The 47,148-nt window shown below is 62.6% G+C and carries 41 protein-coding genes and 2 pseudogenes; 21 read left to right on the top strand and 22 right to left on the bottom strand.

Features of this window, described 5'->3' with window-relative positions; genetic code table 11:
• The 3 genes from zapE to APH30_RS06910 form a co-directional block, all read right to left on the bottom strand.
• Nucleotides 1–112: AFG1/ZapE family ATPase (gene zapE, locus APH30_RS28635; protein ID WP_156326379.1), on the bottom strand; the 112-nt coding region annotated here is incomplete at its 3' end.
• Between the two features lie 84 nt (nt 113–196).
• Nucleotides 197–1,546 carry a tryptophan--tRNA ligase gene (locus APH30_RS06905; protein WP_054912041.1) on the bottom strand — a complete coding sequence of 450 codons (1,350 nt, stop codon included), beginning with the start codon at nt 1,544–1,546 and terminating at the stop codon, nt 197–199.
• A gap of 25 nt (nt 1,547–1,571) precedes the next feature.
• A complete protein-coding gene (locus APH30_RS06910; protein WP_054905345.1) occupies nt 1,572–2,207 on the bottom strand; it encodes an alpha/beta hydrolase in 636 nt (211 codons plus the stop codon).
• A gap of 135 nt (nt 2,208–2,342) precedes the next feature.
• On the opposite strand from APH30_RS06910, the gene APH30_RS06915 reads away from it, so the two are divergent.
• A complete protein-coding gene (locus APH30_RS06915) occupies nt 2,343–2,780 on the top strand; it encodes a YhcB family protein (protein ID WP_009684440.1) in 438 nt (145 codons plus the stop codon).
• A 229-nt stretch (nt 2,781–3,009) separates the two neighbouring features.
• Here the strand turns inward: APH30_RS06915 and APH30_RS06920 are convergent, their stop codons facing one another.
• Complete coding sequence (locus APH30_RS06920; protein ID WP_054912042.1) at nt 3,010–4,206, bottom strand: methionine gamma-lyase; 1,197 nt, start codon at nt 4,204–4,206, stop codon at nt 3,010–3,012.
• Between the two features lie 127 nt (nt 4,207–4,333).
• On the opposite strand from APH30_RS06920, the gene APH30_RS06925 reads away from it, so the two are divergent.
• Nucleotides 4,334–4,813 carry an Lrp/AsnC family transcriptional regulator gene (locus tag APH30_RS06925; protein ID WP_054912043.1) on the top strand — a complete coding sequence of 160 codons (480 nt, stop codon included), beginning with the start codon at nt 4,334–4,336 and terminating at the stop codon, nt 4,811–4,813.
• Between the two features lie 96 nt (nt 4,814–4,909).
• On the opposite strand, the gene cysN is transcribed toward APH30_RS06925, so the two are convergent.
• The 4 genes from cysN to APH30_RS06945 form a co-directional block, all read right to left on the bottom strand.
• Entirely contained in the window at nt 4,910–6,811 is a 1,902-nt protein-coding gene (gene cysN, locus APH30_RS06930) for a sulfate adenylyltransferase subunit CysN (RefSeq protein ID WP_009684444.1), read from the bottom strand.
• A 53-nt stretch (nt 6,812–6,864) separates the two neighbouring features.
• A complete protein-coding gene (locus APH30_RS06935; protein WP_054912044.1) occupies nt 6,865–7,206 on the bottom strand; it encodes a four helix bundle protein in 342 nt (113 codons plus the stop codon).
• A 103-nt stretch (nt 7,207–7,309) separates the two neighbouring features.
• Nucleotides 7,310–8,227, bottom strand: a complete 918-nt coding sequence (cysD, locus tag APH30_RS06940; RefSeq protein ID WP_009684445.1) for a sulfate adenylyltransferase subunit CysD — start codon at nt 8,225–8,227, stop codon at nt 7,310–7,312.
• A gap of 272 nt (nt 8,228–8,499) precedes the next feature.
• Nucleotides 8,500–9,258 carry a Nif3-like dinuclear metal center hexameric protein gene (locus tag APH30_RS06945; RefSeq protein WP_054912045.1) on the bottom strand — a complete coding sequence of 253 codons (759 nt, stop codon included), beginning with the start codon at nt 9,256–9,258 and terminating at the stop codon, nt 8,500–8,502.
• 168 nt (nt 9,259–9,426) lie between these two features.
• Here APH30_RS06945 and algW point away from each other — a divergent pair, with 168 nt between their 5' ends.
• Entirely contained in the window at nt 9,427–10,587 is a 1,161-nt protein-coding gene (gene algW / locus APH30_RS06950) for a Do family serine endopeptidase AlgW (protein ID WP_009684447.1), read from the top strand.
• Between the two features lie 31 nt (nt 10,588–10,618).
• On the opposite strand, the gene APH30_RS06955 is transcribed toward algW, so the two are convergent.
• The 4 genes from APH30_RS06955 to APH30_RS06970 form a co-directional block, all read right to left on the bottom strand.
• Entirely contained in the window at nt 10,619–11,383 is a 765-nt protein-coding gene (locus APH30_RS06955; protein WP_003251792.1) for an amino acid ABC transporter ATP-binding protein, read from the bottom strand.
• 10 nt (nt 11,384–11,393) lie between these two features.
• Nucleotides 11,394–12,491 (bottom strand): amino acid ABC transporter permease, encoded by a 1,098-nt coding sequence (locus APH30_RS06960; protein WP_054912046.1) that lies wholly within the window; start codon nt 12,489–12,491, stop codon nt 11,394–11,396.
• A gap of 10 nt (nt 12,492–12,501) precedes the next feature.
• Nucleotides 12,502–13,680: an amino acid ABC transporter permease gene (locus APH30_RS06965; protein WP_054912047.1), complete on the bottom strand. Its 1,179-nt coding sequence runs from the start codon at nt 13,678–13,680 to the stop codon at nt 12,502–12,504.
• A 67-nt stretch (nt 13,681–13,747) separates the two neighbouring features.
• On the bottom strand, nt 13,748–14,776 hold the full coding sequence (locus APH30_RS06970; protein ID WP_009684450.1) for an amino acid ABC transporter substrate-binding protein: 1,029 nt from the start codon (nt 14,774–14,776) through the stop codon (nt 13,748–13,750).
• 331 nt (nt 14,777–15,107) lie between these two features.
• On the opposite strand from APH30_RS06970, the gene APH30_RS06975 reads away from it, so the two are divergent.
• A complete protein-coding gene (locus tag APH30_RS06975; protein WP_054912048.1) occupies nt 15,108–15,764 on the top strand; it encodes an alpha/beta hydrolase in 657 nt (218 codons plus the stop codon).
• 101 nt (nt 15,765–15,865) lie between these two features.
• Nucleotides 15,866–17,317, top strand: coding sequence for an ATP-dependent RNA helicase RhlB (rhlB, locus tag APH30_RS06980; RefSeq protein WP_054912049.1), 1,452 nt, complete (start codon nt 15,866–15,868; stop codon nt 17,315–17,317).
• Nucleotides 17,318–17,478: 161 nt separating this feature from the next.
• Here the strand turns inward: rhlB and moaE are convergent, their stop codons facing one another.
• The 5 genes from moaE to APH30_RS07005 all read right to left on the bottom strand — a co-directional run bounded on the left by moaE (nt 17,479) and on the right by APH30_RS07005 (nt 21,581).
• Nucleotides 17,479–17,925, bottom strand: coding sequence for a molybdopterin synthase catalytic subunit MoaE (moaE, locus tag APH30_RS06985; protein WP_054912050.1), 447 nt, complete (start codon nt 17,923–17,925; stop codon nt 17,479–17,481).
• Nucleotides 17,926–17,927: 2 nt separating this feature from the next.
• Nucleotides 17,928–18,173 carry a molybdopterin converting factor subunit 1 gene (gene moaD / locus APH30_RS06990; RefSeq protein ID WP_054912051.1) on the bottom strand — a complete coding sequence of 82 codons (246 nt, stop codon included), beginning with the start codon at nt 18,171–18,173 and terminating at the stop codon, nt 17,928–17,930.
• Nucleotides 18,173–18,643: a cyclic pyranopterin monophosphate synthase MoaC gene (gene moaC, locus APH30_RS06995; RefSeq protein ID WP_054912052.1), complete on the bottom strand. Its 471-nt coding sequence runs from the start codon at nt 18,641–18,643 to the stop codon at nt 18,173–18,175. Before moaC ends, moaD begins: the two co-directional genes overlap by 1 nt.
• 137 nt (nt 18,644–18,780) lie before the next feature.
• Nucleotides 18,781–20,175 carry a PhoH family protein gene (locus APH30_RS07000; protein ID WP_054912053.1) on the bottom strand — a complete coding sequence of 465 codons (1,395 nt, stop codon included), beginning with the start codon at nt 20,173–20,175 and terminating at the stop codon, nt 18,781–18,783.
• Nucleotides 20,176–20,453: 278 nt separating this feature from the next.
• Complete coding sequence (locus tag APH30_RS07005; protein WP_054912054.1) at nt 20,454–21,581, bottom strand: polysaccharide deacetylase family protein; 1,128 nt, start codon at nt 21,579–21,581, stop codon at nt 20,454–20,456.
• A gap of 137 nt (nt 21,582–21,718) precedes the next feature.
• On the opposite strand from APH30_RS07005, the gene yaaA reads away from it, so the two are divergent.
• From yaaA to APH30_RS07080, 16 genes are all read left to right on the top strand, one after another.
• On the top strand, nt 21,719–22,498 hold the full coding sequence (gene yaaA / locus APH30_RS07010) for a peroxide stress protein YaaA (RefSeq protein WP_054912055.1): 780 nt from the start codon (nt 21,719–21,721) through the stop codon (nt 22,496–22,498).
• Nucleotides 22,499–22,815: 317 nt separating this feature from the next.
• On the top strand, nt 22,816–23,010 hold the full coding sequence (locus APH30_RS28640; protein ID WP_156326381.1) for a hypothetical protein: 195 nt from the start codon (nt 22,816–22,818) through the stop codon (nt 23,008–23,010).
• Nucleotides 23,011–23,626: 616 nt separating this feature from the next.
• Entirely contained in the window at nt 23,627–24,943 is a 1,317-nt protein-coding gene (locus tag APH30_RS07015) for a nucleotide sugar dehydrogenase (protein WP_009684459.1), read from the top strand.
• A gap of 73 nt (nt 24,944–25,016) precedes the next feature.
• The gene (locus APH30_RS07020) at nt 25,017–26,498 is read left to right on the top strand and encodes a glycosyltransferase family 2 protein (protein ID WP_054912068.1); all 1,482 of its coding nucleotides are present in this window, start codon (nt 25,017–25,019) and stop codon (nt 26,496–26,498) included.
• 36 nt (nt 26,499–26,534) lie between these two features.
• A complete protein-coding gene (locus APH30_RS07025; protein ID WP_029887277.1) occupies nt 26,535–27,701 on the top strand; it encodes a PilZ domain-containing protein in 1,167 nt (388 codons plus the stop codon).
• A gap of 12 nt (nt 27,702–27,713) precedes the next feature.
• On the top strand, nt 27,714–29,159 hold the full coding sequence (gene algK / locus APH30_RS07030; protein ID WP_054912056.1) for an alginate biosynthesis TPR repeat lipoprotein AlgK: 1,446 nt from the start codon (nt 27,714–27,716) through the stop codon (nt 29,157–29,159).
• Nucleotides 29,156–30,634 carry an alginate export family protein gene (locus APH30_RS07035; protein ID WP_054905664.1) on the top strand — a complete coding sequence of 493 codons (1,479 nt, stop codon included), beginning with the start codon at nt 29,156–29,158 and terminating at the stop codon, nt 30,632–30,634. Before algK ends, APH30_RS07035 begins: the two co-directional genes overlap by 4 nt.
• A 16-nt stretch (nt 30,635–30,650) precedes the next feature.
• Nucleotides 30,651–32,210, top strand: a complete 1,560-nt coding sequence (gene algG, locus APH30_RS07040) for a mannuronan 5-epimerase AlgG (protein ID WP_054912057.1) — start codon at nt 30,651–30,653, stop codon at nt 32,208–32,210.
• Between the two features lie 13 nt (nt 32,211–32,223).
• A complete protein-coding gene (locus APH30_RS07045) occupies nt 32,224–33,666 on the top strand; it encodes an alginate O-acetyltransferase (protein ID WP_054912058.1) in 1,443 nt (480 codons plus the stop codon).
• Between the two features lie 7 nt (nt 33,667–33,673).
• A complete protein-coding gene (locus tag APH30_RS07050; RefSeq protein WP_054912059.1) occupies nt 33,674–34,777 on the top strand; it encodes a mannuronate-specific alginate lyase in 1,104 nt (367 codons plus the stop codon).
• A 197-nt stretch (nt 34,778–34,974) separates the two neighbouring features.
• Complete coding sequence (locus tag APH30_RS07055; RefSeq protein WP_009684468.1) at nt 34,975–36,432, top strand: MBOAT family protein; 1,458 nt, start codon at nt 34,975–34,977, stop codon at nt 36,430–36,432.
• A 10-nt stretch (nt 36,433–36,442) separates the two neighbouring features.
• On the top strand, nt 36,443–37,600 hold the full coding sequence (locus APH30_RS07060) for an alginate O-acetyltransferase (protein WP_054912060.1): 1,158 nt from the start codon (nt 36,443–36,445) through the stop codon (nt 37,598–37,600).
• Between the two features lie 20 nt (nt 37,601–37,620).
• Entirely contained in the window at nt 37,621–38,268 is a 648-nt protein-coding gene (locus tag APH30_RS07065) for an alginate O-acetyltransferase AlgF (protein WP_054912061.1), read from the top strand.
• A gap of 35 nt (nt 38,269–38,303) precedes the next feature.
• The gene (locus tag APH30_RS07070) at nt 38,304–39,758 is read left to right on the top strand and encodes a mannose-1-phosphate guanylyltransferase/mannose-6-phosphate isomerase (RefSeq protein WP_054912062.1); all 1,455 of its coding nucleotides are present in this window, start codon (nt 38,304–38,306) and stop codon (nt 39,756–39,758) included.
• A 251-nt stretch (nt 39,759–40,009) separates the two neighbouring features.
• The gene (locus APH30_RS07075; RefSeq protein ID WP_054912063.1) at nt 40,010–40,474 is read left to right on the top strand and encodes a hypothetical protein; all 465 of its coding nucleotides are present in this window, start codon (nt 40,010–40,012) and stop codon (nt 40,472–40,474) included.
• A 152-nt stretch (nt 40,475–40,626) separates the two neighbouring features.
• Complete coding sequence (locus tag APH30_RS07080) at nt 40,627–41,439, top strand: SDR family oxidoreductase (protein WP_054912064.1); 813 nt, start codon at nt 40,627–40,629, stop codon at nt 41,437–41,439.
• 98 nt (nt 41,440–41,537) lie between these two features.
• On the opposite strand, the gene APH30_RS07085 is transcribed toward APH30_RS07080, so the two are convergent.
• From APH30_RS07085 to APH30_RS07105, 5 genes and pseudogenes are all read right to left on the bottom strand, one after another.
• The gene (locus tag APH30_RS07085; RefSeq protein WP_054912065.1) at nt 41,538–42,332 is read right to left on the bottom strand and encodes an SDR family NAD(P)-dependent oxidoreductase; all 795 of its coding nucleotides are present in this window, start codon (nt 42,330–42,332) and stop codon (nt 41,538–41,540) included.
• A 152-nt stretch (nt 42,333–42,484) separates the two neighbouring features.
• Nucleotides 42,485–43,921: pseudogene (locus tag APH30_RS07090) on the bottom strand (efflux transporter outer membrane subunit); the annotation flags it as partial.
• A complete protein-coding gene (locus APH30_RS07095; RefSeq protein ID WP_054912066.1) occupies nt 43,918–44,979 on the bottom strand; it encodes an HlyD family secretion protein in 1,062 nt (353 codons plus the stop codon). The gene APH30_RS07095 and the pseudogene APH30_RS07090, both read right to left, overlap by 4 nt.
• 28 nt (nt 44,980–45,007) lie before the next feature.
• Nucleotides 45,008–46,549, bottom strand: a complete 1,542-nt coding sequence (locus tag APH30_RS07100) for an MFS transporter (RefSeq protein ID WP_054912067.1) — start codon at nt 46,547–46,549, stop codon at nt 45,008–45,010.
• Nucleotides 46,550–46,777: 228 nt separating this feature from the next.
• A pseudogene (locus APH30_RS07105) lies at nt 46,778–47,148 on the bottom strand (LysR family transcriptional regulator); the annotation flags it as partial.

A 47,148-nucleotide genomic window follows, 5' to 3' on the forward strand; every position in this document is an offset into this window, starting at 1 on the left:
GTACCAGGTCGTCGTACAGGCGCTGCAGGTGACGCACAGCAGTTTCCTGCGCCGCGTCATGGAAGAAGTCGGGACGTTTCAGATCTGCTTGATAGCGTTCTAAGGGAGTCATGATTCGTTAGCGAGGCAACAAAAAACGGGCCGTCACTGTAGCGACCGGCCCGCTTTATGGCAATTGGAGTTGCGGCGAATTGCCTCAGTCCTGTTGTGGGGCCAGGGCTTCGTGCAGGCTTCGAATGGCTGCATCCCGCGCTTCAGCGCTGGCGAACTGCGGCCCGTCGGCAACCTGTTCACCGTTGAGCCACAAGCCGAAACCCAGGCCCTGCACACGCACATCGGCCTCAGCACCCTGCTGCAGTTGCTTGCTCACCGCACCTGCACTCTTGCCGTCGGCAAAGCTGCGCGACAACAGCAGTTGCTCACCGTCGGCGGCCAGCAGGCGGAAGCGGAAGCTGCCGTCCTCATCACGGAAGCTGACGAAACGCGCGCTCTTGGCGGCCTTTTTCTTCACTTCGGTACTGGTTTGCACGCTGCTGCGGAACGAGCGCAGGCCAACCGCCTCGCGCAGTTGCTCCAGGAACGGGGTGGCAATCTTGCGGGCCTTGGCGGCCCCCGCCAGCAGGATATCCTCAAGGTCGGCCGGGCGCGCGATCAGCTGGTGATAGTGCTCGCGTTTTTCCGCCAACTGGCCGTCCAGCAACTGGAACAGGCGCTGCTTGGCATCGCCCCAGCCCAGGCCCTGCAACAACTCGTCGCGGAACCCGGCGCACTGTTCTGGCGTAGCGAAGGCCTGGTAGAGGGTGAACAGGTGCGAAGTGTCCGGGTCCTTGGCTTCGCCAGGCGCACGCGAATCGGTCACGATGCGCGAGATGGCGTCTTTCATGTCCTTGGCGCTGGTGAACAACGGAATGGTGTTGTCGTAGCTCTTGGACATCTTGCGCCCGTCCAGGCCCGGCAGGGTCGCCACGCTTTCTTCGATCACCGCCTCTGGCAGGGCGAAGAAGTCCTTGCCTTGGCCGAACAGGTGGTTGAAACGCTGACCGATGTCCCGGGCCATTTCCACGTGCTGGATCTGGTCGCGGCCCACCGGCACCTTGTTGGCATTGAACATCAGGATGTCGGCCGCCATCAGCACCGGGTAGCTGAACAAGCCCATGGTCACGCCGGCATCCGGGTCTTCACCGGCTTCCACGTTCTTGTCCACCGAGGCTTTGTACGCATGTGCACGGTTGAGCAGGCCCTTGGCCGCAACGCAGGTCAGCAACCAGGTCAACTCGGGGATTTCCGGAATATCGGACTGGCGGTAGAAGGTCACCTTGCCGGCGTCCAGGCCACCGGCCAGCCAGGTGGCGGCGATTTCCAGGCGCGAGCGCTGGATGCGCAGCGGGTCGTCGCACTTGATCAGCGCGTGATAGTCGGCCAGGAAGTAGAACGAGTCGACACCGGGCTGCTGGCTGGCACGGATCGCCGGGCGGATGGCGCCGGCGTAGTTGCCCAGGTGCGGAGTGCCGGTGGTGGTGATACCGGTGAGAATGCGCGTGGTCATGGGTGTTCGCTTATTCAGGCTTGGCTCAGTTCGAAAGGCGCGGCAGCAGCAGATCCTTGAGATCGGTCAGCTTGCCATGAAAGAAGTGTCCGCATTCTGCCACTTTCAGCAGCTCATGGGGGCGCGACAGGCTGTCGGACCAATCGTAAACCAGCTGCGGCGCGACCACTTCATCGGCCTCCGGCTGCACCACGGTGATCGGGCATTGCTGTGGCAGGGGGAATTCGTCGGTCAGGCGCATTACCGCTGGGGCAATCATGAACAAGTGCTGCAGGCTCACCCCACCCGCCTCCAGGCGGCCAGCCAGGCTGGTGGCAACGAAGCCGCCGAACGAGAAGCCCATCAGCACCAGCGGCAATTGCGGGTGCTTATCGCGCAGCCAGGCCGCAGCAGCCTCGGCATCGGCCACTTCGCCTGCGCCCATGTCGTGGCTGCCAGCGCTCTGCCCGACGCCCCGGTAGTTGAACCGCAGGGTCACATAGCCGGCGTCACGGGCGGTGCGCTGTAGGGTCGAGACCACCTTGTTGAGCATGGTGCCGCCCTGAACCGGGTTGGGGTGGCAGATCAGCACCGCGCCGCGGGCATCGGCCACGTCCAGGTACAAGGCTTCCAACTGGCCACTGGGGCCATCGATGAACAAGGGGGTTTCGCGGACAAGCAAGGCACTACTCCGTGACCTCGGGGTGGGTCGTTTCGTCTAGGTGAGGAATTCTGTTCTGATTTGCGATCGCTCGCGGTATACAGCGCAGGTCTGAGCCGTTAACGTAAAGCAAAGCCGTTTATAGAGGAAGGACTCGTGGAACTCTCGCTCCTTGTTTGGTTGTTGCCGACCTTGGCCCTGGTCATTGGCGTGGTCGTCGGTTTCGTCGTGGCTCGCCTGCTGCCCAATGCCGCGCCCAGCAGCACACAGCGCCAGCTGGATGAAATGCAGAAACGCTTCGACAACTACCAGAACGAAGTGGTGACCCACTTCAACAGCACTGCAGTACTGGTCAAGAAGCTGACCCAGAGCTACCAGGATGTCCAGGACCACCTGGCCGACGGTGCCAACACCCTGGCGCTGGACGAACTGACCCGCCAGCGCCTGTTGGCCGCCCTGCACTCCGAAGGTGCACATGGCCCCCGTGATCGCCTGACCCCACCGAAGGACACTGCCGAAGTGCCGCGCGATTATGCGCCAAAGGTGCCGAATTCCCCGGGCATGCTCGACGAGAGCTACGGGCTCAAGCGTTGATTCGCTGAACATGAAGAAGGCCTCGCGAGAGGCCTTTTTTGTGGGCAGCCCAGGTACGCCGAAGCATTTGAAATCTGCGTAATATCTGTGGGACCGGGCGTGCCCGCGAACACCGGCGTAGCCGGTGCCAGCCACCGCGCTGGATTCTTCGCGGGCACGCCCGCTCCCACAGGTGCCTGCTAAATCAATAAGTTATGTACTGTTCTATGGAACGGCCAGCCCAAACAACCTAGCTGCAAGCCTGCAATGCCTGCTCGACATCCGCCAGCAGGTCTTCCACATCCTCCAACCCCACCGACAAGCGCACCAACCCCTCCGAGATCCCGTGATGCGCCCGCTCCTCTGGCGTATAGCTGGAATGGGTCATGCTCGCCGGGTGCTGCGCCAACGATTCGGCATCCCCCAGGCTCACCGCCCGGGCAAACAGCTGCAGTGCGTTCATGAACCTGCGCCCGGCCTCGATGCCACCCTTGAGCTCAAAAGCAATCATCCCGCCCGGCAAACGCATCTGCCGCTGCGCCAGCTCGTATTGGGCGAACGATGGCAAGCCCGGGTAGTGGATAAGCTCGACCTGAGGCTGCCGAGCCAGGAACTGCGCCACCTCCAGTGCGTTGGCGCAGTGGCGGTCCATGCGCAGTGCAAGGGTCTTGATCCCGCGCATCAATAAAGCCGCGTCATGCGGAGACAGCACCGCCCCGGTCATGTCTTTCAGCCCTTCCAGACGAATGCGGTCGACCAGCGCCTTGCGCCCCACTACCAACCCCGCGGTGATATCACCATGGCCACTGAGGTACTTGGTCGCGGAATGCACCACCAGGTCCGCCCCCAACGCCAGTGGCCGCTGCAGGTAGGGCGTGCAATAGGTATTGTCGACCACGATATGCAAGTCATGACCACGGGCCACCTCGGCGACCGCCGCGATATCCACCAGTTGCATGGTGGGATTAGCTGGCGTTTCAAAGTAGATCATGCGTGTCTTGCGGGTGATGGACGCCCTTAAAGCCTTGACGTCATTGAGGTCGACGTGACGGACCTTCACCCCGAACTGGCCAATGCCGTGATGCAGAAACGCAAAGGTGCACCCATACAAGGTATGCCCCACGATCAGTTCGTCGCCGGGGCGCAGCAGGGTCCAGATTGTCGAGGTAATCGCGCCCATCCCCGACGCCAGCGCCAAGCCTGCCTCACCACCCTCCAGCGAAGCCATGCGCTCCTCCAGCAGCGCCAATGTGGGGTTGGAGATGCGGCTGTAGAAATGCCCTGCCACGTCCCCGGCAAAGCACGCTGCGCCGTGTTCAACAGTGGGAAAGGCATAGGTGGCGGTCTGGTAAACCGGCGGCACCAGCGCGCCACTATGGGACAGCGGGTCGTAGCCATGGTGGATGGCTCGCGTGGAAAAACCGGTGTTGTTATGGGAGTCGCGCATGGCAACAGCCTCTTGTGGTTTGCTATAAGCTTATGCCACCGAGCTGCCCGAATTTTTCCAAAGTAGCCCACACATCGGCCTGCTTGGTGGAAAGAAAACAACAATCAAACAAGCAGGAGGGCAAAACATGCCTTCGAGCCTCGATCGCACCGACCGCGCCTTGCTGGCCGCCCTGCAGGACAACGCCCGCCTCACCGTTGCCGAACTCGCCGACCAGGTGGCACTGACCACCTCGCCCTGCTGGCGCCGCGTCAAACTGCTGGAGGACAGCGGCTACATCACCGGTTACCAGGCCGTGCTCTCGCCCAAGTCACTGGGCTTCGGCGTCACTGCTTTTGTCAGCATCATGATGGACTCGCACACCAAGGACATGGCCCTGGCGTTCGAGCAGCGGCTGATGGAAATTCCCGAAATCGTCGCCTGCCACAACATCTCTGGGCGCTACGACTTTCTGCTGGAGATTCTGGCGAGGGACCTGGAATCGTTCGGCGAATTCACCCGCGAGGTGCTGCAGCGGCTGCCGGGGGTGAAGGAGATCTATTCGAGTTTTTCGTACAAGGCGGTGAAGGAGCGCCGGGTAATTCCTGTATCGGAACACCACATCTGAACGGCAAGCACGCCCCCCTGGCGCATCACCAGGCGTGAGACAACCTGCACAAAAAAACCCCGCCGAAGCGGGGTTTTTGGTAGTGCAGGCCAGCGCTTAGATCGCACCACGCTGACGCAGTACGTCCAACACCTGTTTAACGCCTTCGTCCACGCTGGTGGCCTGGGTGTCGATCACCAGGTCGGCATCCAGTGGCACATCGAACGGGAAGCTTTCACCCGGGATGTTGTCGCCACCGGCAGCGTACAGGCCCTGTGGGTCACGCTCGCGGCAAACCAGTGGGGACGCCTGTACGTAAACCGTTACCAGGCGATCCTTGCCGATCAGTGCCTTGGCCTGTTCGCGGCCTTCGGCATCCGGGGCCACGAACGCTGCCAGGGTCAGCATGCCGGCTTCGTTGAACTGGCGCGCCACATGGGCGGCACGGCGCCAGTTTTCGGTGCGGCCAGCGCGGTCCTGCGGCAGGCCCTTGTTCAGGTCGTGGCGCAGGTTCTGCCCGTCGAGCACGTACACTGCACGGCCCATGTCGAACAGCTTGCGCTCAACGGCATAGGCCAGGGTGCTCTTGCCGGCGCCAGAAAGGCCACTGAACAGCACGGTGGCTGGCTGCTGACCGAAACGCAGGGCGCGCTCCTCGGTAGACACGTGGGCCTGTTTGCCATGCTGGCCGGTGCTGCCATGCGGCAAGACTGGCTGGGCGATGATCATGCCGGCGCCGACGGTGCCGTTGGTGAGGCGGTCGATGACGATGAACGCACCGGTTGTGCGGTTGCTGTCGTAACCGTCCAAGGCAATAGCGCTGTCCAGGGATACCTTGACGCGGCCAATCTCGTTCAGCTGCAGGGCGCTGGCGGCGTCCTTCTCGAGGGTGTTCACATCAACCTTGTGGGTGATGCTGGCAATCGAGCCCGGCACGTAGCTAGTGGCGCGCTTGATGTCGTACTTTTTGCCCGGGAGCATCGGCTCTTCGGCCATCCACACCAGCATGGCATCGAACTGGTCAGTGACCGGTGGCACGTTGTCGGCATGCACCAGCAGGTCGCCACGGGAGATGTCGATCTCATCTTCCATGGTCAGGGTCACGGCCTGGCCTGGGCCGGCGCTTTCCAGTTCACCTTCATAGGTGACGATGGACTTGACCCGGCTGCTCTTGCCCGACGGCAGCACGACAATTTCGTCGCCCTTGTGCACCACGCCGCTGGCGAGGGTACCGGCAAAACCGCGGAAGTTCAGGTTCGGCCGGTTGACGTACTGCACCGGGAAACGCAGGTCGGTGAAGTTGCGGTCAGCCGACACTTCGACGGTTTCGAGGATTTCCATCAGGGTCGGGCCGGTGTACCACGGCGATTGTTCGCTGTGGTTGACCACGTTGTCACCCTTGAGCGCCGACATCGGCACGAAGTGCAGGCTGCTCGGGGTCAGGTTGATGGCTTCGGCGAACTTCAGGTAGTCCGCCTTGATGGCCTCGAAGACGCCTTCATCGAAGCCCTTCAGGTCCATCTTGTTGACCGCGACCACGATGTGCTTGATGCCCAGCAGCGACGCGATGTAGCTGTGGCGGCGGGTCTGAGTCTGCACGCCATAGCGGGCATCGACCAGGATGATCGCCAGGTCACAGGTGGATGCGCCGGTGGCCATGTTGCGGGTGTACTGTTCGTGGCCCGGGGTGTCGGCGATGATGAACTTGCGCTTGGCGGTGGAGAAATAGCGGTAGGCGACATCGATGGTGATGCCCTGCTCACGCTCGGCCTGCAGGCCGTCTACCAGCAGCGCCAGGTCGACCTCTTCGCCGGTGGTGCCAGACTTTTTCGAATCGCGGGTGATGGCCTCGAGGTGGTCCTCGTAGATCATCTTGGAGTCGTGCAACAGGCGCCCGATCAGGGTGCTCTTGCCGTCATCCACGTTGCCGCAGGTGAGGAAACGCAGCAGTTCTTTACGCTCGTGCTGAGCCAGGTAGGCGAGGATGTCCTCGCTGATCAGATCGGATTGATGACTCATTGCATTCAAGCTCCAAGCTGTAAGCTTCAAGCAGCAAGCTTGTCGGCGTACAGCTAGTTAGAAATTTTGTTGATCAACCCAGCAAGCATTCTGGATAGCTCACGGGTTTCAGTTATCCAGTCGTTGGCCAATTCGGCAGGCAAATAACCAATTTCACCGGCGATGATCAGTTGGGTCCGCAGTTCTGCGCAGGAAGCCTTCGCCACGCTCAGGAACCATGCTTTCTCCCGCATTCCTCTGCGCTCCATTCCCTCAGCGATATTGGAGGGGACTGAAACGGCTGCTCGAGTGATTTGGGACCTGAATCCAAAATCCCGACACCCAGCAAATGCCCGATATATCGCAACGGCTAAATTTTTACTTCTCTGCCAAACCAGCAACCTCTCAAAACCCACTGCAGGCACTCCCTGTGCGCCCGCAATGCAGGCGGCAGACCACAAAACTCAGAAACTACTCGCTCCGCTTCTGTCTTGCAGCTTGCCGCTTGTAACTTGAAGCTTAGAAATAGCCCTGACGTTTCTTGTCTTCCATGGAACCGGCGCCATCGTGGTCGATGACCCGGCCCTGGCGCTCGGAAGTGCGCGTCAGGAGCATTTCCTGAATGATGTCGGTGAGCGTTTCGGCCTCCGACTCGACAGCGCCCGTGAGCGGGTAGCAGCCGAGGGTACGGAAACGCACCTTCTTCTTGACGATGCGGGCTTTCTCTTCCTCGGAGAGGTGTTCGAGGATGCGCTCGTCGTCGATCATGATCAGGGTGCCGTTCTTCTCGATGACTTCACGCTCGGCAGCGAAGTACAGCGGCACGATCGGGATGCCTTCGAGGTAGATGTACTGCCAGATGTCCAGTTCGGTCCAGTTCGACAGCGGGAAGACGCGGATCGACTCACCTTTGTTGACCTTGCCGTTGTACACGTTCCACAGCTCGGGGCGCTGGTTCTTCGGGTCCCAGCGGTGCTTGCTGTCACGGAACGAATACACACGCTCCTTGGCCCGCGACTTCTCTTCGTCGCGGCGAGCACCACCGAAGGCGGCGTCGAAACCATGCTTGTCCAGCGCCTGTTTCAGGCCCTGGGTCTTCATGATGTCGGTGTGCTTGGAGCTGCCATGGGTGAACGGGTTGATGCCCTGCGCCACACCCTCGGGGTTGACGTGGGTGATCAGCTCCAGGCCCATTTCCTCGACCATCTTGTCGCGGAACCTGTACATCTCCTGGAATTTCCACTGGGTGTCGACGTGCATGACCGGGAACGGCAGCTTGCCCGGGAAAAAGGCCTTGCGCGCCAGGTGCAGCATCACGGCGGAATCCTTGCCGATCGAGTACAGCATCACCGGGTTGTCGAACTCGGCGGCCACCTCGCGGATGATGTGGATGCTTTCCGCCTCCAGCTGTTTCAAGTGCGTCAGTTTGTCGACCATGGCTACTCACGAAAAACGATCTTATGGACGGCCTGCGGGCCGTGTTCGAGCGGATCACTGTATCACAGCGGCTGCTTCTATTTAGGCGGCCAGCTAGATCGAAAAAGTCTAACGATATGACTGGGGGTTAGGCTAATGCCTGCTCAATTAAGCGTTACTGGGGCTGCTTTGCAGCCCTTCGCGGGCACGCCCGCTCCCACACGTTTGGCGCTGAGTTCAAGAAATGCGCGATCCCCGTGGGAGCGGGCGTGCCCGCGAAGGGGCCGGTAAGGTCAGATCGGGTTCGGGCAATCGATGAACAGGTGTTCCACGGCAAACCGCCGCGCCAGGTAATCACCCAGCGCCTGCACCCCGTACCGTTCGGTGGCATGGTGCCCTGCGGCGATGAAGCTGACGCCATTCTCCCGCGCACTGTGGTAGGTCTGCTCCGACGCCTCGCCCGTCAGGTACAGGTCTACCCCGGCGGCAATCGCCGTGTCGATATAGCCCTGCCCGCCCCCGGTACACCAGCCGACCCGGCGGATCATTTCGTCGCCTTCGACCAGCAGCGGCTCACGCCCCAGCACCTCCTGCACGCGCCGGGCAAAATCGCGGGCGGTCACCGGTTCGGCCAGCGAACCGACCAGCCCGACCACCTTGGGGTTCTCCGGGTCAAGCGGCCCTTCGACGGTAATCTCGAGTTGCCGCGCCAGCTGCACGTTGTTGCCCACCTCAGGGTGTACATCCAGCGGCAAGTGGAATGCCAGCAGGCTGATGTCGTTGTTCAGCAAGGTTTTCAGGCGGCGCTGGCGGATGCCGGTGATGCAGGGGTTTTCGCCCTTCCAGAAGTAGCCGTGGTGCACCAGCACCAGGTCGGCTCCGGCCTCGACCGCGGCATCCAGCAACGCCTGGCTGGCGGTGACACCGCTGACGATACGGCTGACCTGCGGCCGGCCTTCGACCTGCAGGCCATTGGGGCAGTAGTCCTGGATCCTGGCGCTGCCCAGGTAACGCTCGGCTTCTTCAACCAGGGTGTTTAGCGCGACGGCCATGAAAATCTCCTCGAAAACTGCACACTGCCCAGGCGCAACGCACAGGGAACGCCCGTATAATGCCGGCCATTATGGGCCGTCGCCGGCACTGGGGGAACCGGTGTATGATCGCGCGCGCTCATGCCCCACCGCGCGGCCACTGGCCCCCGCTCTTTTCAGGACTCGTTCATGTTCAAGGCTTTGCGTTACTTTGGCTGGCCCCTGCTTACCGGCGTATTGATCGCCGTGCTGATCATCCAGCGGTTTCCGGAATGGGTCGGCCTGCCCAGCCAGGACGTCAACCTGCAGCAGGCACCGCAGACCACGAAGATCATGCAGGGCCCGGTGTCCTACGCCGACGCCGTGACCCTCGCGGCCCCGGCGGTGGTCAACCTGTACACCACCAAGGTGGTCAACAAGAGCGCCCACCCGCTGTTCGAAGACCCGCAGTTCCGCCGCTTCTTCGGCGACAACCTGCCCAAGCAGCGCCGCTGGGAATCGAGCCTGGGCTCGGCAGTGATCATGAGCCCCGAGGGCTATCTGCTGACCAACAACCACGTCACCAGTGGCGCCGACCAGATCGTGGTGGCCTTGAAGGATGGCCGCGAGACCCTGGCCCGGGTCATTGGCAGCGACCCGGAGACCGACCTGGCGGTATTGAAGATCGACCTGAAGAACCTGCCCGCCATCACCATCGGCCGCTCCGACACCATCCATATCGGTGACGTGACGCTGGCCATCGGCAACCCGTTCGGCGTTGGCCAGACCGTGACCATGGGCATCATCAGCGCCACCGGCCGCAACCAGTTGGGCCTGAACAACTACGAAGACTTCATCCAGACCGACGCCGCGATCAACCCGGGCAACTCCGGTGGTGCGCTGGTCGATGCCAACGGCAACCTGGTCGGCATCAACACGGCCATTTTCTCCAAGTCTGGTGGCTCGCAGGGCATTGGCTTCGCCATCCCGGTCAAGCTGGCACTGGAGGTGATGAAGTCGATTGTCGAGCACGGCCAGGTGATCCGCGGCTGGCTGGGTATCGAAGTGCAGCCACTGAGCCAGGAACTGGCCGAGTCGTTCGGCATGAAGGACCGCCCAGGCATCGTGGTTGCAGGCATCTTCCGCGAAGGGCCGGCGGCCAAGGCCGGGCTGCAGCTGGGGGACGTGATCTTGAGCATCAACGGCGAACCGGCAGGTGACGGGCGCAAGTCGATGAACCAGGTGGCGCGGATCAAGCCTAACGAGAAGATCACCATCGAGGTGATGCGTAACGGGCAGCAGCTGAAGCTGGTGGCAGAGGTGGGGCTGCGGCCGCCACCGGCACCCGCTGCCCCACAAGAAGAGAAGTAAACATCGGGGCCGCTTTGCGGCCCCGGCTGTATCAATGCAGGATCTGGCTGAGGAACAACTTGGTCCGGTCGCTGCGCGGCCGGTCGAAGAAGTCATCCGGTGCCGCCTGCTCGACGATTTCACCTTTATCCATGAAGATCACCCGGTTGGCCACAGTGCGGGCAAAGCCCATCTCGTGGGTCACGCAGAGCATGGTCATGCCATCTTCGGCCAGACCCACCATGGTATCGAGCACTTCCTTGACCATCTCCGGGTCCAGGGCCGAAGTGGGTTCGTCGAACAGCATGATTTTCGGCTTCATGCACAACGCCCGGGCAATCGCCACGCGCTGCTGCTGGCCACCAGACAACTGCCCTGGGTACTTGTGCGCCTGCTCCGGGATACGTACCCGCTCCAGGTAATGCATGGCAATCTCTTCGGCCTTGCGGCGCGGCATCTTGCGCACCCACATCGGCGCCAAGGTGCAGTTCTCCAGAATGCTCAGGTGCGGGAACAGGTTGAAGTGCTGGAACACCATGCCCACTTCACGGCGGATCGCCTCGATCTGCTTGAGGTCGTTGGTCAGCTCCACGCCATCGACCACGATGCGCCCCTGCTGGTGCTCTTCCAGGCGGTTGAGGCAACGGATGGTGGTGGACTTGCCCGAGCCGGACGGCCCGCACAGCACGATACGCTCGCCCTGGCGAACATTGAGGTTGATGTCCTTGAGCACATGGAACTGACCGTACCACTTGTTCACACCCTGCATCTGGATGATCCCTTCGGGGCCGGCAGGCTGCTTGATCGCTTCACTCATTTCGAAACTCCTAACGCTTGTGGCCAGTGTCCAGCCTGCGCTCCAGGTGCATGGAGTAGCGGGACATACCGAAACAGAAAATCCAGAACACCAGGGCGGCGAAAACGTAGCCCTCGGTAGCCATACCCAGCCAGGCCGGGTCGGCGGCGGCTTGCTTGACACTGTTCAGCAGGTCGAACAGGCCGATGATGATCACCAGGCTGGTGTCCTTGAACAGGGCAATGAAGGTGTTGACGATGCCAGGGATCACCAGCTTGAGCGCCTGCGGCAGGATCACCAGGCCCATCGCCCGCCAGTACCCCAGGCCCATGGCTGCGGCCGCTTCGTACTGGCCCTTGGGGATGGCTTGCAGGCCACCGCGTACCACTTCGGCGACATAGGCCGACTGGAACAGGATCACGCCGATCATCGCCCGCAGCAGCTTGTCGAAGCTCATGCCCTCAGGCAGGAACAACGGCAGCATCACCGAAGACATGAACAGCACGGTGATCAGCGGCACGCCGCGCCAGAACTCGATGAAGGTCACGCACACCACCTTCACCGCCGGCATCCTCGAACGCCGCCCCAAGGCCAGCAGAATGCCCAGGGGCAAAGCGCCGACGATGCCCACGGTGGCGATCACCAAGGTCAGCATCAGCCCGCCCCACTGGCTGGTGGAAACGTTGCTCAGGCCCAGCAGGCCACCGTGCAACAAGGTGTAGGCCAGCAGCGGGTAAAGCACCAGGAAGCCCAGGCCATAGATGGCCTTGCGCGGGAAGCGCTTGATGAACAACGGCGCTGCGCCAAGCACCGCCAGCCATACCGTCAGGTCGACCCGCCAGCGCAGCTCGACGGGGTAGTAGCCGTACATGAACTGGCCGAAGCGCTGCTGCACGAACACCCAGCAGGCGCCGTCCTTGGTGCAGTCGGCGCGGGTGGTGCCAACCCAGTTGGCGTCGATCAGTGCCCAGTGCAACAGCGGTGGCACGATCAGCCAGATCAGGTAGAGGGCAAACAGTGTCAACAGGGTGTTCAGCCAGCTGGAGAACAGGTTGGTACGCATCCATGCGAGTACGCCGACGGTTTTCACCGGTGGCGGCATATCGGGTTTGAAAACATGGGCATTCACAGGCGTATCCTCACCGCTCGATCAGCGCAATGCGCTTGTTGTACCAGTTCATCAGCAGCGAAATGCTGATGCTGATGGCGAGATAGACACTCATGGTGATGGCGATCACCTCGATGGCCTGGCCGGTCTGGTTGAGCACGGTACCGGCGAATAGCGAGACCATCTCCGGGTAGCCGATGCCGGCCGCCAGCGACGAGTTCTTCGCCAGGTTCAGGTACTGGCTGGTCAGTGGCGGAATGATCACCCGCAAGGCCTGGGGGATGATCACCTTGCGCAAGGTTGGCCCTTCGCGCAGCCCCAGCGAGCGCGCCGCCTCGGTCTGGCCGTGGCTGACCGAACGGATGCCCGAGCGCACGATCTCGGCGATGAAGGCGGCGGTATAGATCGTCAGCGCCAGGGTCAGCGCCAGCAGTTCGGGGATCAGCACCCAGCCACCGACGAAGTTGAAGCCCTTGAGCTGCGGTGCCTCCCACGTGACCGGGCTGCCGAACAGCAGCACGCTCAGGCCTGGAATGACCAGCAACAGCGCCAGCGCGGCCCAGAACTTGTGGAACGGTACACCAGTCTCGTCGAAGCGTTTGTTGGCCAGGCGCACCATCAGCCAGACCGCCCCCACCGCCACCGCCAACGCCGCGACAAATGGCCAGAAACCATCCGCCATGGAGGCACCAGGCATGTTCAGGCCACGGTTGCTGATGAAGAACAGGTCGTTGAGGTTGATGCTGCCCCGCGGTCCCGGCAGGGTCAGGAATACGGCGAAGTACCAGAACAGGATCTGCAGCAGCGGCGGAATGTTGCGGAAGGTCTCCACGTACATCGTCGCCAGCTTGTTGATCATCCAGTTCGGCGACAAGCGTGCCACACCGATGATGAAACCCAGGATGGTCGCCAGGATGACGCCAATGAAGGTGACCAGCAGGGTGTTGAGCAGGCCGATGACGAACACCCGTGCATAGCTGTCCGATTCCACATAGGGGATCAGGTGCTGGGCGATGCCGAAGCCGGCACTGCGATCGAGGAAGTCGAAGCCCGAGGTGATACCCCGGTGTTGCAGGTTGGTTTGCGTATTGTGAAACAGGTACCAGCCCAGACCGACCACGAAAACGATGGTGAGAATCTGGAACAGCCACGCGCGCACACGTGGATCGCTCAGGGATAAACCCTTTTGTGCGCCAATATGATTTTGCATGAAGTGCCCCGGGAAATAGGGATTCGAACAACCTGCGGCGGCCGGATGCCGCCGCAGGGTGCAGCCATCAGCGCACAGGTGGCGCGTACTGGATGCCGCCGTTGTTCCACAGGGCGTTCATGCCACGGTCGATCTTCAGGTCGGTACCTTGGCCCAGGTTCTTCTCGAACACTTCGCCATAGTTGCCGACTTGCTTGACGATCTGCACTACCCAGTCTTTGGGCAGCTTGAGGTCCTTGCCGTACTCGCCGTCAGCACCCAGCAAGCGGGCCACGTCAGGGTTCTTGGTAGCTTTGGCTTCAGCCTCGACGTTCTTCGAGGTGATGCCCGCCTCTTCGGCGTTGAGCATGGCGAACAGGGTCCACTTGACGATGCTGAACCAGTCTTCGTCGCCTTTGCGCACCACCGGGCCGAGTGGCTCCTTGGAGATGGTTTCCGGCAGCACCACATATTCGGTCGGCGCGGCCAGCTTGGAGCGCTGGGCGAACAGCTGCGACTTGTCGGACGTCAACACATCGCAACGACCGGACTCCAGCGACTTGGCGCTTTCGTCAGAGGTATCGAAGGTGATCGGGGTGTACTTCAGGCCATTGGCCCGGAAGAAGTCCGACACGTTCAGTTCGGTGGTAGTCCCTGCCTGGATGCAGATGGTCGCGCCATCGAGCTCCTTGGCACTGGAAACACCGAGCTTCTTGTTGACCAGGAAACCGACGCCGTCATAGTAGGTGACACCGGTGAACACCAGGCCCATGCCGGCATCGCGCGAGCTGGTCCAGGTGGTGTTGCGCGACAGCACGTCAACTTCGCCCGATTGCAGGGCCGTGAAGCGTTCCTTGGCGTTGAGCTGGCTGAACTTGACCTTGTTGGCGTCGCCGAACACGGCAGCGGCCACGGCGCGGCAGACATCGGCGTCGATACCGATGATCTTGCCTTGTGCATCAGGTACCGAGAAGCCTGGAAGACCGTCGCTCACGCCACACTGGACGAAGCCCTTCTTCTTTACCGCATCAAGGGTGGCGCCGGCCTGGGCATTGCTCACGGCGCCCAGCGCGGCGGCAGCGGTCAGGACTGCCAGGGTGGTTTTCAACACTTTCATTCACAACCTCCAAATCGCTCTTGTTGTATCGAGCCGGAATTGCACCGCACCCTTTTGAGGCATGTCCGACCCGTATTGGCTAGTTATTGGGTCAATTGGCGCAATGGGCTGTTCTATGACAGCCTTCGCGTACAAAGGGTGTTACCGTCACGGCCCGCCCTTTGCATCGCAGCTTGAACTGCAAAGCGCGTACCAAATGTTTTGGCTGGAGCGTTTAAGCGTTCGTCAAGTAGGGAAAGTTGTATCGTTGCGACATTCTTTTTCAGGCAATCCTGTGCAGCGCTTTTTTTAACGCACACAACACGATCACCCGCACTCTTTCGGAGCAGTCATGACCAACCCGCTGATTCTCGAACCACAGAAAACCGCTGATGCCTGTGTGATCTGGTTGCACGGCTTGGGAGCCGACCGTTACGACTTCCTACCCGTAGCCGAATTCATGCAGGAGCGTTTGACCAGCACCCGCTTCGTGATGCCCCAGGCACCCACCCGCCCGGTGACCATCAATGGCGGCTATGCCATGCCCAGCTGGTACGACATCAAGGCCATGACCCCGGCCCGCGCCATAGACGAGGCTCAGTTGGAGGAGTCGGCCGAGCAAGTGGTGGCGCTGATCAAGGCGGAGCAGGCCAAAGGCGTCAGCTTGTCACGCATCTTCCTCGCCGGTTTCTCCCAGGGCGGCGCGGTGGTGTTGCACACTGCCTATATAAAGTGGCAAGAGGCGCTGGGTGGGGTCATCGCCCTGTCCACCTACGCCCCCACCTTCAATGACCAACACCAGCTCAGTGCCTGCCAACAACGCACCCCGGCCCTGTGCCTGCATGGCGTGCACGACCCGGTGGTGATCCCGGCCATGGGCCGCACCGCCTTCGAGTACCTGAACACCTGGGGCGTAGCTGCCCGCTGGCATGAATACCCGATGGAGCACGAAGTGCTGGTGGAAGAGCTGCACGACATCTGGGAGTGGCTGGCCGGGCAACTGCAATAAGCAGCGGCCACGTGTAGTTGTCAGCCTATTGCACTACGCCACGCCCGATTCTTGCATTACACTGCCCGGCGTACATTCCTTAATCAGTTGATGAGACGATCGTGCTCAAGGCACTCAAGAAAATATTCGGCAAGGGAGAGGCTGCACCACAGGCCGCCGCTCCTGCTGCCAGTGTGACGCCGCCTGCGCTGGCACCCGCCAGCGAGGCGCAACCGGCGGCCCCACGCGCCAACCCTACCCCCAAGGCAGAATCGCCTGTCGCCGCAACGCCAGTGGCCGACAAGCCGGCCAAGGACAAACCACGTCGCGAGCGCAAGCCCAAGCCCCAGGCCAGCCTGTGGAAACTGGAAGACTTCGTGGTCGAGCCGCAGGAGGGCAAGACCCGCTTCCACGATTTCAAGCTGTCCAGCGAGGTGATGCACGCTATCCACGACCTGGGCTTCCCCTACTGCACGCCGATCCAGGCGCAGGTGCTGGGTTACACCCTGCGTGGCCAGGATGCCATCGGCCGTGCCCAGACCGGCACCGGCAAAACCGCAGCGTTTCTGATCTCGATCATTTCCCAGCTGCAGCAGACCCCTGCACCCAAAGAGCGCTACATGGGTGAGCCACGGGCGCTGATCATCGCGCCAACCCGCGAGCTGGTGGTACAGATCGCCAAGGATGCTGCGGCGCTGACCAAGTACACCGGCCTGAACGTCATGAGCTTCGTCGGCGGCATGGACTTCGACAAGCAGCTCAAGGCCCTGGAAGCGCGCCACTGCGACATCCTGGTGGCTACACCGGGCCGCCTGCTGGACTTCAACCAGCGGGGCGAGGTGCACCTGGACATGGTCGAAGTGATGGTGCTGGACGAAGCTGACCGCATGCTCGACATGGGCTTCATCCCGCAAGTGCGCCAGATCATTCGCCAGACGCCGCCCAAAAGCGAGCGCCAGACCCTGCTGTTCTCGGCCACGTTCACCGACGACGTGATGAACCTGGCGAAGCAATGGACCACCAACCCGGCCATCGTCGAGATCGAACCGGAGAACGTGGCCAGCGAAACGGTCGAGCAGCATGTCTATGCGGTGGCCGGCAGCGACAAGTACAAGCTGCTGTACAACCTGGTGACCCAGAACCGCTGGGAACGGGTGATGGTGTTCGCCAACCGCAAGGACGAAGTGCGGCGCATCGAGGAAAAACTGGTGCGCGACGGCATCAACGCCGCCCAATTGTCGGGCGACGTGCCGCAACACAAGCGTATTCGTACCCTGGAGAACTTCCGCGAAGGGCGCATCACCGTTCTGGTCGCCACCGACGTTGCCGGGCGCGGGATTCACATCGACGGCATCAGCCATGTGATCAACTTCACCCTGCCAGAGGACCCGGACGATTATGTGCACCGCATTGGCCGTACCGGCCGTGCCGGCACCAATGGCGTATCGATCAGCTTTGCCGGGGAAGATGACTCGTATCAGCTGCCGGCGATCGAAGAGCTGCTGGGGCGCAAGATCAAATGCGAGATGCCGCCGGATGAGCTGCTGAAGCCGGTGCCGCGCAAGCATCACTGACCCGTGGTTGGGAACATATCCCCCTGTAGGAGCGGCCTTGTGTCGCGATAGGGCCGCACAGCGGCCCCAGGATTTCAGCTTCAACGCATCAATTGCCAGGGCCGCTGTGCGGCCCCATCGCGACACAAGGCCGCTCCTACAAACGGCGGGCGCCCCCTTGACTACCAGCGCCCTGCGGCATCCAGGTCACTCTGCCTGCCTTCCACCCACCTCGGCCCTTCCTGGGTATTTTCCTTCTTCCAGAACGGTGCCCGGGTCTTCAGGTAGTCCATGATGAAGTTGCAGGCATCGAACGCTGCCTGCCGATGGGCACTGGCCACGCCGACGAACACGATTGGCTCACCCGGCTCCAGCGCACCGATGCGGTGCAGCACCTGCACTTTCAACAACGGCCAGCGCTGCTCGGCCTCGGCCACGATCTTGGCCAGGGCCTTTTCGGTCATGCCCGGATAGTGTTCAAGGAACATGCCTGCCACTTCGCGGCCATCATTGAAGTCCCGCACATAGCCGACAAAGCCGACCACCGCGCCTACCCCCACGTTGGCCGCATGCATGGCATTGGTCTCGACGCCCGGGTCGAACGCGTGTTCCTGCACTCGCACTGCCATGCTCAGCCCCCCGTCACCGGCGGGAAGAACGCCACTTCATCGCCCTCTTCCACCGGCTCATCCAGCTTGCACAGTTCCTCGTTGCGGGCGCACATCAGGTTCTGTTCGCCTAGCAGTTCATAGGGCCCACCCTTGCCCAGCAATGCCCGGCGCACATCGTCGACAACCATGAACTCACCCTCCACCCGCTCGGCATCCACACCCAGCAACTCACGGTAACGCGCGAAGTACATCACTTTGACTTTCATCACGCCTGCACCTTGTAGTGGCCGCTCTTGCCGCCCAGCTTTTCCAGCAGGCGGACCTGCTCGATGACCATGCCTTTATCCACAGCCTTGCACATGTCATAGATCGTCAGCGCAGCGACGCTAGCGGCGGTCAGTGCCTCCATTTCCACACCGGTTTGCCCGGCCAGCTTGCAGCGGGCGAGGATCCGCACCGCGTCCTCGCCCTCCGCGCTGAGTTCCACCTTGACGCTGGTGAGCATCAGCGGGTGGCACAGCGGTATCAGGTCGCTGGTCTTCTTCGCCGCCTGGATGCCGGCAATGCGCGCCACGGCGAACACATCGCCCTTGGGGTGTTCACCGTCGACGATCATCTGCAGGGTCTGCGGCAACATGCGTACCCGCGCCTCGGCGGTGGCCTCGCGCTCGGTCACGGCCTTTTCAGTGACGTCGACCATGTTGGCCCGCCCCTGGGAATCAAGATGTGTCAGCACTGCTCTGCTCCTGTGAAGGGAGCCTGCAGTGTAAACCTGTGGGTCAGGTTTGAGCAGAGGTATGTGTCGGCAGGTCTGGCCGCTGTATGAACACGCTCGTGGAGATGCCGGGCAGCGGGCTGCCCGGCGACAGGGTTTTACAGATGCGACTCGGCGTACTCGGCCAGTACCGAGCGTGGTACACCCTGCAGGGTGATGTGCACGCCATGGGGGAAGTCCTTGAAGCGCTCGGTCAGGTAGGTCAGGCCCGAGCTGGTCGCGGACAGGTAGGGGGTATCGATCTGCGCCAGGTTGCCCAGGCAGACCACCTTGGACCCGGAACCGGCACGGGTGATGATGGTTTTCATCTGGTGCGGCGTCAGGTTCTGGCACTCGTCGATCAGGATCAGGCTCTGCTGGAAGCTACGGCCGCGAATGTAGTTCAACGACTTGAACTGCAGCGGCACGCGCTCGAGGATGTATTCGACGCTGCCATGGGTGCTTTCATCATCCATGTGCAAGGCTTCGAGGTTGTCGGTAATGGCGCCCAGCCACGGCTCCATCTTCTCTGCTTCGGTACCCGGCAGGAAGCCGATCTCCTGGTCCAGCCCCTGCACGCTGCGGGTGGCGATGATGCGCCGGTAGCGTTTGCTGACCATGGTCTGCTCGATGGCAGCTGCCAGGGCCAGGATGGTCTTGCCGGAACCGGCAGCACCGGTCAGGTTGACCAGGTGAATGTCCGGGTCGAGCAAGGCGAACAGCGCCAGGCTCTGATGGATGTCCCGCGGCTTCAGGCCCCAGGCCTCCTGGTGCAGCAGTGGCTCCTGGTGCAGGTCGAGCAGCAGCAACTCGTCGTCGCGGATACCCTTCACCCAGCCGACGAAGCCCTGGTCGTCAATGATGAACTCGTTGACGTGAACGGCCGGCAGGGTGTCGATCATGTGCACGCGATGCCAGGTCCTGCCGCGCTCCTGGCGGGTATCGACCTTGCTGACCCGGTCCCAGAACGAACCGCTGACCGAGTGGTAGCCCTTGGACAGCAAGGACACGTCATCGACCAGTTGGTCGGTGCTGTAGTCCTCGGATGCGATGCCGCAGGCGCGCGCCTTCAAGCGCATGTTGATGTCTTTGGTGACCAGCACCACGTCCAGGTCGGGGCGCCGGGTGCGAACGTCCAGCAGGGTGTTGATGATGATGTTGTCGTTGAGGTGTTCCGGCAACAACTTGCCAGGCTCGTTGCGTGGGCTCATCAGGATCGAAAGAAAGCCTTTGGCCCCACTCTTGTTGCGCTGGATCGGCACGCCCTGCTCGACATCACTGGGCGAAGCGTCCCCGAGGGTCTGGTCGATCAGGCGGATGGCCTGCCGGCACTCTGCGGCGATGGTCTGTTTACCGGTCTTGAGCTTGTCGAGTTCCTCCAGCACCGTCATCGGGATGGCGACGTGATGCTCCTCGAAGTTGAGTAATGCGTTGGGGTCGTGAATCAGGACGTTGGTATCGAGCACATAGAGGATTGGCTTGCTGGAGGAAGGGGTGCGTCCTTGGTCATCCATACTCGGTCACCTTATGTCGAAGCCGCACGGCGTGGTCTGTTACGCCGCAGAGTGACTGCCGTGTCCCCGTATCCGCGTTGTTACGGGCGGGGAGCAACCTGGCCAGGAGGGTCTGGATGACGCCACCTGTGCTGCAGGGATCGGCTGTCTGGTTTCTTCATACCGCAAAAGCCATGACCGGAAAAAGCATTTTTACGTGTTTTTGAAGTTTATTTTTCCGATTGACGATAAGGCCTTGGCGGCAGGCCCAGACACGACTACGCTCAGAAGTGGTACCTCTATTCGCTGTACCCATAGGCCCGGCAATCTTCCCAGCCGATACCGCTCTGGGCGGTACTGCGCAGCAACCACTCCACCGCCGGTTGCGCCTTGGCCAGGCTGTCATGCAGCTGGATAACCCCCTTGCGCCACAGCAGCATCAGGGTCAGCACGCGTTGCGCCGAGGCTTCGGCAGTCAGTGCAGTGTCATCCTGCGCGTCGATATCCCACAACGACACCCGCAACTGCTGGCTGGCCATGAACGCCTCGCCATCGGCCCGGCGTTGCCCGTAAGGGGGGCGGAACAGCGGCACGTACTGCTCCGGCAGGTCGGCCTGCACGCGGGCCTGGCTGCGCCGCAGCGAGTCCTGCCAATCGACCCACTGTGCATGCGAGCGGTACTCCCAGCCCTGAATACCCACGCACTGGCCGCGATAAAGCCCGGCCACGGTGGTCGGCATGCCGGCATCCCGGCGCTGCTGCAGGCGGTTGCCAAGCACGAAGAAGGTACCCGCCAGCTTTTGCCGGCGCAGGTAATCGGCCAGCAGGTCGGTACTGCCGCCGTCAGGCCCCGGGCCACCGACGAAGGTCAGCAGGAACATACGATCGTTCAGGCGTTCACCATCGAGCTCCCGTGCAGATAGCCGCTCCACCTCGCTGCTGGTCTGGGGCAGCAGCGCAGCTTTGCGCAGCTGTTCGTCCAGGTAGCGGCTGTGGAACTGGTGACTGGGTTCTACCCACCCGGCATAGAACGCGCCGACATCGGTGGCGAACGTCGCCGCCTGGGTACGTAGATCCGCCATGGACTCAACGGCATAGCAGAACGACGCATCCTGCTCGCAGCTGCGTTGCGCCTGTTGGTAGCCTGCCCATAACCGCTGCCACATGCGCGCCCGCAGTTGGCGAACCTTCTGCAGGTTGATCTGCCGCAAGCCCAGCCGCGCCGCCAGCGTCGCATCATCGAGCAGCTCGCTTTCATGCAGTACCCGGGCGAACGACAGAATCTCCGCCCGCGAAGCCACATCGAACAACGCCGGGCTGTTCAGTTGTTCGGGCCACAGGCTGCGATCAAAACTGGCAGGGGCTGTGGGGGCGGCTTGCACGGCCAGGCTCAACAGCGCGGCCAGCGCGGCAAAGGCGATGCGCACGGTAAAAGGCTCCGTCACGGCAAAACGCGAACTATAGCGTTAGAACCGGCCATGGTCTGTGACTATTGTCACCATAGTTTGGACTTGCACCGCCCAGCCCGTAGAATCCCAGGCCAACGATGCCAGGAGCCGACCCGATGCTGACGGTGATTTCCCCCGCCAAGACCCTCGACTACGATACCCCGCCGGTAACCGAGCGCTTCACCCTGCCCCAGTACCTGGATGATTCCCAGGTGTTGATCCAGCAACTGCGAACCCTGTCGCCGGCGCAAATCAGCGAGCTGATGCACCTGTCCGACAAACTCGCCGGCCTGAACGCCGCACGCTTCGGCAGCTGGTCTCCGGACTTCAGCCCAGCCAATGCCAAGCAGGCGCTGCTGGCGTTCAAAGGTGACGTGTACACAGGCCTTGCTGCCGAAACCCTGGGCGAGGACGACTTCAGCTACGCGCAAGACCACCTGCGCATGCTCTCCGGCCTGTACGGCCTGCTGCGCCCCCTCGACCTGATGCAGCCCTACCGGCTGGAAATGGGCACCAAGCTGGCCAATGCCCGCGGCAAGGACCTGTACGCCTTCTGGGGTACACGCATCAGCGAATGGTTGAACCAGGCCCTGGCCGCTCAGGGCGATGACATGCTGTTGAACCTGGCCAGCAATGAATACTTCAGCGCAGTGAAACGCAGCGCCCTCAAGGCGCGGGTGATCAACGTCGACTTCAAGGACTTGAAGAACGGCCAGTACAAGATCATCAGCTTCTATGCCAAGAAAGCCCGCGGCATGATGAGCCGCTTTGTCATCGAGCAGCGCATCAACGATCCAGAGCAGCTCAAGCAGTTCGATGTCCAGGGTTACTACTACTGTGCCGGACAGTCCAAGCCCGATCACCTGGTGTTTCTGCGCGATCACCCGGGCGAGTAGACCCGCCGATACCGCTTCGCGGCTTGAGCCGCTCCTGCAACCTCCACATGGCACCCGCAGGAACGGCTTAAGCCGCGGGCACCGGCAAGGCCAGAGCTCGCCTCCACCGCCTTCAGGGCAGCTGTACATACCCACTTTCCAAAATGATCGCTTCCACCTCTCGGGCATAGCCACCCCTGCCGTAACCGATACCCTCCTCGCCGGCTGGCCGTCTTCGCCGCGCCATACGGCGTAATGTGCACCCGCATGATCCACCCGCGGCAGCAAGTTGAAACGCTGAAAGATAAACCGATCAGCTGATTGCGCATGACCGCACGGTGATCAGCACTTGCTGCTGTCACGTCGATGTCATTTATCAGGCCTCGGCCGCTGCACCGGCGGTCAAGCTGGCCGAGCAGGTTCGCAAGGTGAGACTTCATTATCGTCATTTTTATGGCGCCAAAAAAACCTTACATCAGCGTGTAAACACCGGCGCCGGTGCGACCGTTCGTACCTTTTCTGACGAAATCTGAAAAAAATTTTCCGATGCTGGCATTAAAACATCTCGCAACAGTTTCGCCCTTGATACATCGGGGGCAAACCGGCGCGTGCCATCAAATTGAAATTGTCAGCAGCTTAATAAATATTTAGAAATCTTTCATCAAGACAAAACCCGTTCAGGAACTTCTCATATCAACTACCGCTCATAGAGCCGTAACGAATTTCCTGCCCACGGGTTGTGAGAGATGACTTACAGATGACAATGGCAAGTATCCGCTACCTGCCACGACATATAGACAGGCCGCCCGGCTAACGCCCAAGTGCCTGTCCTTGCAGGAGATACGCGTCCCGTAAAAATCGTCCTAGTGGTTGATTTCAAAGGATTTATCCCACTTGAAAAACAAGCACAGCAAAGCGCCGAGTAGCGCCTTGCAATAACGACGGCTGCATGACAGGGCACGTTTTTACTACTTGGCTTTTAAATGCCTAATTTGAGTGCATAACTTTTCGTGCACTCCGGACTTATGTTGCCTGCGCTCGGTGAAGTGTGCATTCGCCATGAACCCGTGCGCCTGAAAACTGCTGTTAATCAACCCAGCCCGGCACTCCACGGAGGCGTCGGCGTGATAAACACATGAGGTGATAGCGATGCGTATCAGCATCTTTGGTTTGGGTTATGTGGGTGCAGTCTGTGCAGGCTGCCTGACGGCGCGAGGCCATGAAGTAATCGGTGTGGACGTGTCCAGCACCAAGATCGACCTGATCAACCAGGGCAAGTCGCCGATCGTCGAACCTGGCCTGGAAGCACTGTTGCAACAAGGCATCGCCAATGGTCGCCTGCGCGGCACCACCGACTTCGCCGAGGCCATTCGCGCCAGCGATGTATCGATGATCTGTGTGGGCACCCCCAGCAAGAAAAACGGTGACCTGGGCCTGGAATACATCGAGTCGGTGTGCCGGGAAATCGGCTATGTGCTGCGCGACACCACGCGCCGCCATACCATCGTGGTGCGCAGCACCGTGTTGCCAGGCACCGTCAAGAACGTGGTGATTCCGATCCTCGAAGATTGCTCGGGCAAAAAGGCCGGCGTTGACTTCGGCGTCGCGGTGAACCCGGAATTCCTGCGTGAAAGCACTGCAATCAAGGACTACGACCAGCCACCGATGACCGTCATCGGCGAACTGGACAGCGCCAGCGGCGACATCCTCCAGGCGCTGTACGAAGAACTCGACGCCCCGGTCATCCGCAAGCCGATCGAAGTGGCCGAGATGATCAAATACACCTGCAACGTGTGGCATGCCACCAAGGTCACCTTCGCCAACGAGATCGGCAACATCGCCAAGGCTGTCGGTGTGGATGGCCGTGAAGTGATGGACGTGGTCTGCCAGGACAAGGTGCTCAACCTGTCGCAGTACTACATGCGCCCCGGCTTTGCCTTCGGCGGCTCATGCCTGCCGAAGGACGTGCGCGCCCTGACCTACCGTGCCGCCAGCCTGGACGTGCGTGCCCCGCTGCTCGACTCGCTGATGCGCAGTAACGAGTCGCAGGTGCAAAACGCCTTCGAACTGATCGAAGCCCACGACAAACGCAAGGTCGCCCTGCTTGGCCTGAGCTTCAAAGCCGGCACCGACGACCTGCGCGAAAGCCCACTGGTGGAGCTGGCCGAACGCCTGATCGGCAAGGGCTACCAACTGGATATCTACGACGAGAACGTCGAATACGCCCGCGTTCATGGAGCCAACAAAGACTACATCGAATCGAAGATCCCGCACGTATCGTCGCTGCTCAACGGTGACTTCCACAAGGTCATCGACAACGCCGACATCATCGTTCTGGGCAACCGTGACGAGCAGTTCCGTGCCCTTGCCCAGCAAGTACCGGCCGGCAAACAAGTAATCGACCTGGTCGGCTTCATGAGTGAACCGACCAGCGCAGCCAGCCGCACCGAAGGCATCTGCTGGTAAGCCCTGGGCCAGGCGGCGCAAGGCTCCCCACTTGCGCTGCCGCCCTTTCCCGAATTTTCCACGGATGCTGAACATGCAAAGGCTCCAGACAGTGCTGTTGCAGTGCGCCGGTTGGCTGCTCTACATGAGCCTGCTCATGCTGATCGCCCTGGCCCTGCCAGCCGATATCTTCGACTCGCAATCGAAGCACTTCATCTTCCTGGTCGGCGCCGTCGGCATCTGGCGCTACTCGATGGGCGCCACCCATTTCATCCGCGGCATGATCTTCCTCTACGGTGTGTACCCCTACCTGCGCCGCAAGGTGCAGAAAATGGGCAGCGCCGCCGACCCGTCGCACGTGTACCTGATGGTCACCAGCTTCCGCATCGAAGCATTGACCACCGCTCAGGTGTACAGCTCGGTGATCCGCGAGGCGATCAACTGCGGCTTCCCCACCACCGTGGTCTGCTCGCTGGTGGAAATGTCCGATGAATTGCTGGTGAAGAGCCTGTGGGCCAAGTACAACCCGCCGGCCCACGTGAAGCTGGACATCGTGCGCATCGCCGGTACCGGCAAGCGCGATGGCCTGGCCTACGGCTTCCGTGCCATCTCCCGCATGCTGCCGGACGAAAACGCCGTGGTGGCGGTGATCGACGGTGACACCGTGCTGGCCGATGGCGTGGTGCGCAAGACCGTACCGTGGTTCAAGCTGTACCCCAATGTCGGCGGCCTGACCACCAACGAGTTCTGCGAAGTACGCGGCGGCTACATCATGAGCGAATGGCACAAGCTGCGCTTCGCCCAGCGCCACATCAACATGTGCTCGATGGCCCTGTCCAAGCGCGTACTGACCATGACCGGGCGCATGTCGATGTTCCGCGCCAGCGTGGTCACCAACCCCGAGTTCATTGCTGACGTCGAAAGCGACTCGCTGATGCACTGGCGCCTGGGCCGCTTCAAGTTCCTGACCGGTGACGACAAGTCCAGCTGGTTCAGCCTGATGCGCCTGGGCTACGACACCTTCTACGTGCCGGACGCTGCCATCAACACGGTCGAGCACCCGCCGGAGAAAAGCTTCTTCAAGGCCAGCCGCAAGCTGATGTACCGCTGGTACGGCAACAACCTGCGGCAGAACTCCCGTGCGCTTGGCCTGGGCCTGCGGCGCCTGGGGCTGTTCACCAGCATCGTGCTGTTCGACCAGCGCGTATCGATGTGGACCAGCCTGCTGGGCCTGACCGTGGCGGTGATCGCCAGCCTCAAGTTCGGCCTGGGCTACCTGCTGGTGTACCTGCTGTGGATCGGCATCACCCGCCTGATCCTCACCGTGATGCTGCTGTGCTCTGGCCACAACGTCGGCCCGGCCTACCCGCTGATTCTCTATTACAACCAGATCATCGGCGCGCTGATGAAGATCTACGTGTTCTTCCGCCTCGACAAACAGTCGTGGACGCGTCAGCCCACTGCCCTCAAGCGTGACCTCGCCAGCTTTCAACAATGGTTCAACACCTGGTCCTCGCGGACCATGACCTTCTCGGCGGCCAGCATCTTCGTTGCTGTGCTGTTCATGGTCGTGTGAGCCCAACCCGGATCGGATCTAACAGGAACAAACCCCATGAATACCGCCGTGAATGTCAACGTCGTGCATGAGTCCGAAGCCCAGCGCCAGCACGCCCGGGTACGCATCCCCGCCAAGCTGCGCTTCATCGACGCCCAGCGCCAGGCCCACGATGTGAAGGTCGACGACCTTTCCGCCGGAGGCTTGAGCTTCCACACCAAGCAGCAACTGGCGGTGGGCGATGCGTTGCGTGGGCGGTTGATGTTCACGGTCGACAACCTCGGCCTGTCGATGGACATCGAATTCCAGGTGCGCTCGTACCACCCCGACAGCGGGCGTACCGGTGCGCAATTCCAGAACCTGGAGCCCCGCGACATCGCCACCCTGCGCCATATCATCACCTCGCACCTGTCGGGTGAACTGATCACTGCCGGCGACGTGCTCAGCACCCTGCAGCGCGACAACTTCACCAAGGCGCGCAAGCAGAAGGACGGCGGCAGTGGCCTGAGCCCTTTCGGCCGGCTCAAGGCCGTTACCGTCACCCTCGGTGTGTTCGTGGTCGGCATCGCCGCCTTCGGTTTCGTCGCCAAGTCGTTGTACGGCATGTACTTCATCAGCCATGCCGAAGCCGGTGTGGTCGCAGTACCCACCACCAATGTCACCATGCCGCGCGACGGCACCGTGAACAGCCTGGTGGAGAGCGGTGGGCAGGTGGCCAAGGGCGCGCCACTGGCCAGCTTCACCACCAGCATGCTGGACATGCTCAAGGGCAACCTCGACGACACGCAACTGGAACCGGCGAAGATCGAGGAACTGTTCGGCAAGCAACTGTCCGGCACCCTGACCAGCCCCTGCGATTGCGTGGTCGCCCGCCAGTTGGTGGATGACGGCCAGTACGCGGCCAAGGGCCAGCCGATCTTCCAGCTGATTCCGCGTACCACCAACCCGATGGTCGAGGCGCGTTTCAGCTACCGCCAGTTCGATGAGGTCAAGCCAGGCACCCGGGTCAACTTCCAGGTCGCCGGCGAAGACGAAGTGCGTACCGGCCAGATCGTCAGCAGCGCCAGCCTCAACAGCGAAGACCTGGCCTCCGACATCCGTGTGCAGATCAAGCCCGATAGCGGCCTGCCCGCCGAGCTGGCCGGCCGCCCGGCGGCAGTCAACAGCGACCGTGGCCCGTCGCTGAACTGGCTGATCGACAAAGCCGTGGCCCGTGGGCTGTAAGAGGATCGGACGATGATCGCTGATACCAACACCTGCCCCCACAGGTTCCGGATGAACCTGGGTCTGTGTGGCCTGGCCATGGCCATCACCTTGGCCGGCTGCGCCGGCCTGCCCGACCAGCGCCTGGCCAACGAAGCCCTGAAGCGCGGTGACACGGCATTGGCCGAACGCAACTACAAGGCCCTGGCCGACCTGGGCTACAGCGATGCGCAAGTGGGCCTGGCCGACATCAAGGTGGCCAGCCGCGACCCGGCGCAAATCAAGGAGGCCGAGGCCACCTACCGCGCTGCCGCTGCGTCCTCGTCGCGCGCCCAGGCCCGCCTTGGCCGCCTGCTGGTGGCCAAGCCCGACAGCACCCAGGCCGAGCGTGAAGAAGCCGAAACGCTGCTGAAACTCGCCGCCCGCCAGGGTGAAGGCAACACCCTGATCCCGCTGGCGATGCTGTACCTGAGCTACCCGCAAAGCTTCCCCAAGGTCAACGCACAGCAGCAGATCGACCAGTGGCGCGCCACCGGCAACCCGGAAGCGGGCCTGGCCCAGGTGCTGCTGTATCGCACCCAGGGCAGCTACGACCAGCACCTGGACGACGTGGAGAAAATCTGCAAGGCCGCCCTGAGCGCCACCGACATGTGCTACGTCGAACTGGCCACCGTGTACCAGAAGCGCGGCCAGACCGACCAGCAGGCCGCCCTGCTCGGCCAACTGCAGGCGGCCTACGCCCGTGGTGCCGTGCCAGCCAGCCGGGTCGACAGCGTGGCCCGGGTGCTGGCCGATCGCAGCCTTGGCCAGACCGATGAAAAAACTGCCAAGGACTTGCTCGAACAGGTGGCACCGGCCAACCCGGTGTCGTGGGTCAGCCTGGCGCAATTGCTGTACGAGTTCCCCGAACTGGGCGATACCGACCAGTTGCTGGCCTACATCGACAAGGGTCGCGAAGCCGAGCAGCCACGTGCCGAACTGCTGCTGGGCCGCCTGTACTACGAAGGCAAGACCGTACCGGCCGACGCCAAGAAAGCCGAACGCCACCTGCAGGCGGCCGCCGACGCTGGCGAAACCAGCGCCCATTACTACCTGGGCCAGCTGTACCGCCGTGGTTACCTGGGCAACGTCGAGCCGCAAAAGGCTGTCGACAACCTGCTGGCCGCCGCCCGCGGCGGGCAGATCAGCGCCGACTATGCCTTGGCCCAGTTGTTCAGCGAAGGCCATGGCATTCGCCCGCAACCAGGCAATGCCTGGGTGTTCGCCCAGCTGGCACAAGCCAACCCCACGCCGCAGGCGGCAGAAATGCTGCAACGGCTCGAGCCGCAACTGACCCCGGACCAGCGCCACCAGGCCGAGCAACTGCTGGCTCAGGAAAAGCAGGCCCGCGGCAGCATGAGCCAAGGCGCCAACAGCACCCTGGCCACCGAAGCCCTGCAAGACGACGAACCAGAAGTAGACGGTGAGGACTCGCTATGACGCTCAATCCCTTCGTGAAAGCCGGCATCGGCCTGAGCTTCGCCCTGCTGTGGTCCTGCCCGACCCTGGCGGAAATGACCGCTGAGAAAAATTTCGGCCTGGACGTGAAAATCACCGGCCAATCGGAAGACGACCGTGACCTGGGTACCCGCCCCGGCGGCGACGTCAACGGCCTGGGTCTGGACCTGCGCCCATGGGTGTACGGCGAGCGCGGCAACTGGAGCGCCTACGCCATGGGCCAGGCGGTCGCAGCCACCGACACCATCGAAACCGACACCCTGCGCCAGAACGACGACGGCACCACCACCGACACCGGTGACGACAGCCGCAAGCCAGACAAAAGCTACCTGGCCATGCGCGAATTCTGGGTCGGCTACAGCGGCCTCACCGCCTACCCTGGCGAGCAACTGCGCCTGGGTCGCCAGCGCCTGCGCAGCGATGACGGCATGTGGCGCGACACCAACATCGAGGCGCTGAACTGGACCTTCGACACCACCTTGCTCAAGGCCGACCTGGGCGTGGCCCAGCGCTTCAGCGAATACCGCACCGACCTCACCGAGCTGGCGCCCGAGGACAAGGACCGTACGCACGTCTACGGCAACATCGCCACGCAATGGACGCCCGGCCACTGGGTTGGCCTGCGCGCCCACCACACCCATGACAGCGGCAGCCTGAACCAACCCGGGGAAACCGTCGATGCACTGGACAAGACCCGCACCGGCGACCTCACCTGGCTGGGCCTCGAGGCCAACAGTGACGCCTACAACTGGCGCAATGACCACACCGTCAACTACTGGGGCAGCGTCACCTGGCTGACCGGCGACCGCGACAAGCTCACCACCCAACAGGTGGGTGACGACCAGGTGGCCACCGGCAAGCAGAGCGGCAACGTCAATGCCTGGGCCACCGACCTGGGTATCCGCCTACGCCTCGACCCGCAATGGCAGGTGGGTGCGGCCTACGCCCGCGGCAGCGGCGGCGGCGGTGACGATGGTTCGAACAACTTCGAGCAGACCGGGCTGGAGAGCAACCGCTCCAACTTCACCGGCACCCGCTCGCGGGTGCACCGCTTCGGTGAGGCCTTCCGCGGCGAGCTGGGCAACCTGCAGGCGGCCACGCTGTTCGCATCGTGGCAACTGCGCGACGACTATGACGCCAGCCTGATCTACCACAAGTTCTGGCGCGTCGATGGCAACCAGAACATCGGCTCCAGCGGCATCAACGCCGTGGTCGACGACAACGGTGTGAACCGCCAACTGGTCGACGGTGAAAAAGACCTTGGCCAGGAGATGGACGTGGTCGTGACCAAGTACTTCAAGCAAGGCCTGCTGCCCGCGTCCATGAGCCAGGCCATCGACGAGCCGTCTGCCCTGGTGCGCCTGCGCGCGGGTGTATTCAAGCCGGGCGACGCCTATGGCAAGGAAGCGGACTCGTACATGCACCGCGCCTTCGTCGACGTGATCTGGCGCTTCTGAGGCCGGGAGAAACCTGATGAACCTTCACCCGCACCTACGTCACAGCCTGTTGGCCAGCGCCTTGTTGCTGGCCTCGGGCCTGGCCGTCGCCGCAGAGCCCAAGGTCATTGCCAAGGAGCTGCAGCAGGCCAAGACCTACACCGTGGCCAGCGCGCCGATCGAGCCCCTGCACATGGACCCGCCCAAGCTGCCCGACCTGAGCGGCTACACCGCCCAGGCCGTGCAGAAGAAGATCGACCGCAGCCACAAGGGCAAGGTCAGCCTGCGCCGCATGTTCCAGGAGGACACCCTCAAGGAATTTGTCGGCGGCGACAACAAGGCGGCCGAGTGGGTCCAGCGCCAGCACGGTATTCCGCAGGCGATCTTCATCGATGACGGCCATGTCGACCTTGTCGAGCTGAGCAAGCAGGTGCCGCGACAGTACCTGCGCGAAGTCGAGCCGGGCGTTTACCTGGCGCGCCTGCCGATCGTGGTCGGCCGCAAGGGCATCCTCGAGATCGATGGCAAGGTCAAGCAACTGCGCCTGTCCCAGGAGGGCGGCGCGTTCCTGGTCAACGACGGCAAGCTGTTCGTCACCGACACCCAGGTGACCGGCTGGCGGGAGAAAGACAACGGCCCGGCGACCTTCCGCTCGCCCAAGGAGTTCCGCCCGTTCCTGCTGTCGTGGGGCGGTACCGAGACCTATATCGTCAATACCAGGATGGCCAGTTTCGGCTATGCCAAGTCCAAGTCGTACGGCGTGAGCATTTCGCAGTACACCCCGAACATGGCCAAGCGCATGGGCCGCCCGGAACCCACCGGCTGGATCATCGGTTCGCAGTTCAGCGACATGTGGTACGGCTTCTACTGCTACGAAACCCAGGACTTCGTGGTCAAGGACAATACCTACAACGACAACATCGTCTATGGCATCGACCCGCACGACCGCTCGCACCGCCTGATCATCGCCGGCAACACGGTCTACGGCACCAAGAAGAAGCACGGCATCATCATTTCGCGTGAGGTCAACGACAGCTGGATCATCAACAACAAGAGCTACGACAACAAGCTCTCCGGCGTGGTGATCGACCGTAACAGCGTCAACAACCTGGTGGCCTACAACGAGATCTACCGCAACCACACCGACGGCATCACCCTGTACGAAAGCGGCGACAACCTGATCTGGGGCAACAAGCTGATCAACAACCGCCGCCACGGCATACGCGTACGTAACAGCGTGAACATCCGCCTGTACGAGAACGTGGCCATGGCCAACGGCCTGGTCGGCGTGTACGGCCACATCAAGGACTTGTCCGACACCGACCGCGACATCGCCCTCGACCCGTTCGACACCAAGGTGTCGCTGATCGTGGTGGGCGGCGAACTGGCGGCCAACGGCTCAGGCCCGCTGTCGATCGACTCGCCGCTGTCGGTCGAGCTGTACAAGGTATCCATGCTCGCCCCGCGCAAGGCCAGCGGCATCAGCCTCAACGGCGTGCTGGGCGAGCGCCAGGACGAAATCCTCGACCTGCTGGTCCGCCAGCAGAAGGCTGTGCTGATCGACCCGGTCGAGCGCCAGACCGAAATGATCGATTAAGGAAGCCCAGACCATGACTCCAAACCTGATGAAACTGCTGGGCCTGTCCGCTGCCCTTCTGGCAATCAGCCAAGGCGTGCGCGCCGATGAAGTCAAGGCCCCGACCTTCACGGCCGAACCCTGCTGCCAGCTGTGCCCCGAAGCGCACGATGCCAGCCGCTACACCACCCGCTACCAGCAGAACTTCACCACCCTGGTGCAAGCCAAGGGCGACTGGCTGTTCCGCACACGCGAAGACTTGCGCACCGAGTTCAGCACCACGCCGGCCGGCTACAAGCGCCTGCAACAAGTGCACGACGCGTTCAAGAAGCGTGGCGTGGAGCTGGTGATGGTGTACCAGCCCACCCGTGGCCTGGTGAACCGCAACATGCTCAACCCGGCCGAGAAAGCTGCGTTCAACTACCAGAAGGCACTGGGCAACTACCAGGCCATGCTCAAGCGCTTCGCCAGCATGGGCTACAACGTGCCCGACCTGTCGCCGCTGACCAACGAGCAACTGGCCGCCGCCGACCAGGGCAAGGACTTCTACTTCCGCGGTGACCAGCACTGGACACCGTACGGTGCCCAGCGCGCCGCCAGGATCGTCGCCGACACCGTGCACAAGATGCCGGCTTTCGCGGGCATCCCGCGCAAGGAATTCGAAACCAAGAAATCTGGCCGCATGGGCAAGACGGGCACCCTGCACAACGTGGCCGGTCAACTGTGTGGCACCAGCTATGCGATCCAGTACATGGACCAGTTCGCCACCGAGCCGAAAGGCTCCAGCGGCGGCGGCGACGACCTGTTCGGCGACAGCGGCAACGCACAGATCACCTTGGTCGGCACCAGCCACAGCGGCAAGAACTACAACTTCTCCGGTTTCCTCGAGCAGTACATCGGCGCCGATGTGCTCAACGTCGCCTTCCCCGGCGGTGGCCTGGAAGGCTCGATGATCCAGTACCTGGGCAGCGAGGAATTCCGCAAGAACCCGCCCAAGATCCTGATCTGGGAGTTCTCGCCGCTGTACCGCCTGGACCAGGAAACCATCTGGCGGCAAATCCTTGGCCTGCTCGACGATGGCTGCAATGACCGCCCGGCGCTGATGAGCGCCAGCACCACGCTCAAGCCCGGCAACAACGAGCTGATGGTCAACGGCAAGGGCGGCGTGGTGAAACAGCTGATCAACCGCAACCTGCAGATGGATGTCAGGTTCGACGACCCATCGGTGAAGGTGCTGCAAGCCACCCTGTGGTACCTCAACGGCCGCCACGAAGACATCAAGCTGGAAAAACCGGAAACCTCCGACACCGACGGCCGCTTTGTCTTCCAGATGCGCGAGGACGAGGACTGGGCCGACCAGAGCCTGCTGGCGTTCGAGGTGCAAGGCCCGGAAAGCGGCACCCAGAAAGTCGAGGCCAAACTCTGCAAACGCAACAACTTCGCCGTGCCTGCGCAAACCGCGCAAGCCGGCCAGTGAGGCGACCATGACCGTATTCAAGCAAATCTTTCGCCCTGCCCTGCTCGCCATGGCGCTGTTCGGCAGCGCCGCGCACGCTGCGCTGGTGCCACCCCAAGGCTATTACGAGGGCATCGAGAAACCCAAAACGGGCGACGGCAATTTCCGCTGCGAGCCGGCACCAAAACCCTACACCGGTGCGCTGCAATTCCGCAGTAAGTACGAAGGCTCCGACAAGGCCCGTGCCACGCTCAATGTCGCCTCGGAAAAGGCCTTTCGCAAGTCGACCGAAGACATCACCACGCTGGAAAAGGGCGTGAGCAAGATGGTCGGCCAATACATGCGTGATGGCCGCCCGGCGCAACTCGACTGCACCTTGGCCTGGCTGGGGACCTGGGCGCGGGCCAATGCGCTGCTGTCCACCGACTACAACCACACCGGCAAGTCGATGCGCAAATGGGCCCTGGGCAGCATGAGCGGCTCGTGGCTGCGCCTGAAGTTCTCCACTGCCCAGCCGCTGGCCGCGCACCAGGCCGAGGCCAAGCTGATCGAGAAATGGCTGGACCGCCTGGCCGAGCAGACCGTGCAGGACTGGAGCAACCTGCCGCTGGAGAAGATCAACAACCACAGCTACTGGGCCGCCTGGTCGGTGATGGCCACCGCCGTGGCCACCGACCGCCGCGACCTGTTCGACTGGGCGGTGAAGGAATTCAAGGTGGGTGCCAACCAGGTCGACGAACAAGGTTTCCTGCCCAACGAGGTCAAGCGCAAGCAACGTGCCCTGGCGTATCACAACTACGCCCTGCCGCCGCTCGCGATGATCGCCAGCTTCGCCCAGGCCAACGGCGTGGACCTGCGCAGCGAAAACAACTTTGCCCTGCAGCGCTTGGGCGAAGGTGTGCTCTACGGCGCCCGCGACCCACGTCACTTCGCCGAACGTGCCGGTGAGAAGCAGGACATGAAAGACCTCAAGGTCGACAACAAGTACGCCTGGCTCGAGCCTTGGTGCGCGCTGTACCACTGCGTCGGCGACACGCTCGAACGCAAGCACGGGATGCAGCCGTTCAACAGCTTCCGGCTGGGCGGCGACCTGACCCGGGTCTACGACCCGAGCGCAGCAAGCAAGAAGTGAACTGACTCCCATTGTGGGGTCGGTACCTGTGGGAGCGGGCATGCCCGCGAAGAAGCCACCGCGGCGCATGGCAAGGGCTTCGCCCGTGTTCGCGGGCATGCCCGCTCCCACAGGGATCTAAGTTGCCCTCCAGCTTTTTGCTGGGGGGTTTGGGGGGCGCTGTGCCCCGGATGCTGTGAACAATAAGGAGAACCGGGATGGTCTTCTCGTCCAACGTGTTCCTGTTCCTGTTCTTGCCGATATTCCTCGGCCTGTATTACTTGAGCGGGCAACGTTATCGCAACCTCCTGCTGCTGGTCGCCAGCTACATCTTCTACGCCTGGTGGCGGGTGGACTTCCTGGCGCTGTTCGCCGGGGTCACCCTGTGGAACTACTGGATCGGCCTGAAAGTGGGTGCCGCCGGCGTGCGCACCAAGCCGGCACAGCGCTGGCTGCTGCTGGGCGTTGGTGTCGACCTGGCCATTCTCGGCTACTTCAAGTACGCCAACTTCGGTGTCGACAGCCTGAATGCGATCATCACCTCGTTTGGCCTGGAACCCTTCATCCTCACCCACGTGCTGCTGCCGATCGGTATCTCGTTCTACATCTTCGAGTCGATCAGCTACATCATCGACGTGTACCGCGGCGACACCCCGGCCACGCGCAACCTGATCGACTTCGCCGCGTTCGTGGCGATCTTCCCGCACCTGATCGCTGGCCCCGTGCTGCGCTTCAAGGACCTGGTCGACCAGTTCAACAACCGCACCCATACCCTGGACAAGTTCTCCGAAGGCTGCACCCGCTTCATGCAGGGTTTCATCAAGAAGGTGTTCATCGCCGACACCCTGGCAGTGGTCGCCGACCACTGCTTCGCCCTGCAGAACCCGACCACCGGGGATGCCTGGCTCGGCGCCCTGGCCTACACCGCGCAGTTGTACTTCGACTTCAGCGGCTACAGCGACATGGCCATCGGCCTGGGGCTGATGATGGGCTTCCGCTTCATGGAAAACTTCAAGCAGCCATACATCAGCCAGTCCATCACCGAGTTCTGGCGGCGCTGGCACATCAGCCTGTCGACCTGGCTGCGCGACTACCTGTACATCACCCTGGGCGGTAACCGCAAAGGCACCTTCAACACCTACCGCAACCTGTTCCTGACCATGTTGCTGGGCGGCCTGTGGCACGGTGCCAACTTCACCTACATCATCTGGGGCGCCTGGCACGGCATGTGGCTGGCGATCGAGCGGGCGCTGGGCATCGACACCAACCCGCAGCGTTTCAACCCGGTGAAATGGGCCTTCACCTTCCTGCTGGTGGTGGTCGGCTGGGTGATCTTCCGCGCCGAAAACCTGCACGTCGCCGCACGCATGTACGGCGCCATGTTCAGCTTCGGCGACTGGCAGCTGTCGGAACTCAACCGTGCCCAGCTCACTGGCCTGCAGGTCGCCACCCTGGTGATCGCCTACCTCACCCTGGCGTTCTTCGGCCTGCGCGACTTCTACCGCAACGCCAAACCCACGCCCAAGGCCACCCCGGTGCAAGTCAACAGCGACGGTTCGCTGGGCCTGGACTGGACCCGGGTCATGACCCGCGCGCTGGTGTTGCTGCTGTTCGTGGCCTCGATCCTCAAGCTTTCGGCGCAGAGCTACTCGCCGTTCCTCTACTTCCAGTTCTGAGGGGGCTGACATGACCCGAACCTTACGCATTACCTATTCGCTGTCCTTCATCGGCCTGTTGGTGGGCATGGGCGTCTGGTCCACCGGTGGGTTGGAAAGTTTCCAGCGCACCGAGCAGATGACCCTGCTCAACGGCAAACTGGCCAAGGCAGCCGAAACCCATTACGACGACCAGTTCCCAATCAAGCGCCTGGGCACCAACCTGTGGGCGGCGATGGACTTCAAGCTGTTCCACGAAGGCCGCCCTGGCGTGGTGCTGGGCCGCGACCAGTGGTTGTTCAGTGACGAAGAGTTCAAGCCCACCGCCGGTGCCGAACAACTGATGCAAGAGAACCTGGCGCTGATCCGCGGTGTACGCGACACCCTGCAGCAGCACGGCGTGCACCTGGTGCTGGCGATCGTCCCGGCCAAGGCGCGGGTGTATGCCGAATACATCGGCAAGCAACAACCGGCCAGCTTGCATGACGACCTGTACAACCAGTTTCACGCCCAGGCACGCCAGGCCAACGTGTTTGCGCCCGAGCTGATGGGCCCACTGGCGCAGGCCAAGGCCCGCGGCCAGGTGTTCCTGCGTACCGACACCCACTGGACGCCGATGGGCGCCGAAGTGGCGGCGCAGGCGCTGGCAGACGCCGTGCGCCGGCAGAACCTGCTCGACGGCGAGCCGCAGGCCTTCATCACCGAAGCAGGCAGCACCGCCCCGTACAAAGGTGACCTGACCAACTTCCTGCCACTGGACCCTTTGTTCAGCAACCTGCTGCCCGCCCCGGACAGCCTGCAACAGCGTACCACCCGGGCCGCCGAGGCCGAGGGTGACGGCGCTGACGCACTGTTCGCCGACAGCCGCATACCGGTGGCACTGGTTGGCACCAGCTACAGCGCCAACCCGCACTGGAACTTCCTTGGCGCCCTGCAGCAGGCGCTGCGCAGCGACGTGGCCAATTACGCCGAGGACGGCCACGGTCCGTTGGTGCCCATGCTCAAGTACCTGCAAAGCGATGCCTTCAAGAACGCCGCGCCACAAGTGGTGGTGTGGGAATTCCCAGAACGATATCTGCCAATGAAGAACGACCTCAGCAGCTTCGACCCGCACTGGGTCGCGCAGCTGAAGAACGCCCGTAAATCCGAAGAAAACCTGGCCTTGTCGTCCACCCGGACGAACCACTGACTGAAGAGAGGAACACGCACATGACTACCAAGACTTCCATTGCCAAAGCCCTCACCCTGGCGGCCGGCCTGTCCCTTGCTTCCATGCAGGCCTTCGCCGGCGCCGACGCCGCATTGTATGGCCCCAGCGCGCCGAAAGGCTCCACGTTCGTGCGGCTGTACAACGCCACCAGTGCACCGGCTGCCGCCAGCGTGGGCAACACCCAGATCAAGCAGGTTGGCGCCCAGGCCAGCAGCGATTTCAGCTTCCTGCCTGGCGGTGACTACACCGCCCAGGTCGGCGGCAAGAGCGTGCCGGTCAAGCTGGCCTCGGACAAGTACTACACCCTGGTCAACAGCAACAGCGGCAACCCGAAGCTGATCGAAGAGCCGCCGTTCAAGAACAAGCAGAAAGCCCTGGTGCGCGTGCAGAACCTGAGCGACCAGCAGCTGACCCTGAAAACCGCCGACGGCAAGACCGAAGTGGTCAAGCAAGTAGCCGCCAACGGCCGTGGTGAGCGCGAGATCAACCCGGTCAAGGTGAACCTGGCGCTGTACCAAGGTGACAAGAAAGTGGGTGACGTGAAGCCGGTCGCCCTTGAGCGCGGCGAAGCCGCAGTGCTGTACGTAACGGGTTCCGGCAACGCCTTGTCGCCGGTGTGGGTAACTCGCCCCGTGGCTAGCAACTGATTCCCCTGCCTCTCAACGACTATTGGAGAAACATGATGATCCCGGTAATTCTTTCTGGTGGTAGCGGTTCGCGTCTGTGGCCTTTGTCGCGCAAGCAGTTCCCCAAGCAGTTCCTGGCCCTGACCGGTGAACACACGCTGTTCCAGCAAACCCTCTCGCGCCTGGTGTTCGAGGGCATGGACACGCCGATCGTGGTCTGCAACAAGGACCACAAGTTCATCGTGCAGGAGCAGCTGGCTGCCCTGAAGCTAGAAACCCAAGGCATCCTGATGGAGCCGTTTGGCCGCAATACCGCGCCAGCGGTGGCCATGGCCGCGATGAAACTGGTCAACGAAGGCCGCGACGAACTGATGCTGGTGCTGCCTGCCGACCATGTAATCGAGGACCAGAAGGCCCTGCAACGTGCCCTGGCCCTGGCCACCGTCGCGGCAGAGCGCGGCGAGATGGTGTTGTTCGGGGTACCGGCGACCAAGCCGGAAACCGGCTACGGCTACATCCGCTCCAGCCAGGATGCATTGCTGCCCGAGGGCGTGGCGCGGGTAGCGCAGTTCGTCGAGAAGCCCGACGAGAAGCGCGCCACCGAGTTCGTCCAGGCCGGTGGTTACTTCTGGAACAGCGGCATGTTCCTGTTCCGCGCCAGCCGCTTCCTCGAGGAGCTGAAAAAGCACGATGGCGATATCTACGACACCTGTGTACTGGCCTTGGAGCGTAGCCAGGAAGACGGCGATGTGCTGAGCATCGACCCCGCCACTTTCGCCTGCTGCCCGGACAACTCCATCGACTACGCGGTGATGGAAAAAACCCAGCGCGCCTGTGTCGTGCCGATGTCGGCCGGCTGGAGCGACGTGGGCTGCTGGTCGTCGTTGTGGGAGGTGCATGAGAAGGACGACAACGGCAACGTCACCAAGGGCGATGTGGTGGTGCAGGACAGCCACAATTGCATGATCCACGGTAACGGCAAGCTGGTGTCGGTGATCGGCCTTGAGAACATCGTGGTGGTCGAGACCAAGGACGCCATGATGATCGCCCACAAGGACAAGGTTCAGGGCGTGAAGCAGATGGTCAAGACACTGGACGAACAGGGCCGTAGCGAAACCCAGAACCACCTGGAAGTGTATCGCCCATGGGGTTCTTACGACTCGGTGGACATGGGCGGCCGCTTCCAGGTCAAGCACATCACCGTCAAGCCAGGCGCCAGCCTGTCGCTGCAGATGCACCACCACCGCGCCGAACACTGGATCGTGGTGTCCGGCACTGCCGAGGTGACCTGCGACGAAAACGTGTTCCTGCTGACCGAGAACCAGTCGACCTACATCCCGATTGCGTCGGTGCACCGCCTGCGCAACCCGGGCAAGATCCCGCTGGAGATCATTGAGGTGCAGTCCGGGAGTTACCTGGGCGAAGATGATATCGAGCGCTTCGAAGATGTGTATGGGCGCACCTCTACGCCGGTCGAGCGTGGGGTTTCGGTGAAGACCATCGCGCAGTAAAGCGGCAAGCGGCAAGCGGCAAGCGGCAAGCGGCAAGCGGCAAGCGGCAAGCTACAAGAAACAGCGGGGCGGCGTCGAATCTAAAATTGTGGGTTCTCCACCGCCCTGCTTTTTCTAGTAGCTTGTAGCTTGTAGCTTGTAGCTTGTAGCTTGTAGCTTGTAGCTTGTAGCTTGTAGCTTGCAGCTTGCAGCTTGCAGCTTGCAGCTTGCCACTCCAAGATGTGCCGAGACTCGAACGGAATCCGCACATCATGATCATCGGTGCCGTCCTTATCCTCACCTGGCTGGTGCTGCTGTTGCGCTACCCGGCCAAGGCCCTGCCCATTTCCCTGGCCGCCGTGTGCGGCCTGGGCCTGGTGGCCCTGTTCGTTGCCTGGCAGGACACCCGCGAAGCCTCGCAACTGGCCCGCCTGGACCTGCGCCTGAGCTACGCCCCAGACCAGTGCCCCGCCGACCGAACCCTGCAGGTGCACATGAAGAACGGCAACCCGGTACCGCTCACCGAACTGCGTTGGCGCGTAGCCGCCTATGCACCGGGCGATACCGTGAACCTCGCAGAAAATACCTACAACGCGCCGCGCTACCGTGGCCCTGGCGAACTGCAGCCGGGGGCCGAGTGGATAGACTGCCTGCCCTTGCCGCCCCTGCGTTCCGGTTACCGAGCACAAACCCTGGAGTTTCGGGCAGAGCACCTGCAAGGTACATTTGCCAATTGATTCATTGCCTGCACTGGCCCTATCGCCGGCAAGCCAGCTCCCACAGGTACCCCACCCCTTTCAAGGACTGCGGAGCACTTGTGGGAGCTGGCTTGCCGGCGATAGGGCCAGTACCGGCGACACATCTCTCACCTTGATCAAAGGCCCCCACCATGCCCACCGTCCTGATCACCGGTTGTTCCAGCGGCATCGGCCGCGCCCTGGCCGACGCCTTCCGCGATGCTGGTCACCACGTCTGGGCCACCGCCCGCAAGCCTGAAGATGTCGAGCAACTGAGTGCCGCCGGCTACACCGCCCGGCAACTGGACGTGAACGACAGCGAGGCCCTTACCCGCTTGGCCGAGGAACTGGACAGCCTCGATATCCTGATCAACAACGCCGGCTACGGCGCCATGGGCCCATTGCTCGATGGCGGTGTGGACGCACTGCGCCAGCAATTCGAGACCAACGTCTTCGCCGTGGTAGGCGTCACTCGCGCGCTGTTCCCGCTGCTGCGCCGCTCACGGGGCCTGGTGGTGAATATCGGCAGCGTATCCGGCGTACTGGTCACCCCGTTCGCCGGCGCCTACTGCGCCTCCAAGGCCGCCGTGCATGCCCTGAGCGATGCCCTGCGCCTTGAGCTGGCACCGTTCGGCGTGCAGGTGATGGAAGTGCAACCCGGGGCGATTGCCTCCCAGTTCGCCAGAAACGCCCAGCGCCAGGCCGAGCAGGTACTGGCGTCGGATTCGGCGTGGTGGCCGTTGCGTGAACAGGTGCAGGCGCGGGCGCGGGCTTCGCAGGACAAGCCGACTTCGGCGGCGGTGTTTGCCAAGGGCGTGTTGGCGGCGATGAGCAGGTCGCCGGTACCGGCTGTGGTGCGCTTGGGCAATGGCAGTACGGCGTTGCCGTTGATGGCTCGGTTGCTGCCGCGGCGTTTGCTGGATTGGGCGTTGCGCAAGCGCTTTGGCCTGCTGCGACCGCTTTGATTCTTCTTTTTCCTGTGCTGGCCCCTTCGCGGGTAAACCCGCTCCTACAGGGTGGGAGCGGGCAAGCCCGCGAAGAGGCCGGTACAGGCAGTAGACAATCAGGCAATGGACCGCAGCACCCCGCCGTCCACCCGCAACGCCGCCCCGGTGGTAGCACTGGCCTGCAGCGATGCCAGGTACACCACCATGTTGGCCACCTCTTCCACTGTCGCCAGCCGCTTGATCAACGAACTGGGCCGGTGCTCGGCCAGGAAGCTGGTTTCCAGTTCAGCAGTCGTGCCCCCCTGCTCCTCGGCCAGCTTGGCGAAGAAGTCACCCACGCCTTCAGAGCGCGTCGGCCCAGGCAGCACGGCATTCACCGTTACCCCGGTGCCCGCCAGGGTCTCGGCCAGCCCTCGTGACACCGCCAACAGCGCGGTCTTGGTCATGCCGTAGTGAACCATCTCGGTCGGGATCTGCAGCGCCGACTCACTGGACAGGAACACCACCCGCCCCCATTTGCGCTCGGCCATGCCTTGGGCATAGTGGCGCGACAGGCGCACCGCGCTAAGCACGTTGACGTCGAAGAAGCGCTGCCAGTCTTCGTCTTCGATCTCGAAGAACGGCTTGGGCTCGAAGATGCCCAGGTTGTTGACCAGGATGTCGGTATGCGGCACCTGGTCGAACAGCTTTTGCGCACCTTCCTGGGTGCCGAGGTCGGCAGCGATGCCGATGATGCGCGCTTGTGGCAGGCGTTCGCGCACGGCTTTAAGCGCTTCGTCGACGCGGGATTGGGTGCGGCCGTTGAGGACTACTTCGGCGCCGGCTTCGGCCAGACCTATGGCGATGGCCAGGCCAATGCCGGCGGTGGAACCGCTGACGATCGCGCGTTTGCCGTTCAGGGAAATGTGCATCTTTGCCTCCTCATCTGTCTGGGAAATCGCCGGGGCTGCTTTGCAGCCCTTCGCGGGCAAGCCCGCTCCTACAGGTATTGCGCTGTACCTGAGACCTGCGCTGTACTTGTGGGAGCTGGCTTGCCGGCGATGGGCTGCAAAGCTTTCTTCACCGGTTGCTGATCAAACGCCTGCCAGCCACCCCCCAAGGCCTTGTACAGCGCCACCAGCGCCTGCGACACCGCCGCCGAGCTGTCGATCCACTGTTCCTCGCTGGCCAGCAAGGCACTCTGCACCGTCAGCACGTTGAGAAAATCCACCGCCCCTTCCACGTACTGGCGCTGGGCGGTTTCCAGGGCGATGCGGTTCTGCCGCACGGCCTCGGCCAGATGATCACGGCGCAACTGACTGGCGTTGTACAGGCGTAGCACATCGTCAATTTCGTGCCAGGCCCCCAGCACCACCTTGCGATAATTAAGCGCCGCTTCCTGCTGCTGCGCCTCGCGCAACTCCAGGGTGCCCTTGAGTCGGCCGCCCTCGAAGATCGGCAATGAAAGCTGTGGCCCAAAGGCAAACCGGCGCGCATCCCAGGCACCGAAATCGGACAACTGCATGGCCTGGAAGCCGACACTGCCCGACAGCCGGATGCTCGGGTAGAAGTCGGCCTTGGCCACGCCGATGCTGGCGGTGGCAGCGTGCAGGCGAGCCTCGGCCTGGCGGATGTCCGGCCGGCGCTCGGCCAGCTCGGACGGCAAGCCGATGGCGAACTTCTGCCGCGGCGCAGGCAGTTCGCCGCCCTGTAGCAACTGGGCCTGCAGGCTGCGCGGGGGGTCGGCGGCGAGCAGGCTGAGGGCGTTGATCAGGTCATCGCGCCGGGCTTCGAGGCTGGGCAGACGCGACTCGATGGACGCCACCTGGGCACTGGCCTGGGCTACGTCGAGGCGGGTAGCGACGCCTTCGGCCTGGCGGCTTTCCGACAGCTTCAGGCTGTGCTGGGCGACCTTGAGGTTGTCGCGAGTGACATCGATGGTGTGCTGCACCGCACGCAACTGGATGTAGTTGCCGGCAGTTTCCGACAGTAATGCCAACAGCACACCGCGGCGGTCGTTCTCCGCCACTTCGACCGTGGCATCGGCCGCCTCGACCTGGCGCCGCACGCGGCCCCACAGGTCCAGCTCCCACCCCGCTACCAAGTCGCCCTGCCAGAGGTTGAAGGCTTGCTTGCCCGCCTTGCCAGACGGGTCGCTCAGGCCTTCGGCGCTGTTGCGGGCACGGCTGTAGCCGGCAGCAACATCCACCGCCGGCATTTCATCGGCGGCCACGGTGCTGCGCAAGGCCCGGCTTTGTACCAGCCGGGCACTGGCCATCTGCAAATCGAGGTTGCGCTCGGCAACGCGCTGGATCAATGCGCTGAGCTGGGCATCGTGGAAACTTTCCCACCAGCGCAGCTCCAGCGGTTCGGCCTGCGGCTGGCTGGCCGCCGCCTCACCTTGTAGCGGCGCCCATTGTTGCGGTGCCTGGCTGTCGGGGCGCAGGAAGTCCGGGCCCATGCTGCAGCCAGCCATCAGTACGGCCAGCAGCAATGGGCTCACGCGTAATGCCGCTTTCATCGTGCGCTGACCTCTTTGCCGTTCAGCTTGTCGCCACGGGTATCGATGGTCGCTTCCACCGACATGCCCACGCGCAAGCGGGCGAGCAGCGGCTGGCCATCATCGAAAACGATCTTCACCGGAATGCGCTGCACCACCTTGGTGAAGTTGCCGGTGGCGTTGTCCGGCTTGACGGCGGCGAAGGTCACGCCGGTGGCCGGGGCGATACTTTCCACATGGCCTTGCAGCTTCTCGCCGGAGAAGGTGTCGACGCTGATGCTCACCGGCTGGCCCGGCTGTACGTGGGTCAGCTGGGTTTCCTGGAAGTTGCCTACCACATAGGCCTGCTGCAACGGCACCACCGACAGCAGGCGAGCGCCCGGGGTGACGTAGGCACCGACGCGCAGGGCGCGCTCGCCGACCATGCCGTTCACCGGCGCGGTAATGCGCGTGTAGGAGAGGTCGAGCTGGGCTTTTTCCAGGCCTGCTTCGGCACGTTTCAACTGACCATCGGCACTGGCCACCTGGGCGCTGAGAATATCGACTTGCTTGCGCGCTGCCAGCAATGCTGCCTGGGCATTGGCCAGCCGGGCGCGGGCCTGGTCGACCCTGCTGCGTGCCTGCTGGGCATTCTGCACGGTACCGGCGCCCTGCTCGGCCAGGCGGCTGTAGCGGTTGACCTCATGGTCGGCGAACGCCGCTTCGGCCTGGGCCGCTTTCACCGCAGCTTCGGCCTGGGCAATCAGCGAAGCCTGACGTTCCAGGGTGGCACGGGCATCGGCACTTTGCGCCTTGGCCACCAGCAATTGCGCCTGCGCCGCATCCAGCGCGGCCTGGTAGTCACGGGCATCGATGGTCGCCAATAGCTGGCCAGCCGTAACCTGCTGGTTGTCCTCTACCAGCACCTCCTTGATGAAGCCGGCGACCTTGGGCGCGACCACCGTGTAGTCGGCGATCACATAGGCGTCATTGGTGCTCTGGCGGTGGTCGCTGCCGAACATCCAGGGGCCGACGATGCCAGCCAGGACAGCCACGGCGAGCACCGAGCCGATGAACAGGGTTTTGCGGTTGTTGGTCATTTCAGCGGTTCTCGAATTCATCCAGGGTTCAGGCCACCGCGCGCGGCGGGTAGACCCGGGTGGGCACGAAAGGAATCAGGCAGATCAGGGCCACGGCGATGCAGGCCATGACCAGGTACAGGTCGGCCGAGGTCAGCACCAGCGCCTGATCGTGGATGCGCCTGGCCAGGCCAGCGGCGTTATCGTCGACCAGCGGAGCGTTGCCCAGGCTGTCCACCAAGTGGTTGGAATGGAAGTGCCGGCGCAGGGTGCCAAGCGCATCCAGCAGGCCACCGGCGATCACCGCGGCCAGGCCTTTGACGGTGTTGAACCAGCTGGAGGCGAACGGGCCTTCCTGCGGGGTCATGCCGTTGGTGGACAGCATCAGCAGCGGCAGCACCGCCATCGGCTGGCCGAACACCTGCAGCAGGTAGAAGGGGTAGAAGTCGCCACGGATCCATTCGCTGGTCAGCAGGCTGCTGCCAACACAGGACACCGCCAGCATCGCCAGGCCGATGCCCAGCACCCAGCGGCAGTCCACCGCACGGATGTTGCACAGCGCTGCGGTCAATGGCAGGGCGATCAACTGCGGCATGGCCACCAGCATCAGCAACGGGCTGGTCTGCGCCGGCCGGTAGCCCTGGATCTGCGCCAGGTAGGCCGACGGAATGCTGCCGACACCCGACAGCACGACCAGCACGCCGGCCAAGGTCACCAGGGCGAAACTCAGGTTGCGCCGCGACAGCATGCGCAACTGGAAGAACGGCAGCGGCTCGGACCATTCGTTGAACATGAACAGCACCAGCAACAGCAGCCCACCCCCGAGCAGCCAGCAGATCAGCGGCGAGTCGAACCAGCCCCAGCGGTCCCCCAGCGACAAGCCCAGGACGATACTGCTGATGGCCGGCAGGCCAAGCACCACGCCACGCCAGTCGAACTGCCTGAAACGCTCCAGGCGCAGCGGGTCCTGCGGCAGGCCCCAGCCCACACAACACATGGCCAGTGCCGACGGCAGAATGATCTGCCAGAACGCCCATTGCCAGCCCACGTATTCAGTCCACAACCCGGCCAGCGGGGTACCGAGGTTGGGGCCGAACGTGGCGGTCAGGGCGTAACAGGCCAGGCCGTACACTTTGATGCCCGGCGGCAGGAAACGCAGGGCCACGCTCATCAGCATCGGTGGCAAGGCGCCGGCGGCAAAGCCCTGCAGCACGCGCAGCAACATCAGGCTGTGCAGGTTGGGGGCGAACGGCTGCAGCAAGCCGAGCACGGCGAACAGGCCAATGGCGCTCAGGGTGAAGCGCCGCAGCGAGAAGGTGGTGGCCAGCCACGGCGCAAAGGCCATGGCCGAGACCGAAGCGGCGCTGTACACCGCCAGCAGCCAGGCACCTTCGTCGGCCCCGATGCCCATGGCGCCGCGGATATCGGCCAGGGAAATCTTGGTCACCGACTCGTTGAGGCCCGCACACAACACGGCCAGCAATACACCGAACAGCCCGACCACCACCTGCAGGCCGAACGCCGTCTGCGCAGGGGCAGCCGGCGCGGGGGCGCCGGCAGGTGCGGCAGACAGGGCGGACAGGGAACTCATGCAACGACATCTCCAGCAACAAATTTGCGACTGGAGCAAGTCTAAGAAGGTCGAATGCTGACGAAAACTGACTTCTTGGTAGGTTTATGTTGCGTCAGGCGCAATCCACTTTTTTGCAGGTCTGGCCCCATCGCTGGCAAGCCAGCTCCCACAAGTGCTGCACAGGGCTTGAGATCAATGCGGTCGAGGTGGGAGCTGGCTTGCCAGCGATGAGGCCCTTACAGGCAATCAAGGATCAACACTGCAGCAAGCTTTCAAGGTCTGCCGCAACCACCTATGTGCCGGGTCGTTGTGAAACCGCGGGTGCCAGGCTTGCAGCACCGTCACCCGCTCCAGCGGTACCGGGATCTCGAACGATCGCAGTGGCAACCCGAGCTTGTGCACGCTGTTGAGGATATTCGCCGGCATCGGCAGGATCAGGTCCGAATCCGGTAGCGAGAACAGCGCCGAGTGAAAACTCGGGGTAATCAATGCCACCCGCCGTTGCACCTTGAAGTTGGCCAGCTCGACATCAATCGGCCCGTTGGCCCGGCCACGGCGGGACACGCTGATCTGTGGATAACTGGCAAAGCTGGTCGGCGTGATCGGCTGCTCGAAGA

This window comes from Pseudomonas sp. NBRC 111127 (assembly GCF_001320345.1).
Lineage (GTDB): Bacteria > Pseudomonadota > Gammaproteobacteria > Pseudomonadales > Pseudomonadaceae > Aquipseudomonas > Aquipseudomonas juntendi.

Bases quoted from the DNA above. Each gene is read 5' to 3' on its own strand.
- APH30_RS07070 (WP_054912062.1), top strand. From the start codon at position 38,304: ATGATCCCGGTAATTCTTTCTGGTGGTAGCGGTTCGCGTCTGTGGCCT.
- APH30_RS07055 (WP_009684468.1), top strand. From the start codon at position 34,975: ATGGTCTTCTCGTCCAACGTGTTCCTGTTCCTGTTCTTGCCGATATTC.
- algK (WP_054912056.1), top strand. From the start codon at position 27,714: ATGATCGCTGATACCAACACCTGCCCCCACAGGTTCCGGATGAACCTG.
- cysD (WP_009684445.1), bottom strand. From the start codon at position 8,227: ATGGTCGACAAACTGACGCACTTGAAACAGCTGGAGGCGGAAAGCATC.
- cysN (WP_009684444.1), bottom strand. From the start codon at position 6,811: ATGAGTCATCAATCCGATCTGATCAGCGAGGACATCCTCGCCTACCTG.
- APH30_RS06955 (WP_003251792.1), bottom strand. From the start codon at position 11,383: ATGAGTGAAGCGATCAAGCAGCCTGCCGGCCCCGAAGGGATCATCCAG.
- APH30_RS06965 (WP_054912047.1), bottom strand. From the start codon at position 13,680: ATGCAAAATCATATTGGCGCACAAAAGGGTTTATCCCTGAGCGATCCA.
- APH30_RS07065 (WP_054912061.1), top strand. From the start codon at position 37,621: ATGACTACCAAGACTTCCATTGCCAAAGCCCTCACCCTGGCGGCCGGC.
- APH30_RS07025 (WP_029887277.1), top strand. From the start codon at position 26,535: ATGAATACCGCCGTGAATGTCAACGTCGTGCATGAGTCCGAAGCCCAG.
- APH30_RS07050 (WP_054912059.1), top strand. From the start codon at position 33,674: ATGACCGTATTCAAGCAAATCTTTCGCCCTGCCCTGCTCGCCATGGCG.
- APH30_RS07045 (WP_054912058.1), top strand. From the start codon at position 32,224: ATGACTCCAAACCTGATGAAACTGCTGGGCCTGTCCGCTGCCCTTCTG.
- APH30_RS06945 (WP_054912045.1), bottom strand. From the start codon at position 9,258: ATGGCCGTCGCGCTAAACACCCTGGTTGAAGAAGCCGAGCGTTACCTG.
- APH30_RS06920 (WP_054912042.1), bottom strand. From the start codon at position 4,206: ATGCGCGACTCCCATAACAACACCGGTTTTTCCACGCGAGCCATCCAC.
- APH30_RS06925 (WP_054912043.1), top strand. From the start codon at position 4,334: ATGCCTTCGAGCCTCGATCGCACCGACCGCGCCTTGCTGGCCGCCCTG.
- algW (WP_009684447.1), top strand. From the start codon at position 9,427: ATGTTCAAGGCTTTGCGTTACTTTGGCTGGCCCCTGCTTACCGGCGTA.
- APH30_RS07000 (WP_054912053.1), bottom strand. From the start codon at position 20,175: ATGGATGACCAAGGACGCACCCCTTCCTCCAGCAAGCCAATCCTCTAT.
- APH30_RS07015 (WP_009684459.1), top strand. From the start codon at position 23,627: ATGCGTATCAGCATCTTTGGTTTGGGTTATGTGGGTGCAGTCTGTGCA.
- APH30_RS06970 (WP_009684450.1), bottom strand. From the start codon at position 14,776: ATGAAAGTGTTGAAAACCACCCTGGCAGTCCTGACCGCTGCCGCCGCG.
- APH30_RS07085 (WP_054912065.1), bottom strand. From the start codon at position 42,332: ATGCACATTTCCCTGAACGGCAAACGCGCGATCGTCAGCGGTTCCACC.
- yaaA (WP_054912055.1), top strand. From the start codon at position 21,719: ATGCTGACGGTGATTTCCCCCGCCAAGACCCTCGACTACGATACCCCG.
- APH30_RS07060 (WP_054912060.1), top strand. From the start codon at position 36,443: ATGACCCGAACCTTACGCATTACCTATTCGCTGTCCTTCATCGGCCTG.
- APH30_RS07095 (WP_054912066.1), bottom strand. From the start codon at position 44,979: ATGACCAACAACCGCAAAACCCTGTTCATCGGCTCGGTGCTCGCCGTG.
- moaE (WP_054912050.1), bottom strand. From the start codon at position 17,925: ATGGCAGTGCGAGTGCAGGAACACGCGTTCGACCCGGGCGTCGAGACC.
- APH30_RS07035 (WP_054905664.1), top strand. From the start codon at position 29,156: ATGACGCTCAATCCCTTCGTGAAAGCCGGCATCGGCCTGAGCTTCGCC.
- APH30_RS07075 (WP_054912063.1), top strand. From the start codon at position 40,010: ATGATCATCGGTGCCGTCCTTATCCTCACCTGGCTGGTGCTGCTGTTG.
- APH30_RS06905 (WP_054912041.1), bottom strand. From the start codon at position 1,546: ATGACCACGCGCATTCTCACCGGTATCACCACCACCGGCACTCCGCAC.
- APH30_RS06975 (WP_054912048.1), top strand. From the start codon at position 15,108: ATGACCAACCCGCTGATTCTCGAACCACAGAAAACCGCTGATGCCTGT.
- algG (WP_054912057.1), top strand. From the start codon at position 30,651: ATGAACCTTCACCCGCACCTACGTCACAGCCTGTTGGCCAGCGCCTTG.
- APH30_RS07100 (WP_054912067.1), bottom strand. From the start codon at position 46,549: ATGAGTTCCCTGTCCGCCCTGTCTGCCGCACCTGCCGGCGCCCCCGCG.
- APH30_RS07080 (WP_054912064.1), top strand. From the start codon at position 40,627: ATGCCCACCGTCCTGATCACCGGTTGTTCCAGCGGCATCGGCCGCGCC.
- moaD (WP_054912051.1), bottom strand. From the start codon at position 18,173: ATGAAAGTCAAAGTGATGTACTTCGCGCGTTACCGTGAGTTGCTGGGT.
- APH30_RS07020 (WP_054912068.1), top strand. From the start codon at position 25,017: ATGCAAAGGCTCCAGACAGTGCTGTTGCAGTGCGCCGGTTGGCTGCTC.